The sequence below is a fragment of the Selenomonas sputigena genome (genome assembly GCF_026015965.1).
In the GTDB taxonomy this organism is placed as follows: Bacteria; Bacillota; Negativicutes; order Selenomonadales; family Selenomonadaceae; genus Selenomonas.
Map to the genome: position 1 here is coordinate 2,207,067 of NZ_CP110383.1, position 55,552 is coordinate 2,262,618.

The 55,552-nt window shown below is 55.4% G+C and carries 57 protein-coding genes, 3 pseudogenes and 1 riboswitch (1 of these 61 running past the window's edge); of the genes and pseudogenes, 25 read left to right on the forward strand and 35 right to left on the reverse strand.

What is annotated here, in order from left to right:
* Window positions 1–81: 81 nt before the first annotated feature.
* The 3 genes from OL236_RS10590 to rbr all read left to right on the forward strand — a co-directional run bounded on the left by OL236_RS10590 (window position 82) and on the right by rbr (window position 3,473).
* Window positions 82–300, forward strand: coding sequence for a cation transporter (locus tag OL236_RS10590; protein ID WP_006193255.1), 219 nt, complete (start codon window positions 82–84; stop codon window positions 298–300).
* 629 nt (window positions 301–929) lie between these two features.
* On the forward strand, window positions 930–2,810 hold the full coding sequence (locus tag OL236_RS10595) for a heavy metal translocating P-type ATPase (RefSeq protein ID WP_265070587.1): 1,881 nt from the start codon (window positions 930–932) through the stop codon (window positions 2,808–2,810).
* Between the two features lie 129 nt (window positions 2,811–2,939).
* Entirely contained in the window at window positions 2,940–3,473 is a 534-nt protein-coding gene (rbr, locus tag OL236_RS10600; RefSeq protein ID WP_265070588.1) for a rubrerythrin, read from the forward strand.
* An 88-nt stretch (window positions 3,474–3,561) separates the two neighbouring features.
* On the opposite strand, the gene OL236_RS10605 is transcribed toward rbr, so the two are convergent.
* Complete coding sequence (locus OL236_RS10605; RefSeq protein WP_265070589.1) at window positions 3,562–4,320, reverse strand: class I SAM-dependent methyltransferase; 759 nt, start codon at window positions 4,318–4,320, stop codon at window positions 3,562–3,564.
* Between the two features lie 255 nt (window positions 4,321–4,575).
* On the opposite strand from OL236_RS10605, the gene OL236_RS10610 reads away from it, so the two are divergent.
* Window positions 4,576–5,433, forward strand: a complete 858-nt coding sequence (locus OL236_RS10610; protein WP_265070590.1) for an HAD-IIB family hydrolase — start codon at window positions 4,576–4,578, stop codon at window positions 5,431–5,433.
* 93 nt (window positions 5,434–5,526) lie between these two features.
* Here OL236_RS10610 and OL236_RS10615 read toward each other — a convergent pair whose 3' ends face one another.
* Genes OL236_RS10615 through OL236_RS10630 form a run of 4 tightly spaced genes read right to left on the reverse strand, consistent with a single transcriptional unit; the run spans window position 5,527 to window position 8,727 of the window.
* Window positions 5,527–5,928 (reverse strand): cytidine deaminase, encoded by a 402-nt coding sequence (locus tag OL236_RS10615; protein WP_265070591.1) that lies wholly within the window; start codon window positions 5,926–5,928, stop codon window positions 5,527–5,529.
* Window positions 5,918–7,351: a thymidine phosphorylase gene (locus OL236_RS10620; RefSeq protein WP_265070592.1), complete on the reverse strand. Its 1,434-nt coding sequence runs from the start codon at window positions 7,349–7,351 to the stop codon at window positions 5,918–5,920. The genes OL236_RS10615 and OL236_RS10620 overlap by 11 nt, the downstream gene beginning before the upstream one ends.
* Window positions 7,352–7,369: 18 nt before the next feature.
* Window positions 7,370–8,164: a cytochrome c biogenesis CcdA family protein gene (locus OL236_RS10625; protein WP_265070593.1), complete on the reverse strand. Its 795-nt coding sequence runs from the start codon at window positions 8,162–8,164 to the stop codon at window positions 7,370–7,372.
* A gap of 11 nt (window positions 8,165–8,175) precedes the next feature.
* Entirely contained in the window at window positions 8,176–8,727 is a 552-nt protein-coding gene (locus OL236_RS10630; protein ID WP_009645869.1) for a TlpA family protein disulfide reductase, read from the reverse strand.
* A 261-nt stretch (window positions 8,728–8,988) separates the two neighbouring features.
* On the opposite strand from OL236_RS10630, the gene OL236_RS10635 reads away from it, so the two are divergent.
* From OL236_RS10635 to OL236_RS10650, 4 genes are all read left to right on the forward strand, one after another.
* Entirely contained in the window at window positions 8,989–10,116 is a 1,128-nt protein-coding gene (locus OL236_RS10635; RefSeq protein ID WP_265070594.1) for a DUF362 domain-containing protein, read from the forward strand.
* A 130-nt stretch (window positions 10,117–10,246) separates the two neighbouring features.
* Window positions 10,247–11,593, forward strand: coding sequence for a Trk system potassium transporter TrkA (gene trkA / locus OL236_RS10640; RefSeq protein ID WP_265070595.1), 1,347 nt, complete (start codon window positions 10,247–10,249; stop codon window positions 11,591–11,593).
* A gap of 1 nt (window position 11,594) precedes the next feature.
* Complete coding sequence (locus OL236_RS10645) at window positions 11,595–13,043, forward strand: potassium transporter TrkG (RefSeq protein ID WP_265070596.1); 1,449 nt, start codon at window positions 11,595–11,597, stop codon at window positions 13,041–13,043.
* A 21-nt stretch (window positions 13,044–13,064) separates the two neighbouring features.
* Entirely contained in the window at window positions 13,065–13,610 is a 546-nt protein-coding gene (locus OL236_RS10650; RefSeq protein WP_265070597.1) for a DUF4143 domain-containing protein, read from the forward strand.
* Between the two features lie 6 nt (window positions 13,611–13,616).
* Here the strand turns inward: OL236_RS10650 and OL236_RS10655 are convergent, their stop codons facing one another.
* From OL236_RS10655 to OL236_RS10665, 3 genes are all read right to left on the reverse strand, one after another.
* Complete coding sequence (locus OL236_RS10655) at window positions 13,617–14,789, reverse strand: MalY/PatB family protein (RefSeq protein ID WP_265070598.1); 1,173 nt, start codon at window positions 14,787–14,789, stop codon at window positions 13,617–13,619.
* A complete protein-coding gene (locus OL236_RS10660) occupies window positions 14,770–16,176 on the reverse strand; it encodes an ATP-binding protein (protein WP_265070599.1) in 1,407 nt (468 codons plus the stop codon). The genes OL236_RS10655 and OL236_RS10660 overlap by 20 nt, the downstream gene beginning before the upstream one ends.
* 221 nt (window positions 16,177–16,397) lie before the next feature.
* Complete coding sequence (locus OL236_RS10665) at window positions 16,398–17,537, reverse strand: trans-sulfuration enzyme family protein (protein ID WP_265070600.1); 1,140 nt, start codon at window positions 17,535–17,537, stop codon at window positions 16,398–16,400.
* A 635-nt stretch (window positions 17,538–18,172) separates the two neighbouring features.
* Between OL236_RS10665 and OL236_RS10670 the strand changes: the two genes are divergently transcribed.
* From OL236_RS10670 to OL236_RS10680, 3 genes are all read left to right on the forward strand, one after another.
* Window positions 18,173–18,619, forward strand: a complete 447-nt coding sequence (locus tag OL236_RS10670; protein WP_265070601.1) for a hypothetical protein — start codon at window positions 18,173–18,175, stop codon at window positions 18,617–18,619.
* A 54-nt stretch (window positions 18,620–18,673) separates the two neighbouring features.
* Window positions 18,674–19,666: a hypothetical protein gene (locus OL236_RS10675; protein ID WP_265070602.1), complete on the forward strand. Its 993-nt coding sequence runs from the start codon at window positions 18,674–18,676 to the stop codon at window positions 19,664–19,666.
* 165 nt (window positions 19,667–19,831) lie between these two features.
* Entirely contained in the window at window positions 19,832–20,338 is a 507-nt protein-coding gene (locus tag OL236_RS10680) for a hypothetical protein (protein WP_265070603.1), read from the forward strand.
* A 75-nt stretch (window positions 20,339–20,413) separates the two neighbouring features.
* On the opposite strand, the gene OL236_RS10685 is transcribed toward OL236_RS10680, so the two are convergent.
* The 3 genes from OL236_RS10685 to OL236_RS10695 all read right to left on the reverse strand — a co-directional run bounded on the left by OL236_RS10685 (window position 20,414) and on the right by OL236_RS10695 (window position 22,243).
* A complete protein-coding gene (locus tag OL236_RS10685) occupies window positions 20,414–20,629 on the reverse strand; it encodes a hypothetical protein (protein WP_265070604.1) in 216 nt (71 codons plus the stop codon).
* 106 nt (window positions 20,630–20,735) lie between these two features.
* A complete protein-coding gene (locus OL236_RS10690; protein ID WP_265070605.1) occupies window positions 20,736–21,299 on the reverse strand; it encodes a hypothetical protein in 564 nt (187 codons plus the stop codon).
* Window positions 21,254–22,243, reverse strand: a complete 990-nt coding sequence (locus OL236_RS10695) for a hypothetical protein (protein WP_265070606.1) — start codon at window positions 22,241–22,243, stop codon at window positions 21,254–21,256. The genes OL236_RS10690 and OL236_RS10695 overlap by 46 nt, the downstream gene beginning before the upstream one ends.
* Before the next feature lie 164 nt (window positions 22,244–22,407).
* On the opposite strand from OL236_RS10695, the gene OL236_RS10700 reads away from it, so the two are divergent.
* Window positions 22,408–22,599: a hypothetical protein gene (locus OL236_RS10700; protein ID WP_265070607.1), complete on the forward strand. Its 192-nt coding sequence runs from the start codon at window positions 22,408–22,410 to the stop codon at window positions 22,597–22,599.
* A 495-nt stretch (window positions 22,600–23,094) separates the two neighbouring features.
* On the opposite strand, the pseudogene OL236_RS10705 reads toward OL236_RS10700, so the two are convergent.
* Window positions 23,095–23,682, reverse strand: a pseudogene (locus OL236_RS10705) (SAP domain-containing protein); the annotation flags it as partial.
* A 141-nt stretch (window positions 23,683–23,823) separates the two neighbouring features.
* Here OL236_RS10705 and OL236_RS10710 point away from each other — a divergent pair.
* The gene (locus OL236_RS10710; protein ID WP_265070608.1) at window positions 23,824–24,150 is read left to right on the forward strand and encodes a WYL domain-containing protein; all 327 of its coding nucleotides are present in this window, start codon (window positions 23,824–23,826) and stop codon (window positions 24,148–24,150) included.
* On the opposite strand, the pseudogene OL236_RS10715 reads toward OL236_RS10710, so the two are convergent.
* Window positions 24,151–24,597, reverse strand: a pseudogene (locus OL236_RS10715) (SDR family NAD(P)-dependent oxidoreductase); the annotation flags it as partial. It abuts the gene before it with no gap.
* 44 nt (window positions 24,598–24,641) lie between these two features.
* Here OL236_RS10715 and OL236_RS10720 point away from each other — a divergent pair.
* The 6 genes and pseudogenes from OL236_RS10720 (at window position 24,642) to OL236_RS10745 (ending at window position 28,544) form a co-directional block, all read left to right on the forward strand.
* A complete protein-coding gene (locus tag OL236_RS10720; RefSeq protein ID WP_265070609.1) occupies window positions 24,642–24,839 on the forward strand; it encodes a hypothetical protein in 198 nt (65 codons plus the stop codon).
* A 202-nt stretch (window positions 24,840–25,041) separates the two neighbouring features.
* A pseudogene (locus tag OL236_RS10725) lies at window positions 25,042–26,141 on the forward strand (YifB family Mg chelatase-like AAA ATPase).
* A 113-nt stretch (window positions 26,142–26,254) separates the two neighbouring features.
* Window positions 26,255–26,560, forward strand: a complete 306-nt coding sequence (locus tag OL236_RS10730) for a nucleotidyltransferase family protein (RefSeq protein WP_021684304.1) — start codon at window positions 26,255–26,257, stop codon at window positions 26,558–26,560.
* Window positions 26,557–26,919 (forward strand): DUF86 domain-containing protein, encoded by a 363-nt coding sequence (locus OL236_RS10735; RefSeq protein WP_106626985.1) that lies wholly within the window; start codon window positions 26,557–26,559, stop codon window positions 26,917–26,919. The genes OL236_RS10730 and OL236_RS10735 overlap by 4 nt, the downstream gene beginning before the upstream one ends.
* A 511-nt stretch (window positions 26,920–27,430) precedes the next feature.
* The gene (locus OL236_RS10740; protein ID WP_265070610.1) at window positions 27,431–27,877 is read left to right on the forward strand and encodes a hypothetical protein; all 447 of its coding nucleotides are present in this window, start codon (window positions 27,431–27,433) and stop codon (window positions 27,875–27,877) included.
* Window positions 27,837–28,544 (forward strand): nucleotidyl transferase AbiEii/AbiGii toxin family protein, encoded by a 708-nt coding sequence (locus tag OL236_RS10745; protein ID WP_265070611.1) that lies wholly within the window; start codon window positions 27,837–27,839, stop codon window positions 28,542–28,544. Before OL236_RS10740 ends, OL236_RS10745 begins: the two co-directional genes overlap by 41 nt.
* Window positions 28,545–28,614: 70 nt before the next feature.
* On the opposite strand, the gene OL236_RS10750 is transcribed toward OL236_RS10745, so the two are convergent.
* The 5 genes from OL236_RS10750 to OL236_RS10770 form a co-directional block, all read right to left on the reverse strand.
* Window positions 28,615–28,743 (reverse strand): hypothetical protein, encoded by a 129-nt coding sequence (locus tag OL236_RS10750; protein ID WP_265070612.1) that lies wholly within the window; start codon window positions 28,741–28,743, stop codon window positions 28,615–28,617.
* Between the two features lie 152 nt (window positions 28,744–28,895).
* Complete coding sequence (alr, locus tag OL236_RS10755) at window positions 28,896–30,014, reverse strand: alanine racemase (protein ID WP_265070613.1); 1,119 nt, start codon at window positions 30,012–30,014, stop codon at window positions 28,896–28,898.
* 38 nt (window positions 30,015–30,052) lie between these two features.
* A complete protein-coding gene (serS, locus tag OL236_RS10760) occupies window positions 30,053–31,330 on the reverse strand; it encodes a serine--tRNA ligase (RefSeq protein ID WP_265070614.1) in 1,278 nt (425 codons plus the stop codon).
* 158 nt (window positions 31,331–31,488) lie between these two features.
* The gene (locus OL236_RS10765) at window positions 31,489–31,905 is read right to left on the reverse strand and encodes a universal stress protein (protein WP_006192601.1); all 417 of its coding nucleotides are present in this window, start codon (window positions 31,903–31,905) and stop codon (window positions 31,489–31,491) included.
* Window positions 31,906–31,966: 61 nt separating this feature from the next.
* The gene (locus tag OL236_RS10770) at window positions 31,967–32,404 is read right to left on the reverse strand and encodes a universal stress protein (protein WP_009645881.1); all 438 of its coding nucleotides are present in this window, start codon (window positions 32,402–32,404) and stop codon (window positions 31,967–31,969) included.
* A gap of 280 nt (window positions 32,405–32,684) precedes the next feature.
* Here OL236_RS10770 and ilvA point away from each other — a divergent pair, with 280 nt between their 5' ends.
* Together ilvA and OL236_RS10780 are read left to right on the forward strand one after the other, a co-directional pair.
* Window positions 32,685–33,932, forward strand: coding sequence for a threonine ammonia-lyase (gene ilvA / locus OL236_RS10775; protein ID WP_009645863.1), 1,248 nt, complete (start codon window positions 32,685–32,687; stop codon window positions 33,930–33,932).
* A gap of 78 nt (window positions 33,933–34,010) precedes the next feature.
* Window positions 34,011–34,760 (forward strand): sulfite exporter TauE/SafE family protein, encoded by a 750-nt coding sequence (locus tag OL236_RS10780; protein ID WP_265070615.1) that lies wholly within the window; start codon window positions 34,011–34,013, stop codon window positions 34,758–34,760.
* A gap of 58 nt (window positions 34,761–34,818) precedes the next feature.
* Here the strand turns inward: OL236_RS10780 and OL236_RS10785 are convergent, their stop codons facing one another.
* From OL236_RS10785 to OL236_RS10815, 7 genes are all read right to left on the reverse strand, one after another.
* Window positions 34,819–35,205, reverse strand: coding sequence for a desulfoferrodoxin family protein (locus OL236_RS10785; RefSeq protein ID WP_009645875.1), 387 nt, complete (start codon window positions 35,203–35,205; stop codon window positions 34,819–34,821).
* A 79-nt stretch (window positions 35,206–35,284) separates the two neighbouring features.
* Window positions 35,285–35,644: a cupin domain-containing protein gene (locus OL236_RS10790; protein WP_006192606.1), complete on the reverse strand. Its 360-nt coding sequence runs from the start codon at window positions 35,642–35,644 to the stop codon at window positions 35,285–35,287.
* Between the two features lie 123 nt (window positions 35,645–35,767).
* Entirely contained in the window at window positions 35,768–36,127 is a 360-nt protein-coding gene (locus tag OL236_RS10795; protein ID WP_006192606.1) for a cupin domain-containing protein, read from the reverse strand.
* A 300-nt stretch (window positions 36,128–36,427) separates the two neighbouring features.
* Window positions 36,428–37,462 (reverse strand): M23 family metallopeptidase, encoded by a 1,035-nt coding sequence (locus tag OL236_RS10800; protein ID WP_009645282.1) that lies wholly within the window; start codon window positions 37,460–37,462, stop codon window positions 36,428–36,430.
* Between the two features lie 436 nt (window positions 37,463–37,898).
* Window positions 37,899–38,411, reverse strand: coding sequence for a DUF4446 family protein (locus OL236_RS10805; protein ID WP_265070616.1), 513 nt, complete (start codon window positions 38,409–38,411; stop codon window positions 37,899–37,901).
* 107 nt (window positions 38,412–38,518) lie between these two features.
* Window positions 38,519–39,400: a ParB/RepB/Spo0J family partition protein gene (locus OL236_RS10810; RefSeq protein WP_265070617.1), complete on the reverse strand. Its 882-nt coding sequence runs from the start codon at window positions 39,398–39,400 to the stop codon at window positions 38,519–38,521.
* A gap of 241 nt (window positions 39,401–39,641) precedes the next feature.
* Window positions 39,642–40,418 (reverse strand): ParA family protein, encoded by a 777-nt coding sequence (locus tag OL236_RS10815; RefSeq protein ID WP_294175781.1) that lies wholly within the window; start codon window positions 40,416–40,418, stop codon window positions 39,642–39,644.
* A gap of 107 nt (window positions 40,419–40,525) precedes the next feature.
* On the opposite strand from OL236_RS10815, the gene OL236_RS10820 reads away from it, so the two are divergent.
* Window positions 40,526–41,218: a methionine synthase gene (locus tag OL236_RS10820; protein WP_294175782.1), complete on the forward strand. Its 693-nt coding sequence runs from the start codon at window positions 40,526–40,528 to the stop codon at window positions 41,216–41,218.
* Between the two features lie 83 nt (window positions 41,219–41,301).
* Entirely contained in the window at window positions 41,302–43,674 is a 2,373-nt protein-coding gene (locus OL236_RS10825) for a homocysteine S-methyltransferase family protein (RefSeq protein WP_265070620.1), read from the forward strand.
* Between the two features lie 144 nt (window positions 43,675–43,818).
* On the opposite strand, the gene pfkA is transcribed toward OL236_RS10825, so the two are convergent.
* Complete coding sequence (pfkA, locus tag OL236_RS10830; RefSeq protein WP_009645374.1) at window positions 43,819–44,781, reverse strand: 6-phosphofructokinase; 963 nt, start codon at window positions 44,779–44,781, stop codon at window positions 43,819–43,821.
* Between the two features lie 134 nt (window positions 44,782–44,915).
* Window positions 44,916–44,992, forward strand: a riboswitch (ZMP/ZTP riboswitch).
* A 63-nt stretch (window positions 44,993–45,055) separates the two neighbouring features.
* On the opposite strand from pfkA, the gene OL236_RS10835 reads away from it, so the two are divergent.
* The gene (locus OL236_RS10835; protein WP_265070621.1) at window positions 45,056–46,228 is read left to right on the forward strand and encodes a phosphoribosylaminoimidazolecarboxamide formyltransferase; all 1,173 of its coding nucleotides are present in this window, start codon (window positions 45,056–45,058) and stop codon (window positions 46,226–46,228) included.
* Window positions 46,229–46,388: 160 nt separating this feature from the next.
* Here the strand turns inward: OL236_RS10835 and OL236_RS10840 are convergent, their stop codons facing one another.
* From OL236_RS10840 to rpmH, 9 genes are all read right to left on the reverse strand, one after another.
* Window positions 46,389–47,294, reverse strand: coding sequence for a head-tail adaptor protein (locus tag OL236_RS10840; protein ID WP_265070622.1), 906 nt, complete (start codon window positions 47,292–47,294; stop codon window positions 46,389–46,391).
* 105 nt (window positions 47,295–47,399) lie between these two features.
* Entirely contained in the window at window positions 47,400–48,116 is a 717-nt protein-coding gene (gene rsmG / locus OL236_RS10845; protein ID WP_265070623.1) for a 16S rRNA (guanine(527)-N(7))-methyltransferase RsmG, read from the reverse strand.
* Window positions 48,109–49,995: a tRNA uridine-5-carboxymethylaminomethyl(34) synthesis enzyme MnmG gene (gene mnmG, locus OL236_RS10850; protein ID WP_265070624.1), complete on the reverse strand. Its 1,887-nt coding sequence runs from the start codon at window positions 49,993–49,995 to the stop codon at window positions 48,109–48,111. The genes rsmG and mnmG overlap by 8 nt, the downstream gene beginning before the upstream one ends.
* A gap of 11 nt (window positions 49,996–50,006) precedes the next feature.
* On the reverse strand, window positions 50,007–51,386 hold the full coding sequence (gene mnmE / locus OL236_RS10855) for a tRNA uridine-5-carboxymethylaminomethyl(34) synthesis GTPase MnmE (RefSeq protein ID WP_265070625.1): 1,380 nt from the start codon (window positions 51,384–51,386) through the stop codon (window positions 50,007–50,009).
* Window positions 51,387–51,451: 65 nt separating this feature from the next.
* Entirely contained in the window at window positions 51,452–52,486 is a 1,035-nt protein-coding gene (jag, locus tag OL236_RS10860) for an RNA-binding cell elongation regulator Jag/EloR (protein ID WP_265070626.1), read from the reverse strand.
* 1 nt (window position 52,487) lies between these two features.
* The gene (locus OL236_RS10865) at window positions 52,488–53,156 is read right to left on the reverse strand and encodes a YidC/Oxa1 family membrane protein insertase (RefSeq protein WP_264917879.1); all 669 of its coding nucleotides are present in this window, start codon (window positions 53,154–53,156) and stop codon (window positions 52,488–52,490) included.
* Between the two features lie 20 nt (window positions 53,157–53,176).
* A complete protein-coding gene (gene yidD, locus OL236_RS10870; RefSeq protein ID WP_009645307.1) occupies window positions 53,177–53,386 on the reverse strand; it encodes a membrane protein insertion efficiency factor YidD in 210 nt (69 codons plus the stop codon).
* The gene (gene rnpA / locus OL236_RS10875; RefSeq protein ID WP_009645415.1) at window positions 53,383–53,769 is read right to left on the reverse strand and encodes a ribonuclease P protein component; all 387 of its coding nucleotides are present in this window, start codon (window positions 53,767–53,769) and stop codon (window positions 53,383–53,385) included. The genes yidD and rnpA overlap by 4 nt, the downstream gene beginning before the upstream one ends.
* A 249-nt stretch (window positions 53,770–54,018) precedes the next feature.
* A complete protein-coding gene (rpmH, locus tag OL236_RS10880) occupies window positions 54,019–54,153 on the reverse strand; it encodes a 50S ribosomal protein L34 (RefSeq protein ID WP_006192627.1) in 135 nt (44 codons plus the stop codon).
* A gap of 533 nt (window positions 54,154–54,686) precedes the next feature.
* Between rpmH and dnaA the strand changes: the two genes are divergently transcribed.
* A protein-coding gene (dnaA, locus tag OL236_RS10885; protein WP_009645288.1) for a chromosomal replication initiator protein DnaA crosses the window boundary here: on the forward strand, window positions 54,687–55,552 show its 5' portion. It continues 601 nt past the right edge of the window; 866 of the gene's 1,467 nt are visible here — the first part of the coding sequence; the start codon lies at window positions 54,687–54,689; the stop codon falls past the right edge of the window.

Below are 55,552 nucleotides of genomic sequence, written 5' to 3' on the forward strand. Positions count from 1 at the left end.
AATCGCTTGACAAACTTTCTCGACCTCGCTATAATGGCCATAACGATTAAATAATCACTTAATCATTAAGGAGGAACTCCCATGAAAAAGAGCTACAAGATCGAAGTCGAGTGCGCGAACTGCGCTCAGATGATGGAAGACGCAACGAAGAAGATCGAGGGCGTAAAGGACGCAACGGTGAACTTCATGGCGCTGAAGATGAAGGTCGAATTCGCCGACGGCAGCGAGCCGGCTGAAGTCATGCCGCGCGTCTTAGAGGCCTGCCGCAAGATCGAAAGCGACTGCAATATTGAATTCTGAGCCGTCCAAGAGGCAAGTCCGAAGGACGCAGACGATTGGGAAACGGCTCGAATGCGAAAACGTCCCGCAAATCAAGCTCGAAGAGCGCAGATGCGCGGTTGACGTTGACCGCTTCTGAGCCGTCCAAGAGGCAAGTCCGAAGGACGCAGACGATTGGGAAACGGCTCGAATGCGAAAACGTCCCGCAAATCAAGCTCGAAGAGCGCAGATGCGCGGTTGACGTTGACCGCTTCTGAGCCGTCCAAGAGGCAAGTCCGAAGGACGCAGACGATTGGGAAACGGCTCGAATGCGAAAACGTCCCGCAAATCAAGCTCGAAGAGCGCAGATGCGCGGTTGACGTTGACCGCTTCTGAGCCGTCCAAGAGGCAAGTCCGAAGGACGCAGACGATTGGGAAACGGCTCGAATGCGAAAACGTCCCGCAAATCAAGCTCGAAGAGCGCAGATGCGCGGTTGACGTTGACCGCTTCTGAGCCGTCCAAGAGGCAAGTCCGAAGGACGCAGACGATTGGGAAATGGCTCGAATGCGAAAACGTCCCAAGAACGCGAGCTGCAAGCGAAGCGTGATTGGTTGACGTTGACCGCCCAGAGTAGGATTCAACATCACGTCGCCAGAAAGCAGGTATTTTCGTGAACAAGAAACAAAAAAGAAATCTCATCCGCATCCTTCTGGCGGCCGCCTTGATGATCGTCTTGAGCCAGCTGCCCGTGGCGGGTCTGCCGCGCTTCTTCCTCTACGTCGTGCCGTACCTCATCGTCGGCTATGACATCATCATCAAGGCAGCGAAGGGCGTATGGAATCGTCGTCCGCTCGACGAAAATCTCCTGATGTCGATCGCGACCATCGGCGCGATGGGGCTTGCTCTCTACGAGGATGGCGACTATGTGGAAGGCATCGCCGTCATGCTCTTCTACCAGGTCGGCGAATGGTTTCAAAGCTATGCCGTCGGAAGAAGTCGCAGAAACATCGGCGAGCTCATGGACATCCGCCCCGACTACGCGAATGTGGAAGAGGATGGAAAGCTTATACGCCGTGACCCCGACGAAATCGAAATCGGCACGGAGATCGTCGTGCAGCCGGGCGAGAAGATCCCCATTGACGGCATCATCACGGATGGCGCATCGACGCTCAATACGAGCGCACTGACGGGCGAGAGCCTGCCGCGCGACGTAGAGAAGGGGCACGCCGTCTTCAGCGGCTGCATCAATCTCACGGGCGTCTTGAAGATTCGTACGACGAAGGAGTTCGACGAATCGACCGCCTCGAAGATTTTGGAACTTGTCGAGGATGCCAGCGCGCGCAAGTCGCGTTCGGAGACGTTCATCGCACGTTTTGCGCGCGTCTATACGCCGATCGTCGTCGCGGCCGCCATCCTCCTCGCCATCGTGCCGCCCGTCGTGTGCCTCGCCGCGCTCGATGCCGCGCCCGACTGGGGTACATGGATTTACCGCGCCCTGATCTTCCTCGTCATGAGTTGCCCATGCGCACTCGTCGTCAGCGTTCCCCTGAGCTTCTTCGCGGGCATCGGCGGTGCGAGCCGCGAGGGCGTGCTCGTCAAGGGCGCGAACTACCTCGAAATGCTCGCCGAGGTCGACACCGTCGTCTTCGACAAAACGGGTACTTTGACCCGTGGCGTCTTCGAGGTCAACGCCGTGCATCACAGCACGATGGATGACAAAAAGCTTCTGGAGCTTGCCGCGCTCGCCGAGAGCGCTTCGTCGCATCCCATCAGCCGCAGCCTGCAGCAGGCTTACGGCAAGGAGATTGATCGCTCGCGCGTCACGGACATCGCGGAGATCGGCGGTCTCGGCGTGACGGCGAAGGTCGACGGTATCGAAGTGGCCGCTGGCAATGGCAAGCTCATGGAGCGTCTCGGAATTGAGTACCGCCCGTGTCACCACCCGGGCACAATCGTACAGATGGCGGTCGCAGGCAAGTACGCCGGACACATCGTCATTTCCGATGCGCTCAAACCGACGTCGGAGGCGGCGATCAAAAGTCTGCATGAAGCGGGCGTGAAGCGCGCCGTCATGCTCACAGGCGACGCGCATGCCGCCGCTGAGAAGGTCGCGGCGGAACTCGGCATAGACGAGGTCAAGAGCGAGCTTCTGCCTGCCGACAAGGTGCAGGAGGTCGAGCGCCTGCTCGCGGGGAAAACGGCGAAGAAGCTCGCCTTCGTCGGCGACGGCATCAACGACGCACCCGTCCTCAGCCGCGCAGACATCGGCATCGCCATGGGCGCGATGGGCTCTGACGCCGCCATCGAGGCCGCCGACGTCGTGCTGATGGACGACGATCCGCTGAAGCTGCCGAAGGCGATCCGCATCGCGAGAAAGTGTATGGCAATCGTGCATCAGAACATCGTCTTCGCCATCGGCATAAAGCTCCTGTGCCTCGTGCTCGGCGCCATCGGCATCGCCAACATGTGGTTCGCCATCTTCGCTGACGTCGGCGTCATGGTTCTCGCCGTCTTGAACGCGCTGCGCGCTCTCTTCGTGCGCAAGATGTAAGCCGTGAGTATTAGGCAATTGGAACGAGAATCATTCATATTAAACAAATAGGGATTGACGGTATTTGCCGCCGGTGTTATGATACAGGAAAATCCGTATCTACAAACTATTCTATGAGGAGGAATTATCATGGAATTGAAAGGTTCACAGACCGAAAAGAATCTTTGGGCGGCATTTGCCGGCGAATCGCAAGCTTATACGAAGTACGGCTACTATGCATCGCGTGCGAAGAAGGACGGCTTCGAGCAGATTTCGGCGCTTTTCACGGAGACTTCGGGCAACGAGAAGGAGCATGCGAAGATCTGGTTCAAGCTCGTCGCGGGCATCGGCACGACGGCGGAGAACCTTGAGGCAGCCGCTGATGGCGAGCACGAGGAATGGACGTCGATGTATCCCGAGTTTGCCAAGGTCGCAAGGGAAGAGGGCTTCACGAAGATCGCAAATCTCTTCGAGGCCGTCGCAAAGATCGAGAAGGAGCACGAGGAGCGTTATCGCCTCTTGCTCGCAAACGTCAAGGATGAGAAGGTCTTCAAGAAGGACGATAAGATCATCTGGCAGTGCCGCAACTGCGGCTACGTCTGCGAATCGCCGCAGGCACCGCAGGTCTGTCCTGTCTGCGCCCATCCGCAGGCATATTTTGAACAGCTCAAGAAGAATTATTGATTCAGCGCGTCCTGCAAAAGGAAACGGGGCTGCTGCACGTCCATTTCGTGCAGCAGCCCCGTTTTTTAGCTGTATGATCGCGCGCCGACTATACCCGCGTGCTGAAGTTTGCCACATAGCCGAGCTGGGCGGCGTGGTCGTGGAAGAAGTCGAACATCGTAGTGAACATGTCGCGGTTCTCCTTCTTCATGGCGTTCGTCATGATCTTTAACGCACCCTTCGCGCCTTCGTCGTGCAGGATGCCCGGCGGGTCGAGGAGCGTCATATCGCCATGCTTCTGCTCCGTACGGAAGGCATGCTTCTCGATCGTTTCCTTCCAGCCTGCAAGCGTCAGCGGCTCGACGTGGACGTTGATCGCCTTGGAAAGCCCGGCCATAAGCTCGTGCTGCACCTTCGGGTCTTTCTCTCGGAAGACGACGTCGTGCGTCAGAAGGACGCCGCCGGGCTTCAGGACGCGCGAATACTCCTTGAGCGCGCGCTCCTTGTCCTCACCGATGAGCATCGTAAGCATCGCCTCGTTGATGACGACATCGAAGCTCGCATCCTCGAAGGGCAGCGCGAAAGCGCTGCCGTTGACGACGGAGAGTTTGTCTTCGAGCTTCTTTTTCTTGATATTTTCACGCGCTTTTTCGAGCGCCGCCTCATCGAGGTCTATGCCGACGACTTCGCAGCCGTACCGCTCGGCGACGAGGATCATCGTCGTCCCCATGTTGCACGCAACTTCAAGAACTTTGGACGACGGCTCGATCTTCGCCTTCTCCAAGAGCCAGTTCGTCGCGTCGATGCCGCCTGGGCGCAGCTTCGTCTTCCCCATTCTCGCCAAAAAGGTATGTCCTGCTTCACGCATGATCGTCATCTCCTTTATATAATAGGCAGTTATCTCTATTGATTCTCATTATAGTAAAGAAAAGACAAAAAGTCAACAGTTTTCCTATTGAATTTATATGATTTTTACATCTGTGCCGAAAGCGCGGCGCAGAAGCTGTCCGTTTTTTACGACAGGACTCAAGCGCGTGCAGCAGCCGTTCTTTCTTGCTATAATAAACACAGCGTTTTCTCAAGACGAGAGAATGGTGTGCGATACAGGGAGGAGTACCCCACAATGAAACCATACGAAAAGTACATGTTGATCAGCGACCTTGACGGTACAATCGTGCCGCATGGGAAGGCGATTTCTGCGGCGAATGCGGAGGCGATTCGCACTTTTGTCGCGGGCGGCGGCCTTTTTGGCATCGCGACGGGGCGCACGCCCGAGGCGGCGGGCGGCTATGTCCGCGGACTGCCGATCACGGCGCCGAGCATCTTCTTCAACGGTTCCATGCTCTACGACTGGCAGGCGCGGAAGGTTCTCGCGCAAAGAAATTTGCAGGGCGCAGAAGACTCGCCCAATATCTGGCCGCGCTTCGCCGCCGAGTGCTTGAAGATGTTTCCGCAGGCGTGCGTCGAGGTCTATACGAAAGAAGCCTGCTGCATCGTCAGCCCTGAAGAGAACGACGATCCGCGGCTCGTTCGGGAGTTCTATCGCTGCCGGCATGCAGCTCTTGCCGACGTTTCCGACATGCAGCGGACACCGTGGCTCAAACTCCTCGTCTGCGATGCGCCGCCCGCGCTGCACCGTGTGGAGCGTCTTGCGAAGAACTTCGGCACAGCGAGTCTCAGCCATCATTTCTACTCCGAGGCCAATTATTATGAGTTTGTCGCCCAAGGCGTATCGAAGGGCGCCATGATCGAAGAGATTCGAGGGCTTCCCATCTGCCAAGGAAGGCGCATCATCGCTCTTGGCGACTACTTGAACGACTGGGAGATGATCGAGCTTGCCGACATCGGCATCGCCTCGGGCAACGCGCATGAGAGTATCAAGCAGGCCGCTGACTTCACGGGCTGCCGGGCGGAAGATGATCTCGTCGTCTGGCTGCTCGCACATTTCGCTGAAATCACGGCGCAGAAAAGCGCGGATTGATGCGCCGCGTCCTTTCGCCCCCTGCGCTCCGCGCCGATCAGCTTTGCACGGGTCGTGCGGCAAAACTGCCGCATCATGCAAAAATCCCTGCCGTCAATCGGACGGCAGGGATTTCTCTTCAAGCGAAAAGGCGAAGGGCAGCAGTTCTTCTTTGGTCACGACGCGGCGCTTTCCCGCGAGGTTGGCGAGGATGATGCGCTCGACGGCGAATTCGGCGATGACCTGGCGGCACGCGCCGCACGGCGAGCACGGCAGCTCGCCGTCTGCGACGACGGCGAGTGCCGCAAAGCGTCGGACGCCCGCAGCGACGGCGCTGAAGATGGCGGTGCGCTCGGCGCAGTTCGTCAGACCGTAAGAGGCGTTTTCGATGTTGCAGCCCAAGAAGACGCGCCCGTCGGGCGCGAGCGCCGCCGCGCCGACGGCAAAGCCCGAATACGGCACATAGGCATGGGCGCGCGCTTTCTTGGCAAGCTCGATGAGGGATTCATCGTCCATCTGCGCCGCCCTCCTTCTCTTCACGTCTTGCCATGGCGGCGCGGATCTCAGCGAGGAGTGCGTCGCTCATGATGTCTTTTGCCTCTTCCTCATGCGCCCTTTCGGCGTGGCCGAAGCTTTCCTTCGTGACGCGCGCGAAGATGCGCGGGCGCTTCTCGGGCGGCTCGGCCGTGATCTCAAGGGCGCGGGTATAGCAAACGGCTGCAGATGCGAGCCGACTTTCATCATTCGTGCAGAGCACGGCGAGCGCCTCTTTGGCTTCGATGGCTTCGCCCGTCTTTTTCAAGATGCGGATGCCTGCCGCATGGTCGATGACGCTTTCCTTCGTCTCGCGCCCCGCGCCGAGCATACAGGCGGCCTGACCGATCATTTCGGCGTCCATGTGCGTGATATAGCCGGCCCTCTCAGCGAGGATTTCCAATTGAAACGCCGCCTGCGGCAGTTTTCTTGGATCGGCGAGGCAGGAGGCGTCGCCGCCCTGCGCCTCGACCATGGCGGCGAAGGTGCGAAAGGCGCTGCCGTCCTCGATGGCCTTCTCTGCAAGCCTTTGGCACTCGGCGAAGTCGCCGCGCCCGATGAGGCGCAGCATGTCGGCGGCGAGCGCGAGGCTGACCTCCCTGAGATCGGCAGGGCCTCTGCCCTGCAGCACTTCCATGGCTTCAGCGACTTCGAGCGAGTTGCCGACGGCAGAGCCCAAGGGTACGTCCATGTCGGTGATGACGGCGGAGGTCTTTCTTCCCGCACCCTCGCCGATGGCGACCATGGCACGCGCGAGCGCGAGCGCGTCGTCGAGCGTCTTCATGAAGGCACCGCTGCCCGTCTTGACATCGAGCACGATCGCCGCGCTGCCCGCCGCGAGTTTCTTGCTCATGATAGAGGCGGCGATGAGCGGAATGGAGTCGACCGTCGCCGTGACGTCGCGCAGCGCATAGAGCTTCTTGTCGGCGGGTGCAAGCTCGCCCGACTGCCCGATGAGGGAAAGCCCCGTCTTTTCTATGACGGCGAAAAAGTCTTCGCGCGAGAGCGTCGTCTGAAAGCCCGGAATGGATTCGAGCTTGTCGACGGTGCCGCCCGTGTGGCCGAGACCGCGCCCGCTCATCTTGGCGATGCGCCCGCCCGCCGCCGCGACGATGGGGCAGGCGATGAGCGTCGTCTTGTCGCCGACGCCGCCCGTCGAGTGCTTGTCGACCGTGGAGCCGCCAAAGGCTGAGAGGTCGACCTCGTCGCCCGAGGCCGCCATGGCGAGCGTTAAGTCGCGCATCTCCTCTTCCGTCATGGAGCGAAAGCAGATCGCCATGAGCATCGCCGCCATCTGATAGTCGGGAATCTCACCTTTCGTGAATCCCTCGACCATGGCGCGGATCTCGCTTGCAGCAAGCGGTTCGCCGCGCTTCTTCTTCGTGATGAGATCATACATGCGCATGGAGATTCCTCCCAGAAACTAGAAAGAGAACGGCACGAGGCCGGAGAGCCAGCCCATGAAGCGCATCGTCCAGCCGAACCACATCATGACGCCGAGCACGACGAGCGAGACGCCCGCGACCTTCTGCACGGCAGGCAGGAAGCGGTAGAGCGTGCGCACGCGCTTTTCGAGTCGCTGCCAGAGGAGCGCGAGCACAAAGAACGGCAGGGCGAAGCCGAGCACGTAGAAGCCGAGCAGCCAAAGCCCCTCGACGACGGTCGCGCGGCTTCCCGCATAGATGAAAATCGCCGCGAGGATCGGCCCCGTGCACGGCGTCCAGCCGACGGTGAACGACATGCCCAGAAGGAACGAGCCGACGATGCCCTCCGACGGGCGATGCAGGAACGGCCGCCACTCGCGGTAGAGGAAGCGCGGGCTGATGAGTCCCGAGAGGAACAGTCCGAGCAGCGCGAGCATGACGGCCCCCGCCTTTTCCAAAAGCGCGAGATGACCTGTGAGAAACTGCCCGAGCACCGTCGCCGTCGCGCCGAGCGCGAGAAAGACGACGGCGAAGCCTGCGAGGAAGGCCGCGACGTTGCGAAAGAGCGCACGCCCTGCCGCAGCGGGCGGCGCCGAAACACCTGCCGCGCCGCTTGGAGCTGCTGCACCGCTTGAAGCCGCCGCGCCGCTTGAGGCCGTTGCGCCATTTGAAGCCGCCGCGCTGCTCGATCCCGCGAGGATCAGCACGAAGGTCGGCAGCATCGGCAGCACGCACGGCGAGACGAAGGAGACGACGCCGGCGAGAAACGCCGCGCCGAAGGAGATTGCTTCCAAGAGAAAACCTCCTACTTCGCCGCGCGCGTGAGTGCCGTTTCCAGCTCCGCCGCCGTCGTTCCGCCGATCTTCTTCAGCAGGATCTTGCCATCCCGGTCGATGACGTAGGTCGTCGGAATGGCGCGAACCTTGTAGGTATCCGCCGCCTCTCCCTTGAGGTCGAGGAGCACGGGCATCGTGTAGCCGTTGTCCTTGAGGAACTTGTCGACCGTGTCCTTCGGCTCCTGCAGGTTGACGGCGTAGAACGTGACCTCGCCTTCATGCTTCTTGGCGAACTCGTTGAGCTCGGGCATCTCGGCGCGGCACGGCGGGCACCATGTCGCCCAGAAGTTGATGACGTAGAGCTTCTTGTCCATGGCGGCGTTGATCGCGACCTCCGAGCCGTCGAATGATGTCGCCTTGAAAGGCGGCGCCGTCCCTTCCACGCCCTCTGCATCCATCGCCTGCTCCGCCTTGGCTTCCGCCGACTTGCCCGATTCCTCCGCCTGCAGGCCGCAGCCCGTCATAAGAAAGAGCGCGAGAAGAGCGCCGATCAGACCTTGCATCGTTCGTCTTGTTTTCAAAGTGAATTCCTCCTTTGTGATTCCATAGGCTCACAGTCCCGAGACAGGACTCTTCTCAGCGACCTACGTCGCGCCGATGTTTCCATTTCTCTCCATAACGTTTATAGTACTATTCTACGGAGGAACGTTCTCAAGGTCAAGGCGAAAAAGATGAGAATAGGAGATTTCATATACTTTTCATGTACTCGTATGCTACAATAGATTTAGGGGAATTCGTCCCGTAAGAAAGAACGTGTCTGCAAAAGAAAAAGGAGCAATACCATGGCAGAGAAAGCAAAAGTTTATTTCACCGATTTCCGCACGGACGTCGGCACGAGCCTGACGAAGAAGCTGCAGCGTCTGTGTCTTACGGCGGGCCTCAAGACGATCGAGCTTGAGGGCCGCTTCGTCGCCATCAAGATGCACTTCGGCGAACTCGGCAACCTTGCGTTCCTGCGCCCGCAGTACGCGAAAGCCGTCGCCGACCTCGTGAAGGAGGAAAAGGGCATTCCTTTCCTGACGGACTGCAACACGCTCTATCCGGGCAGCCGCCGCCATGCGCCCGAGCATCTCGACTGCGCGAACATCAACGGCTTCAACCCGACGACGACGGGCTGTCAGATCATCATCGGCGACGGTCTGCGCGGCACGGACGAGCTGGAAGTGCCGATCAAGAACGCCCTCGTATTGAAGACGGCGAAGATCGGACGCGCCGTCATGGACGCCGACGTCTTCATCAGCCTCACGCACTTCAAGGGGCACGAGCAGACGGGCTTCGGCGGCGCGATCAAGAACATCGGCATGGGCTGCGGCAGCCGCGCGGGCAAGATGGAGCAGCATTCGTCGGGCAAGGTCGGCGTGCACGAGGAGCTTTGCCGCGGCTGTCGTCGCTGCGCGAAGGAATGCGGCTCGGACGCGATTTCCTACGTTGAGAACAAGGCGGTCGTCGACAAGGAGCTTTGCAAGGGCTGCGGCCGCTGCATCGGCTCGTGCACGTTCAACGCGCTCTACAACGAGGTCTGGGACGCCGCCGACATCCTCGACCGCCGCATGGCAGAGTACGCGCAGGCGGTCTGTCAGGATCGTCCGTGCTTCCACATCAGCATCGCGCGTGACATCTCGCCAAACTGCGACTGTCATGGCGAAAATGACGCACCGATCCTGCCCGACATCGGCATGTTCGCCTCGTTCGATCCCATCGCGCTCGACCAAGCGTGCGTCGACATGGCGCTGAAGGCGCAGCCGATCCGCAACAGCAAGCTCGGCGACCACCTCGCCAAGCCCGATTGGCATCACCATCACGACCACTTCCTCGACTCGAACCCCAACGTCTGTTGGGAAGAAACGCTCGTGCACGGCGAGAAGATCGGACTCGGTACGCGCGACTACGAGCTCATCACACTGAAATGATTTGCACCGCCGCGCCGAATGCGTTAAAATAAGGCAAAGGGTGCAAAAAGCCAAGGGAAGCCCGTGCAGATTCGCACGGCGGCGGCTCCCTTGGCTTTTTTGTGCATACATCTCAAGAGGAGGAGTTTCCTTGCGCATTGTCATAGTCGGTGCGGGAAAGCTCGGCTACAGCATCGCCGAGCTGCTCGCGAACGAGGAGTTCGACGTCGTGCTCGTCGATCAGGACGAGACGCGGCTCGAAGCGGCGAAGAACACGCTCGACGTGCTGACGGTCACGGCGAACGGCGCCAGCCCCATCACGATGAACGATCCCGACATCCGCTCGGCAGACATCCTCATCGCCGTGACGGCGGGCGACGAAGTCAACATGGTCGCGTGCATCCTCGCGAAGAAGCACGGCATCACGCACACGGTCGCACGCATCCGCGACATGCAGTTCCTTTCGGAAGCGAAGGAATACCTGAAGGAGAACTTCGACATCGACCTCATGCTGAATCCCGAACTGATCACGGCGCGCGAGGTCTATCGCATCCTCATGACGCCCGCCGCGCTCGACGTCGAGGACTTCGCAAGCGGCAAGGTGCGCCTCTTTGAGACAAAGGTGACGCGCCACTCGCCCTTGGCAAACATCCCGCTGAAGGATCTCGAAATGCCCAAGGCGATCCTCGCGGGCATGATCTTCCGCGACCACCGCATGATCATCCCGCACGGCGACGACTGCCTGCTGCCGCACGACAACGCCTACTTCATCGGCGATCCCGCCGAAATCGAGAAGTTCAGCGAGACCTTCGTACACCGCGACGCGAGAAAGCTCGAGCACGTCATGATCATCGGCGCGGGGCGCACGGGGCGCTTCCTCGCCAAGATGCTCGACGAGGCGGACGTCGCCGTGAAGATCATTGATACCAATCGCGAACGAAGCCGGCTGGCGGCAGAGGCACTCGAAAACGGCCTTGCCATCTGCGGCGACGGCACGGACATCGATCTTTTGACGGAAGAGGGCGTCGCCGATGCCGACGCCGTCGTCTGCCTGACGGAGGACGACAAGCTGAACCTCATGCTCGCGCTTTTAGCCAAGCATCTGGGAGCAAAGAAGACGGTCGTGCGCGTCGCGCGCGGCGAATACGTCGATCTCATGGAAAAGGTCGGCGTCGACATCGTCCTGCCGACGCGCCTCTTGTCCGCCTCCGAAGTCCTCGCTTTCGCGCGGCGCGGCGGCGTCGTTTCGGTATCCCTTCTTGAGGGCGCGAAGGCGGAGGCGGTCGAGGTCATCGTGCAGGAAGGCGCACCTGTCGCGGGCATTCCTCTGATGAAGGCGCATCTGCCGCGCGAATGCCTCGTCTGCGCCTATGTGCGCGGCGATGAGGCCATGATACCAAACGGCACTTCGGTTCTTCTGCCCGGCGACCGAACCATTCTCTTCATCCAGACGCGCTTCGCGCAGAAGGTCATGAAGTATTTCAAGGGCAAGGATTGATATGGACGCGCGCATCGTTTCTTTCCTGCTCGGGCGCATGGCGTTTCTGGAAGGCGCGGCTCTTTTTCTCGCCTTCGGCCTCGCGCTCTTCTGGGAGGATGAGCACCCGCTTGCCTTCGGTATGCCCGCGGCGCTCTCCTTCGTCCTCTGGCGCGTCTTCTCGCATCTCTCCAAGGGGCATCGTCACACGATCGGCGTCACGGATGGAGCCGTCTTCCTCTTCGCCGCATGGCTTTTGAACTCGCTTCTGGGTGCACTGCCCTTTTTCCTCACGGGCGAGCTTTCTGCCGCCGATTCCTTCTTCGCGAGCGTCGCGGCATTTACGACGACGGCGCTCCTCTTCACACCGACGGGACTCGAAAGCTCCCTCGGCTTCTGGCAGATCTTCCAAGGATGGATCGGCGGCATGTACTTCCTGTGCCTCCTCGTCACGATCATGCCGCAGGTCGGCGGCTGCTTCGGTCTGACGCTCTCGGTGCAGCAGGGTACGAACTTCAGCCCTCTCCTGCGGCGCATGAATGCGGCGGCGCGAAAGATGGCGCTCCTCTACGCCTGTCTGACGCTCGTCGCGCTCGGCCTCTTCCTGCTCGCTGGCGAAAGCTTCCTGTCGAGCGCCGTGCTCGCCTTGACCTCGATCTCGACGACGGGACTCGACCCGCGCGGCGTCGTGCTGAAAGGGAGCGGCATCACGACGGAACTCGCGGCAGAAGCCGCGATGCTGCTCGCGGGCGTGAACTTCCTCCTGTGGCAGCGGGCGGCGGCGCGGCGCGACGTGCGCGCTCTCTTTGCCGATGCAGAACTGCGCTTCTTCCTCCTCGTCGTCTTTTTTGGGGGCGCGGCGCTCGCCTGCTACCTCGCCGTCGTCGGCGTCTACGATGTCGAGCACAGCCTTCGCATGGGCTTCTTTCATGCCATCTCGTTCGCGACGACGACGGGCTTTGCCGCCGCGCCTCTCGCCTCATGGCCGACCTTTCCTCATGCCGTACTGCTTCTTCTCGCCACGCTCGGCTCTTCGGTCGGCGCGGTCGGCGGCGGTTTCAAGGTGATGCGCCTGCTCGTGCTTGTCAAGATGGCAAAGAGGGAGATCCTGCGCACGATCCACCCGCGCATGATCGTCAACATCAAGATCGACGGCAAGTCCGTGCCGCACAAACTCTACGGCAGGATCTTGAGCTTCTTCTTCCTCTATGTCGTCGTGCTGATTCTCGCGACGCTCGGCCTCGCTCTCGCGCACATCGACACCCTGCCCGCCATGGGCTTCGCCGTCGGCTGCCTGTCGGGCACGGGCACCGTCGTGACTCTCCTCTACGGCGGCAAGGACTTCCTGCTCCTGCCCGGCTGGGTCAAGGTCTTCGCAGGCTTCTTGATGATCCTCGGGCGGCTCGAAATTTTCTCCTTCTTGATCCTGCTGCGTGCAGGAATCGACCGGCTGCACAGGCGACAGTGGTGACGCTGAGCAATATTTCAAGAGATGCACTCATATACATCGGGCGAAAAGATTTGGCTGTGCAGCGGGTTTTTATATGAAAAAATTTGGCTAGATGCTTGGATTTTATCCAAAAAGATTTGGCTAGATGACGGGATTTCTGTCGAAAACATTTGGCTAAATGCTGAAATTGTGCTAGTCTTTACGACCCTCGCTTTTCGTGATCAAGAATTTACCGACAATATCATATATCAGAAGCTTTTGAGCGATCGTCTGCCGGCAAATCTCGGCTATCTCTATGAAAACATCGTTGCCCAGACGCTCGCTGCCAACGGCAGACAACTCTATTACCATACATTTCCCAATGAAAAGAAGACCAATCTGTACGAGATTGATTTCCTTGTGCCGCGAAAGAACAAGATCTGCCCATTGGAGGTCAAATCTTCCGGCTACAAAAGGCATGCTTCTCTCGATGCCTTTTCCGAGCGATATTCGCAGCATATCGACGAGAAGTATCTAATCTATACGAAAGATTTGCAGCGAGAGCATGATGTCCTTTGCCTGCCAGTCTATATGACGCAGTTTCTCTAGGATGCCTCACTCGAACGCGCGTGCCAGAGCCTCAAGCCCCTTTGTGAGCGTCGCCTGCGGGCAGGCGATGTTGATGCGCTGGAAGCCTGCGCCGCTCTTGCCGAAGATCGCGCCGTCGTCGAGCCAGAGGCGTGCCTCGTCGATGATCTTTCGGTCGAGCACTTTCGCTTCAAGGCCGTAGGCGCGAAAATCGAGCCATAAGAGGTAGGTGCCCTCGGGCTCGACGAGCTGCACCTTGGGCAGACGTTCGGCGAGGAAGCGCTTCGTGTGCGCGATATTCTGCTCAAGGTAGGCGAGAAGCGCATCGAGCCACGCGCCGCCCTCGCTGTATGCCGCCTGCGCGGCGAGAAGGCCGAAGATGTTCGGTTCGTCATAGCCTGTGCTGTAGACTTCCTTGCGGAAGGTATGGCGCAGGCTTTTTTCCGTGATGAAGATGTTCGAAAGCTGCAGCCCTGCGAGGTTGAACGTCTTGCTCGGCGCGGTGCAGGTGATCGTCCGCGCCGCAGTCTCGGGCGAGAGCGAGGCAAAAGGCGTGTGCTTGTGGCCGGGACGCACGAAGTCGGCGTGAATCTCGTCGGCGACGACGAGAACGTCGTGCGCGAGGCAGATCGCGGCAAGACGCTCCAACTCTTCGCGCCGCCAGACGCGCCCGACGGGGTTGTGCGGGCTGCAGAGAATCAGAAGCTTCACCTTGTGCTCGCGAATCTTCTGCTCGATGTCAGCGAAGTCCATGCGGTATGCGCCGTCCTCGAAGAGCAGCGTGCTCGTGACGAGCTTGCGCCCATTGCCCTCGACGACGCTGAAAAACGGATAGTAGACGGGTTCGGTTATGAGAATGGTATCATTCGGCGCGGTAAATGCACGCACCGCCATGGAGAGCGCGAAGACGACGCCCGGCGTCATGACGAGGGATTCCCTGCCGAGATTCCAGCCGTGGCGCGTGCTGAACCATTGTTCGAGCGCCCTATAGTAGTCCTCCTTCGGACGCGAATAGCCGAAGATGCCGTGCTCGGCGCGTCGGCGAATGGTATCACGCACCGCCTGCGGCGCACGAAAGTCCATGTCGGCGACCCAGAATGGCAAAACGTCCTCGGGATAGCCGCGCTCTCTGGCGAAGTCGTATTTGAGGCTGTTCGTATGACGGCGCTCGATGATCTCATCAAAGTCGAAATGGTTCATGAAAGAAGTCTCCTTTCGTATGCTTTGGGTATGTGGCTGCAGCCATGCGTTCCTCGTGACCGAGGAGGTAGAGGAAGGCGAAGGCAGGGATGCGCAGCAAGGAAGCACCGGAGTTCGCCTTCTGTATGCTGCAGTCCGTAAGGTTTTTCGTGAGGACGAAGGAGGCCGCGGCCTCTGCCGCCAATTCGCTGATGGCGTCATCGTCCGAAATGGCGGCATTTTCACGGTACTTGACCTCGATAAGGATATTGGCGAGACGCGGACGCTCAATGACGATGTCGATTTCCTTATTTTTTCGGCCGCCGCGGAAATAGCCGACCGATGTCGCCTTTTGGTAATAGAAGGCCGCCGTATGCTTGTAGACGGTGGTTTCTACGATCTTTCCCATCTGTACGGGATCGGTCAGAATGGCGTCGTCCATGAGAACGGCATTCCGTATGGCGGCGTCGGCAATATAGATCTTGGGCTGCGCCTTTAAGATTTTTTTCCCTGCCATCTCGACAGGCCAACTCTGATAGATGAGGTTGCCGCTTTCAAGATAGCGAATGTAGTTTTCGACCGTGGGGCGCGAAACTCCGTTCAATTCCTTGGCAATCGCCTCTACGGAAACAATCTCGGAGGATACGTTGCATAGATAGAGAAAGATCCGTTCCAATTCAGTGGCGTTGCGTATATTGTAGAGTGCGGGCAGATCGCGCTTCAAGACCTTGTCGACGACATCTTCGCGCAGAATCTGCTGCGCCAGCATATCGTTATCTGCAAGCGCAAGCTCAGGAAATCCTCCGACTCGCAGATAACGGATGAAGTGCTTGTGCACATCCGCGAGCAACAAGAGAAACATCTGTCGCTCCTGCTGCTCCAAGGAAAATAAGGTCGACAGCTTCAAATCGGGATCAAGATCCGGCAGAGAAACCTGCAGAAGAGCGCAATATTCATAGAAGGAGAGCGTCGGAACGGAGATGATGGACCAGCGCCCCGTGCCGCTTTCCTCGCTGCCGCGCACGATGGCGGGACTTGCCGATCCCGTGGCGACGATGTGCGAATCCGGCTGCATGTCATAGAGCGTTTTGAGCCACCTGTCCCAATCCGAAGCGTACTGGATCTCGTCAAAGAAATAGTAGACATCGTGTCCCGCATAGATCATCTCATGGTAGCAGTCCAAAATCGCCTGAAACGCGCTGAGTTTCAGCATGGGATGATCGAGCGAGATGAAGACGATTTTCTGCGGTGCGACGCCCTGTGCGAGAAGCGCCTCAATCATTTGATATTGTATCGTCGTCTTGCCGACTCGCCGCGCTCCCGTCAAGACGACAGTGCGCCGCAGGGTCGTCTCCGACAAACGCCGCATCGCATCATAAAAGGCAAAGCGTCTGTAACTTTTCGACATGCCTCGCGCAATCATTCCCGTTTTCCACCATGGATTGTACGCTGTGAGGACTTTGCATATTGCCTCCTGGCTGATCAAAGGCATCAAGATCACCTTCTTTCAAGGTGATTATAGCACAAACTTTCATCTTTGGCGACAAAGATTGAAAGTATACTTGTAATCCTTGCAGAAAAAGATGAAAGTTGGGTCTCTAATTCTTTTGTCTTTGCCCTGCTTCCCTCTTATCCCTGCAAGGCCTGCTGCAGATCGGCCTTGAGGTCTTCGACGTCCTCGATGCCGACGGAGAGTCGCAGGAGTTTGTCGTCGAGTCCCGTGCGTTTTAGGAGCGCGGCGGGCATTTCAGCGTGCGTCTGGGCGATCGGATATGTCAGAAGCGTCTCGACGCCGCCGAGACTCTCGGCGAAGGCGATGAGATGCAGTCTGCCGAGAGCCGCCTTCGCGATCTCAGCGGAGCGCACCTTGAAGGAGATCATGCCGCCCGCGCCGCTCGCCTGCTTCTGCTGCAGCGCGTAGCCCGGATGGTCGGCGAGTCCCGGGTAGAGCACTTCGGTGACCTCGGGCAGCGTGCCGAGCCACCGGGCGATGGCGAGCGCGTTCTCCGCCTGCCGCTCGACGCGCACGCCGAGCGTCTTGATGCTGCGCAGCATGAGCCACGAGTCGAGCGCCGAGAGGTTCGGCCCTGCCGCTTTGGCGAGCAGTTCGATGCGCTTTGCCTCTGCGCTCGTCGCATCTTTGAGCACGAGGAAGCCTGCGATGACGTCGTTGTGTCCGCACAGATATTTCGTGCCGCTGTGCAGCACGATGTCCGCGCCGAGCGTCAAGGGCTTCTGGAAATGCGGCGAGAGGAAGGTATTGTCGACGGCGAGCAGGGCGCCGTTTTCGTGCGCGAGCGCAGAGAGCGCCGCGATGTCCGCGATCTGCATCATCGGATTCGACGGGGTCTCAATGAAGACGAGCTTCGTCTCAGAGCGCATACGCTTGCCGACGAGTGCGAGATCGCGCACGTCAACGTATTCGAAGGTGACGCCGTAGCCCGCAAAGACTTCTTCGGCGAGACGCACCGTGCCGCCGTAGAGGTCTTCGCTCATCAGGACGTGATCGCCTGCCGAAAGAAGAGAGAAAACGAGCTGCACCGCCGCCATGCCCGAGGAAAGCGCCCAAGAGCGCCCACCGCGCTCTAAGAGCGCCACCGTCTTTTCGAGAGATTCGCGCGTCGGATTCGCCACGCGTCCGTAGTCGTAGCCCGTACTCTCGCCGAAACGCGGATGACGGAACGTCGCCGACAGGCAGATCGACGGACTGATCGCCCCCGTCGCATCGTAGGTATGGCAGCCGTGCACTTCAAGCGAATGGTCTTTCATGATTCTTCCTCCAATATACTATTCATATTGATATACTATGGTTTAATATTATAGCATAGGAAAAAGATTTGCGCCACAAGATAATGCAGCGCTTGCAGATGCCGACTGCAAAATTTTAGGAAACGCTGATAAAATGAAGTCGCCCAGATTTGCGCAGATGCGCTGTATCTATCGAGGAGACAAACCGGAGGCGTAGCGGTGCTACGTCGAGGATTTGTCGACGACGAGAGGACAGCGCAGATGCGTGAAGATGGGTGGCTGAATTTATCAGTGATTCCCTAGCTCTTTGGCGGCTTTCACCTGGCCAATTTCCTGTGCCAGTTTGATTGCCTGCACCTTAAACTCGTGATCGTATTGCCTGTTTGTTGCCATTTTGACCTCTCCTTCTCCTCTTTGACTTTATCAAAAATCCTTGCGAAGAAGTTGTCAACTTTATTTATACAACATCAATGTGTGGCGGCGTATCCTTCCACGCAATCCGGGCGCGCATCTGTACAGGATACAAAATTGTGTCGATTTAAAAAAATATTTTTCGTATAGGCAGGAGAATCCACGGGGGGGGGGAGAACTATATCCATAGTCCAAGGACTTTCCGTGTATGAAAAGACGTGCAGATGAAAGGAGGCGGGGCGTCGATGGATATCGGTGTGATGTTCCAAATTTCTATACCGGTGTTTGCGTTTGTCTATCTATGGCAATTTACCTTGAACCATGCGCCGAAAGAGGAGCATCCTAAATTCCTTGCCCTTTTGGTGGCGATGTTCGGTCTTTATGGTTGTATGGCCGCGTTTGTGTACGGCTTGCCGGAAACGGCCAGCGCGTCCGCATGGGCGAAATTTGCGATGTGGGGCGCGAAGATTGCGGTGAAGATGCTGTTGGCGCTCATGACCCTGTATGTTGTCCGGCTTGCGCGCGCGGGCAGACTGCCGGAGAAGGGGATGGCGACCGTAGGCATCGGAGGCCTGCTGCTCGCGTCGCTGTTGTTCGCCTGCTCCTACGCATATGCGGCCGACGTCCTTGCGGCGCTCAGTATCGGGGTGCTGGCGGGGGCTGTGAACGTGTGGATTTGGGGGAGAAGATAATGTCGACCTCCGAAGATGATGATCAGGAGATGAAGGAACATGAGGAGTGAAACAATGAAACTTTTGAAAACATGGATGACGGCGCTCTGCCTTGCCTTCGCCGTCCTACTCATGCAGGGCGGAACGGCGCTTGCCGCGCTCTATCAGGGAGACATCGGCGAGACGCGGTTCACGACGCCCGAGGGCACCTACATATTAAAACGCTATGCGCCGCCGCAGGGCGGCGCGTACGGCGCATCGTCTTCCAGCGGGAGCAGCGGCGGCGGGCTGACCGTCGTTCCGCCTACGCCGCAGCAGGGGCGATATGAGATCGTGGACGAGGCGCAGTCGGGATGGGACGTCACATTTGATTTCGACCATTCCAGAACCTTTACGATCTACAATGAGGCGGGTCCGACGCAGCGGATTCAGTACCGTCCGGGCGGCGCCAGCGTCTATGTAACGAACCTGGTCGACAAGGACAGCATCTTCGACGGCGAATATGAAAGACAGGAATCGGGCGACTTCATCGCCTATATCCCGGGCGTCGGAGAGCGCAAGCTGCCGCCGTACATCATGGCGGGGCTGCGGATTGTCCTCGATAACAGTGTGGCGGGACTGGAGCAGGGGATTACATATCCCTATACCTCGCAGGTGCCGAACGTCGGGACGATGTGGAACTTCACCCTGCGCAAAACGCAGCCGCGGCAGCTGACCGAGATAGAGACGACGCCGAGCGCGGCGCCGCAGACGAATACGGCAAGTCCGCCGAAGAGTGCGCTCTACATGATTGTCAATGCGAATGACAGAGAGGATTGGACGGCGTTCACCTATGACACGAATACGCGCGTATTTACCATGTACGACGCTGAGTTCTATGGCATAGGAAAACCGTATTCAGAGCGCCGGTTCCTCTCCGATGGCAGGCTCGAGGTCAAGAGCCTTGGCGCAGGTGCGCATACGGACATCTACACACGGACTGCCGGCGGGACATACGAGACGTCCAGCGAGAGGATTTACCGCTACGTCACCGACGGCATGAGGCTCTTCCTGCAAAAGGTACGCTGAACGAACACGCGGTAATTCCAAATGAAAAAGGGGCTGTAACGAAATTGTGTAAAAGCACGATGCCGTTACGGCTCCTTTTTTATGCCGACATGCCCTCTCCGCGGCATCCGCCGCGCAGCTCGCGGAGGCGGATGCGCCGAGCGTCTTTGCCGCGGGTCTGCCCGCATGGGATCTCTTGCCGCCGCACATCCCCATGCGCAGGAAAGGGACATGACGGCGCCCGCGACCTATGCCGACTGGGCGGCGCTCCTGCGCCGGTTCAAAGAGGGCGGCAGCGACGACGAGGTGCTCGCCGCCATGCGGGCGGGCACGATCGTATGGCAGTCCGGCGTCGCGGTGCGGTTCGTGACGCGGCTCACGGACGCCGTCAACGCACGCATGAACGCGGCGACGGACGCGTTTGACCGCGCCATGGGACGCGCCCGGGACGAATCCGAAGTCATCGCCGCGCTGCTGGGGCTGCGCCGCGCCATGACGCGCTGTTTGCGCGCCGCGGATCTCCCCGCCCTGCCGCCGGAACAGCGCCGTCAATGTATGGATCTTGTATGGACACAAGCAGAGCGTATGCAGGAGAGCCTCGAACAGTCTGCCAAGAACGACCGTACGATTGGGGCTTTCTGCGCGACACAATACATTGTTGCACGGAAAGCCCTGTTTTTATACCCGTCTTGATATGATGTTGTATAAATAAAGTTGACAAGATCTTCTTCGGTCTTTATACTAGAACCAAAGAGGTCAAAGAACCTTTTACCCTCCAGGGGCAATTGAAGCCCGGCGGACTGGTAAAAGGTCTTGGCCTTTCTTTTCTTCTTCTTTTTGCAGTTTGAACTTGACAAGATCTTCTTCGGTCTTTATACTGCAGTTGATGAGGTTGCCTTTTTTAGCTGCTAGGGGAAATTGGATCCCGGCAGGAGCTAGAAATTCGGCAACCTTTTTCATGTCTGCATAAATCAAATTTTCCATTGACAAAGAGCCTGAATGTACAAAGAGCGTCAATGGCTTCGGATGACGCGCGAAACTCGTTCGCGTGGGTTCTGAGCCATTTGAGGCTCTTCTTTTTGTTGATTCTTCATCGCGCCATGGCGGCTTCTTCGTAGTCTTCAGTGTACCTTTGCGCGGCTTCCTTGCGTTCGGCTTTCTTCTCTTCCTTGCCGTCCTTTTCTTCACGTCTTTCAAACGTCGTGTGTGCGGCGAATTCCATTGCCCACGGCGTATCTTCGTATTCTTTCGCCGCGCCATGCCACGCTTGCTGATAATAAGTTTTCCCGTCGGCATCCTTGACACCGGCGAGCATTTCGCGTATAGTAATGGTATCAGGAGATGCGTTTACCCCAACAACGGGCTTTAAGCCTGATCGGGGGCGCGTCTTCTTTTTGTCTTCAATGATGATGTCATAAAGATTGACTTCATACGGCGGAATAGTGACATGCCCATCTATTTGTTCCTCCATAACAAGACGCACGGTTACGAGTGTATTCTTTGTTTTCACAGGCACATAGAGACGATGATAGGCGTGCACTGATGGCTTTTTTGCTGTTTTTGTATTGTGAACGGTTTCAATAAGAACAGCATTTCTTAGCAAAGATTCTATGGAATACGCTGCTGCGGTACGAATGGTTTTTCCTGCTGGCATCTGAATCGTTCTGCTGGAATAGGCGATGTGTCGCTCATCTTTTTGTAAGTTTTCCCGTTGGCATCCTTGACACTGGCGAGCATTTCGCGTATACTAACAGTAGTGAGAGCGTGTTGCCGCGTGTTTATGCTAACCCTATGTTGGGTGGGCATCAACGCGGGATCACGCTCCTTATTTGCGTACTGGATTTGATACAGCTCCACTTGCGCTGTTTCTCCAATAAGGCAGCCGTTTCGTTCCTCCGCAATCAAGACAAGCGTGTTCAGTTGGTTATTGTGCTTGACGGGAAGCATGATGTAATAATACGCATTTACCGTATTTTTATGGTGTTGTGCGCGTTTTTGTCCATCGGACATGCCCGAGAGGTTTCTTCCTGCTTTGCGATTTGGCGCGATCTCGATGACGACAGAACTTTTTATGAAATCTTCCATGTTACTCAATACTTTTCCCGTAGCCACAAGATTTTTGCGCCGATCCGTCGCCTTATTGCGAACAACATGCCTCTTTCCATAAGGTCTGCTCGAAATGCCAACATTAGCCGAAGCATCAAGCATGAGTATGGGGCTTTGCTGTGCAAGCTGAGCAATGAACGCCGCTGCTTGCTGATTTGTCATACCACGCAGCCGATTGTCCATGGCATCAATATCGAGCACTGGAACGCGCTCATCGAGATCAACGCCTGAGCGCAAAGCGTTGAGTGCGCCTTCCTGCACCGTGCCGTCGGCTTCGATCGTCACGCTCTTCATGTAGTCCTCTGCCGTGAACGGCTTCCCCGTCGCACGCGATACGCGCTCTGCCCATGTCGCGGCGTGAGCGGCGAGGATCGCCGCGCCGACGCTTGCGGCGCTCTTCGCCCTCGCATTGCCGCCTTCGAGCGTCTTCTCGATCTCTTTGCAGACGCGGCTGCCGTCTTCGCCGAGCAGTTCCTTCAATTCTTCCGTCATCGCCGTCCCTCCTTTTCTCTCTGCCTCTATTGTAAATGCTTGCAGTATCAAAATACTGCACACTTTCCGACGGGTGTGAATTTTTTTCCGAGGCTTTGCCAAAGGGCGATTTTTCCTGTATACTTGGAGTGAAACAGGTGCTGTGACGAAAAGGAGCGCGGACGATGAAAGAGCAGGCGAGCACGCAGGTGCATGATTTGAACGATCCCGATATGGCGGGCGATGTTCTGACGATGGACGAGGTTGTCGCGGAATTCGGCTATGACTGGGGTCCGCCGAACTTCTGGCCGATCGACGAAACACCGACGCAGGAAGAGATTCAAGAATGGGGACGCAAGCTGGGCGTCATGGACTGACCAGAAAGGGATGAATCCGTGCAGGACATATAGACAGCGAAAAAGAATCCCTCCGACGGGATTGCCGTCGGAGGGATTCTTTTTCGTTCTTCACTTGAACGGCACGAAGCCTTTTGGCTTTTCACGTTCATAAGGATAGCTTTTCTTCAGTTCCTCGCTGTAGGGATCGACGAAGAGCAGTTCGCCTTTTCCGTATTCCTTCTGGCGCTCGATCTCTGTGTCGAGTTCTTCGGCTTGCTGATCGCGCCGGAGGTGCGTCCTTGCAGCGAGGAGCGCGGAGACTTGCGTCGCGCCGCTCGCGTGCAGGGCTTCGAGCCGGGAGAGGATCTGGCGAAGCTCGGTTTCTCCCTGCGCCCTAGCGGCAGCGTCGAGGAGCGCCTGTACGGCAGCACGGGTTTCATCGCTGTCGCTTGCCGCACCTTGCGCGACTTCGGCGTAGGTTTCGGCTGCTGCTGCGATCTGCTGCCGCTGTGATATTGTCAAGATCAGTTTTAAATAATCTTGCGCTAATGTGTGTGAATACATTTTAGGTTGATCGGAATCACGAACAATTCGCCATAGGATAGCAGCTGCCTTTAATTTTGATTTGAACTTGTCATTTATGGGATCAGCGCAGAAATCTTTTAAGAAGCGGTTCCATTCGCATACAGAAGAATCATACTTTGCATACGTCGATATCCCCTTATATACATTCAACATGTCCTGTATAGTAAACGATGTGTCGTGATCCGCTTTCACCTTTCGCCATGCGGTCGCCATATCTGCTGTAAATTTAAAGGGCGCAACCCTCGTCAGATTTGAGAAATATGTTCTAAACTTTGTGTTGAACGAAAAGTTGCAAGCAAGTAATGGTGTGTCCAAGGAAATCGCTCCAGATGATATCATCTGCTCTTTTTCGGGAGTGGCTTTGACTATGTTCCCTTTAAAGTATTCTGCAATGTTGTGATTGAGATCTTTTTTTACCCCCCTGTGTGCAATTCCAATCTTTTTGCAAATCTCTACGAGTTCTGTTCGATACCAATAATATTTTATAAACTCCTCATATGAGCGAATCTCATCAAATGCAGGACGCTGTGTCATAATGACATCTCCTTTCGTAAATAGCAGGTCAGACAAATAGATGTTTATCATTATATCACATTTATGGTATGACACAGCGCATGATTTCGAGATGGGGCAGGCGCGTGTTTTTCGGTGTGCCGCATCACTGCGGTGAAGGAGTGTATGGATGTGGCGGGGATGCCTCTCTCGTCCTTTGCACACGCCCCTCAGAGAAACTTTATCGCCGTGCAGATGCTCTCTCCTTTGTTGTCGAAATTACAGCAAAAGGACGAGATTTTTTATAAAGAACACTATCCATCCATGCGACTTGTGGAGGAGAATGGGCGGTACTATATCCATGGATTTTACAATGTGGGCGAGGAGGAGTTTATCGCGGATTACTTTATCCACTATGGAGATGAAGTTCAAACGGTCGAGTCTATGGCACTCAGAGAGGTGATCCGTACACGACTACGTACGTTGACGATGCATTATAAGGAGATGGCTTAATTACTCATCGACTACATTTTGATTATGTGCAGAACCTCCCGCATAGGGAAACTGTGGCAGGCACAAACGAAATGCGAAGGTCTCGCGATCAACGATACCGGTTGTCTGGTCGCTATCGTATAGGGCGAGAAGGAACTCTGCCATTTGGTTGCTTGTGTGATAGGTGCCGAACGCCTTGTCATAGTCATAGGCGGCGTTGTTGTTCGCGACTGCGCCGAACTCGGTCTGCGTTGCAGCAGGGGCAAGGAGCTTTGCACGGAGCTTCGCGCCGCGTGCTATGAGTTCATGTGCGAGTCCCTCGGTGAATGCACTGACATAGAATTTTGTCGCGCAGTAGGTGACAGCAGTTGGGACAATGGTGTAGCCGCCGACGGAGGAAATGTTGATCAGCTGCGTATCTTCTATCTCAGCGAAGTCTCGTACGAAGAGTGTGGAAAAGAGAACGAGATGTTGCGTGGGCAGCATTCATCCTGCGACTCAAGGAGACGGGAATGCCAATTCGGGAGATTCGGCGCTATGCTGCGTTGCGGGCAGAGGGCGACGATACTCTTTCAGCGCGGATGGAAATGCTCATAGGGCACCGTGCCAATCTTGCGGCAGAGGTGGAGAAGCTGCACGCACATATGGAGGCACTCGATGCCAAGATCGCATTTTATTGTGAGGCAATCGAGGAGAATAGTGAAAAATGATTTGATGCAAAGATGTCTGTGTCATATAAGATGTGCAGAAAAGGTGTTGTCATGGTACATGGGTAAAACCATCTGTTTTTGGAAAAGTTTTCCGCCGTAGTTGGGGCGCTACAGGCGGAATTTTTTCGCAAAGAATCATTAGCCACCTTCCCCTATCCTGTGTTATAATTTTCTTATATTTGAAACGTGGGAGGGAAGGCCGTTGTTTGCAAAGACCTATGGTGCGACGACCCTCAGGATCGATGGACGGATTATCGACGTTGAGGTGGATGTGTCGCCCGGGCTGCCGGGCTTTGAGCTGGTCGGGCTTCCCGATACGTCGGTAAAGGAGTCAAAGGAGCGGGTACGGACTGCGATTCGTAACTCCGGTATGCAGCTGCGGCAGGAGCGGGTGACGGTGAATCTTGCACCTGCGGACATACGCAAGGACAGCTCGGGGCTTGATCTGCCGATTGCGGTTGGTCTCCTTGCATCCTACGGTATGGTTCCGGAGACGGCGGTGCAGAATGCGCTCTTCTCGGCGGAACTCTCTCTCTCGATGGGAACTGCCGACCGATTAGCGGCATTCTTCCGATGGCGATTACGGCGCGAGAACATGGGGTGAAGGAGTTTTACGTTGCACCGTCCAATGCAGACGAGGCACTCCTTATTGACGGGCTGAAGGTCTATGCGGTCGAGAATCTGGCGCAGCTTGTACGTCATTTGACAGGCACGGAGACGCTGACTCCCGCCGTGCCACAAGGAACAGAGCAGAAAAAGGACGCTGCATTTACCGATGACTTTGCGGATGTGCAGGGACAGTATCAGGCGAAGCGTGCACTTGAGATTGCGGCGGCAGGGGGACACAATGTCCTCATGGTCGGAGTGCCGGGCTCGGGCAAGACGATGCTGGCACGTCGGATGAGTTCGATTTTGCCGGAGCTGACAAAGGAAGAAGCCATTGAGATCACGAAGATTTACAGCATCTCGGGGCTGCTCGGCAAGGATACGGGGCTTGTGACGACGCGTCCCTTCCGCAGTCCGCACCATACCTCCTCGACGGTGGCGATGATCGGCGGCGGCAGCATCCCGCGTCCGGGCGAGGTGACGCTCTCGCATCACGGCGTGCTGTTTCTCGACGAGCTGCCGGAGTTCGGCAAGTCGACGCTGGAAGTCCTGCGTCAGCCGTTGGAGGACGGTGCTGTGACCGTGGCACGCGTCAATGCGACTTTGACGTTTCCCTCTCGTATCATTTTGGTCGTGGCAATGAACGACGTAACGTCAATAACGATACAATGTAATGATGAACAAGATGCCGCCTAAATTTTAACATGAAGGAAGAGTACACTGACCGTGGTTCTTGCCAGCATCGTAGGCAATCAGAGGAAAAGCTGCGCGGTTATGTGATATAATGATATGAGTGAACAGGAGGGATTATGATGCAGAAGCCTGTATTTACAATGGAACATATCGTTGCGAAGGTAAAACCACTTGCTGATAAATACCGTGTGAAAGAAATTTATTTGTTTGGCTCGTATGCGAGAGGTGAAGCAGATGAAAACAGTGATTTGGATTTTTTGGTTTACGGTGGAGAAAAGTTCAAGAGAACAATGATTTTTGCTCTGGCAGAGGATTTGCGAGAAACGTTAGAGAAAAAAGTAGATGTTTTTGAGATCGGTGAAGTCAACCCGGACAGTAATTTCTACAAAACAATTATGAAAGAAAAGGTTTTGGTGGCATGAAGTATTCCGATCGACAAAGAGTTCAAAAGATCTATGACTATGCCGCTCGTCTGCAGGAATATATCCTAAAAAATAGCATTGAAAAAGAAGCACTGATGACACAGTTGCCGTTGCAGTGGCTTGTCACAACGCCGCTATATAATATGGGGGAGCATAGCCATAACTTGACCCCGGAGTATAAAGCGAAACATAGTGAAATTCCATGGGCGATGATCGCAGGCTTGCGGCATCGTCTTGTACATGATTATGATGGAACAAACTGGAATATTATAGCGGAAGTCGTTTTTGAAGAATTACCAATCTTGATAAGACAGTTAGAGACGTGTTTGACGGAAAAAGAGAATACGGATGCTGTATGACAGCAAATGACCATTCTCTAGGAATCCTTGATTGCGTTATCCTTTGATTCCCTGGAAAAAAATTTTCAAACGAAGCTGGAAAATAAAAAGAACGGTCGTGCAAGCCAAATGCTCGCATGACCGTTCTCTTTGCAATATTCGCTTCAAACTTCCCACATAAAAAATCCGTATAGTTCATTGAAAACCGTATATCCCAGGAAATAAAAAAGGCGTAAACTACACGCACAAACGTCCACCTTGTGGACATTGTGCACCGCCCTTAATGAAAGTTACCCAATCAGTCTGCGTCCTTCGGGCTTGACTTCTTGGACTTTCATAGTAAAACCTCGCTTCTTGGTACAATAGAAATACAATCTTCCTTTAGCAGAAAAATGCGATAATTAAACTTGCAATCTTTCCATCCCCTTCTGTACAATCGAATGCCCAAAAGGCAACGAAGATGCTATAATATGAACAAGAAGAGAAGATATGGCACGCGCAGGGTTGCCCGCCATAGGAAAGGAGCGTTGTCATGAAATACATATCGGGGCTTCATGCGCTCAACATTCCGTGCCGTTTGGAAACGAGCGGCGATTGGCATACGCTGTCTTTGTCATGGGAAAACATTCCCTTATGGAATACGGAGAAATCGCCGTTTGGCACGGAAGGGATCGAACGGCATCAAAGCCTTATGGGCAAAAAAGGGACTTTCTACATTGCAAACCACATCCGAGCCTGCCTTGATCTGCTCTTGGCGGGAGATTTCTCCAATTTACAAGGCATGCGCCGCGATTATATCTGCACGGATATTTATGACGCAGATATTTTTTCCGCTGTTTGGAAACTGCACAAGACAGCGCACTGGACAGACATCGACCGATTCATGGAAAAAGAGTATCGAATGAAGTGGATTCTTTTCAGGAAGGAGCAAAAGGCGAATGAATACCGCACAAATGCGTCATATAGAAATCATGCGTAATTTCTTGACAGAACTCAACAAGGAAACCGATACGTTCATCTTGAAAGGCGGGACGAGCCTTCTTCTTGCTTATGGACTGGATCGGTTTTCCGAGGATATTGACTTGGATGGAGAGAAACGGCGTCTCAAGGGATTCATCGAAAGTTATTCCCAAAAGCATGGATTTTCTTTCCGTATCGCCAAAGATACGCCAACCGTCGAGCGATTCATGCTGGCATATGACCCATCCATACAGAAACCATTAAAAATCGAAATCTCCTATCGCAGCCGCAGCATTCCAGCGAATACGCATCATCGCGTGAATGGAATAGAGGTCTACACAATCGACCGAATTTGCCAGTTGAAAACAGGCGCGTACCAGGGACGGGATAAGATCCGTGATCTCTATGACATTTGCTTCATTTGCGATCGATACTTTGAGGACTTGTCGGAGTCTGCAAAGGAGCAGCTGAAGGACGCTTTGACCTATAAAGGCTTTGATTATTTTGATTATGTCACTTCCACGCAGGACGACGCACTGATCGATAAGGACACATTGGCAGGACTTTATCTGAATATGTTTGAAAAGCTGGATCTTCTCTATTCAGAGGAGGAAGCGAAAACTCTTTCTGCAAAGGAAACGGATGCAGAAAAAGAGGACGATGAACAAGAGGACCGGCGCCGCTGAAACTCCTGATAGACAGTATTGGCATAGCGTTCCTGCTCTTTCTCCCGCTCTTTTATCTCCTTTTCTTCAGTCACTCGTCGGATGTCCTCTGCGAGTTTTTGACGATCGCCCCAGATTTCTTCGACGCTCGTCGATAGTATCTGCGGATCTTCTCTGCAATCTCCATGGTAGGAGGCGGCATCGGATTTGTTTTTTCCATACAGAATGTATCTCCGTAACATCTTTTTTATGTTATGTTACGTCGGTACAAAATGTATCTCCGCAACATATAGTTTAGAGCCCCTTTGTCAAACAAAAACGGCGTCCCATTTCAAGCGAAAGGGGACGCCGCTGAATGTATGTCCTGAAAGCTCAGATATAGACGCGCGGCACGCGCGATGCGATGAGACATGGGATCTCGTAGTTGATTGTGCCGAGCCAAGCGGCAACATTGTCGGCAGAGAGCGTCGCCGAGCCGAAGAGCGTGACTTCCGCTCCTTCGGCGACTCCTTCGATGTCGGTGACGTCGATCATGCACTGATCCATGCAGATGCGCCCGACGACGGGAGCGATCTTGCCGAGGATTTCGACGTGCGCCTTGCCCGAGAGGGCGCGAATATAGCCGTCGGCATAGCCGAGGGGGAGCGTCGCGATGCGGCTCTTTCGCTTGGCGTGCCAAGTACAGCCGTAGCCGATGGCAAAGCCCTCCGGCACGTCCTTGACGAAGAGCACGCGTGCCTTGAGCGCCATCGCGGGGCGAAGCGGCGACTTCTCGCGTACGTCGCGAGCGACTTCTTCGCTCGGATACATGCCGTACTGGATGATACCCGCACGCACCATGTCGAGATGCGCTTCGGGCATTTGGAGGATTGCCGCGCTCTCAGCGATATGGCGCAGCTTCAGATGAACGCCCGCTTCCTCTATGGCTTCCGTGGCACGTAGGAAGAGCGCAAGCTGTCCTCTTGCGTGCGCCTTGTCTCGGACATCCGCCATAGCGAAGTGAGAGAACGCGCCCTCCAGCTCAATGTTCGGCAGGACGGCGATGTCACGCGCGAGCGCAGGCGCTTCTTCGCTCGTGCAGCCGATGCGCCCCATGCCCGTGTCGATGGCGAGGTGCAGCTTCGCCGTCTTTTCCTGCGCGAGGGCTTCGGCGGAAATGGCTTTGGCGAGCGCGAGATTCGCAACGGTCTGCGTCGCATCGAGGGAGACGGCTTCGGCGGCTTCAAGAGGGTCGATGAGTCCGAGGACGAGGAGCGGCGTCCCAATCCCCGCGCGGCGAAGCTCGGCGGCTTCTGAGAGCGTGGCGACGGCGAGGTACGACGCGCCCGCCGCGACAGCCTTCTTCGCGACGGCGAGAGCGCCGTGCCCGTAAGCGTTCGCCTTGACGACGGCGCAGAGTTTTGCGCCGCCACAGAGCGCCTCGCGGATCACGCGGTAATTGTGCCGGATCGCTTCGAGACTGATTTCAGCCCAGACGGCACGCTTGCTCATGGGAAAGCCCCCTTCGCTTTGATGGTCGTGCCGTTCCCTCACGGCTTTTCGATGACTTCCACGCCGCCCATGTAGGGGACGAGCGCCTTGGGTACGCGCACGGAGCCGTCTTCCTGCTGATAGTTTTCGAGGATCGCCGCGACCGTGCGCCCGACGGCAAGCCCCGAGCCATTGAGCGTGTGGCAGAACTCAGGCTTCGCCTTCGGCTCGCGGCGGAACTTGATATTCGCGCGGCGCGCCTGATAGTCGAGGCAGTTCGAGCACGAGGAGATCTCGCGGTAGGTGTTCTGCGCGGGCATCCAGACTTCGATGTCGTATGTCTTTGCCGACGTGAAGCTCATGTCGCCCGTGCAAAGGAGCACGACGTGATAGGGAATCTCCAAAATACGCAGCACGTCTTCCGCCGCATCGACCATGCTTTCGAGCTCGTCCCACGATTCTTCGGGCTTCGTGAACTTGATGAGCTCGACCTTGTTGAACTGGTGCTGGCGGATGAGGCCGCGCGTGTCGCGCCCCGCGCTGCCGGCTTCTGCGCGGAAGCATGCCGTGTAGCTCGTGTAGCGCTCGGGCAGTTTCCTGCCGTCGAGGATTTCGTCGCGGTGATAGTTCGTCGTCGGCACTTCCGCCGTCGGCACGAGGTAGTAGTCGAGACCTTCGAGCTTGAACATGTCCTCGGCGAACTTCGGCAGCTGCCCCGTGCCGATCATGCTCGCCTCGTTCGCGATGTAGGGCGCGAGCATTTCCGTGTAGCCATGCTTCGTCGCGTGCAGATCCATCATGAAGTTGATGCAGGCGCGTTCGAGCCTAGCGCCGAGTCCCTTGTAGAAGGTGAATCGTGCGCCCGTGACCTTTGCCGCACGCTCGGCGTCGAGGATTTCGAGATCGGCGCCGAGATCCCAGTGCGCCTTCGGCTCGAAGGTGAACGTTCGCGGCTCGCCCCAGCGGCGCACTTCGGGATTCTCCGTGTCGTCCTTGCCGATGGGCACGTCGTCCTTCGGCATGTTCGGGATGTTCAGGAGGATGGTGTGCAGCTCGTCTTCCACCTCGCGCGTCCGAGCGTCGAGATCGGCGATCTTCCTGCCGACCTCGCGCATTTCGGCGGAGATCGCCGCGACGTCCTCGCCCTGCTTCTTCTTCGCGCCGATCTCCTTCGACACGCTGTTGCGCCGCGCCTTGAGTTCTTCCGCCTCCTGCAGGAGCGTGCGGCGCTTCTCCTCAAGCTCCTTGAAGCCGCTCAGTTTCAGCGGGTTGCAGCGCTTTTCGAGCATCGCCTGCACCTCGTCGATATGATCCCTGACAAATTTGATGTCCAGCATGTCGAATCCTCCCATCGGCAGAAAATGCCTGCCGCAAATCGTTTTATCTTCGTATTATAGCACAGGCGAGGCGCTTACGGCAAAGTTCCTATGACGACAAAAGGAGCTATGGGGAAAATACTTTCGCATTTCCCCACAGCCCCTTGGAAAATCAGCCGCTATTTGACGACGAGCACAGGGCACTTCGCCTGCTCGACGATGTACTGGCTCACGCTGCCGAGAAGCACGCCCTTGACAACACCGAGGCCGCGGCTTCCCATGACGATGAGATCCGTGCCGCTGTGCTCTGCGAAATCGAGGATGGCGACGGCGGGCGAACCCGTCTCCGAGAACGCTTCCTTCTTGATGCCCGACGGCACCATCTGCATGGCACGATCGAGAATCACGTTGCCCGCCTTCGTGACCGCTTCAAGCACCACGTCGGACAAGCAGGCATTGATCGCGAGCTGGTTGATATTCGCGATGTAGAGGAAGTTCAGCTTCGCCTCGCAAACCTCCGCGAGCTTGATCGCCTCCGCTACGGCGCGATCCGAGCCTTCCGAACCGTCAATGGGGACGAGAATGTTCTTCAACATGGTATAAACCCTCCTTCTACCAATAGCCTTTGTCAAAGCTGCGCCATGCACCGCCCTTGACTCATTTGGCAATGAGGACGGCGCATTTCGCCTCCTCCATGACCTCCTGGCTCACGCTGCCCAGCAGGAAACCTGTGACAGGAGAAAGCCCCCGGCCACCCATGATGATGAGATCGTGCCCGTTTGCCGCCGCGAATTCCACAATCTTGCGGGACGGCATGCCGACCACCACATGACTCTCGGCATCCAAGCCCGCGGGCAATTCCTTCCGCGCTTCTTCCAAGACCTCCTCGGCGGAAGATACGCCTTTCGCCATCACGCTCAAAGGAAGCCACGACGGATGATCGGGGTCGCCGTCGGTCTCCCTCTCGAAATAGGACACGAAGAGGATGTCGATATGCGCTCCGACCGGCTCTGCGAGCTTCACCGCCATCTCCAACGCCTTCTTGGAATGCAGCGAGCCGTCCACCGGCACGAGGAACTTCATCTTATCCTTCACCTTGGCACCTCCTTCCACCATGGTCTGTCTTTCTACCTGTATAGTTCGTGAAAGAGAAGGAAAATCCTCTCCCTTTTTAGAAATTTTTTGGAAATTTTTCGTTGATTTTCACTGATTTTCCTCTACACTCCAAAGCAAAAACCTGCCAATCGCACCCTTCGCGTGATATAATAGAAACGCAGACAAACGCGCTGATCCGGGGGGAATGCGTTGCATGAAACGCCCCTGCCCTTGACCATGCGCAGAACATGCGATTGAGCATGAATCTAGGAGGAATTCCATGAAGAAGAACTCACCGGCGAACGATATTTCCGCCATCCTGCAGGAAACGACCATTGCCGGCGTATATGAGGCGGCACGCACCCTGGACGGCGTGACGAAGAAAACGCAGCTCCTCGACAGCCCCTTTTTTTCCGCATTGAGCCAAAACGACGTCTATCTGAAGCCCGAGAATCTTCAGAACACCGGCTCGTTCAAGGTGCGCGGCGCCTACAACAAGATCGCTCATCTGACGGATGAGGAACGCTCCAAGGGCGTCATCACCTCGTCCGCCGGCAATCACGCGCAGGGCGTCGCGCTCGCTGCCCAGCGACTCGGCGTCAAAGCCGTCATCTGTATGCCCGCTACAACGCCTCTCCTCAAGGTCGAGGCGACGCGCTCCTACGGCGCTGAAGTCGTGCTTGCAGGCGACACCTTCGATGACGCCTACAAGCGCTCGCTCGAACTGCAGGCGGAGAAGGGCTATGTCTACGTCCATCCATTCAACGACCGCGACGTGCTCTTGGGGCAGGGAACGACGGCGCTCGAAATTATCGACGAACTCAAAGATGTCGACGCCATCCTCGTGCCCATCGGCGGCGGCGGCTTCGCCTCGGGCGTGGCATTCGCAACGAAATCCGTGCGCCCCGAGGTCAAAGTCATCGGCGTCGAGCCTATGGGCGCCGCCTGCATGGCCGCCTCCTTCAGCAGAGGGCAAGTCTCGACGCTGCCCTCTGTCGAGACGGTCGCCGATGGATGCGCCGTAAAGACGCCGGGCGACCTCACCTTCGCCTTCTGCCGCAAGTATCTCGACGACATCATCACCGTCTCCGAGATGGAGATCATGAGCGCCCTGCTCTTCCTCATCGAAAAGCACAAGCTCATCGCCGAGGGCGCGGGCGTCCTCTCGCTCGCGGCGCTCACACGGCTGCCCTTCCAAGGCAAGAAGGTCGTGTCCATCCTCTCGGGCGGCAACATCGACATCTCGACCATATCGGCGCTCATCAGCAAGTCCCTCATCGCGCGCGGCCGCATCTTCTGCTTCGCCGTGCAGCTGCCCGACAAGCCCGGCCAGCTCCTCAAAGTGGCAGAAATCGTCGCGCGTGAGCACGCCAACGTCATCAAACTCGTCCACAACCAGGCGAGCGTCACCGACAGCTTCCAGCAGGTGCAGCTCGAAGTCACCGTGGAGACGCACAACCGCGAGCATATCGAAAGACTGACCGCCGCCTTGGAAAAAGAGGGGCTGCCCGTCACAAAGATCTATTGACGCAGCTCCTTGAAAAACTTTCCTTTCTATGAAAACACGGACATTTGTGCGTGTAGCTTATGAAGGAGACTTTGCCTTATGGAAAATTACCTTGCGGCGCTCGCGACCCATACAGGCCCCCTGCTCGCCATCTTTTTCGCCGCCTTCCTGCAGGCGATCACGGGCTTCGGACTCGTCATCGTGGCGGCGCCCCTCTTGATGTTCTTCTACGATCCGAAGATCGTCGTGCCCGTCATGCTTCTTCTCGCATGCTCAGGCAACACCGTGCAGGCCTATTTGATGCGCAAGAAGGCGAACCTTCCTCTGATCGGTCACCTCGCAATCGGCGTCTTGCTCGGCATCCCCATCGGTTTTTTCGTCTTCGACTATGTATCGAGCGACACCTTAAAGGTCTGGATCAGCACCGTCGTCTTCCTCTCGCTCCTCATCATGCAGATCTCGCATCGTCACATCCCAGAATCAAGGCGCAACACGATCATCACGGGCATGTGCTCGGGCTTCTCCTCCATGACGACGGGCATGGCGGGACCGCCGTTCCTCATCTACCTCGCCTACACGAAAATGAGCGCCGAAACCTTCCGCGCCACATGCTTCGTCTTCTTCCTTTGCTGCAACTCGACGTCGCTCATCGGCTACCTGATCGGCGGACACCCGCTGACGGCTGCCGTCCACGAGTTCATCTACCTCCTTCCCGCCCTCGCCGCAGGACTTTCCCTCGGGCACGCGCTCGCGCGCTTCATCCCCACGAGCCTCTTGCGCCGCCTGATCTTCTTCGTCCTCTATGCCACTTGCATTTACACGATCTGGAGCGTCGTATCGAAGGGATAACCAAACGAAAAAAGAGCCGAGCTTTGACTCGACTCTTTTTTTGTTTACAGCTCAGAAATCAGAGATCCGCCTTCCAAAGGCCGTGCAGATTGCAGTACTCGTAGACCGCGACCGGCTCATCTCCCTCGGCGAGGAAGAAGACCGCCTCGGGCTTGTCCTCAGGCGTCAGATGACAGATCTGCGCTCCCTTCTTCGTCTCAAGGTGAATCCACGAGATCAGATGCTCCGGCGTCATCGGATGCGCGACCGATCCGACGACGACCGTAACCTTGCGCGCCGCCTTGTCGTACGTCGCTACGGGCACATGCTTCTCCTGCGCCGCATCCGTCGTGTTCGCCTTCAGTTCCTTCAGATCCTCGCCGCAGCAAGACAGCTTGCCGCCGCCGTCATGAATCAGACCGACGATATCTCCCGACTCCTTGCAAATGAAAAACCTCTTTGCCATAATATCTCCTCCTTCAAGATAAAAAATCCTGTTTATATTGTAGCATATCACATCTTCTACGGCTATATTTTTCTTGCATTCACAATTCCTTGTATCCAGGCGGCACTGGTGCAACGATGCTCACAAAGATGAAATCTTCCTCGCCTGTATTTCTCAGGCCGTGACACGTCCCCTTGCCCGTGATGATGAGGTCGCCTTTCTCGACGGGAACCTCCTTGCCAAGCTCCGGAAAGAATATACCCTTCCCCTGGATACAGACCCAGAAGTCATCACCAGCCGGATGCTCATGCGCCTTGACCTCCTGTCCAGGCTTCACGAGCCAGACCGAACCGCTCGTCGAATCCGTTGTGTAGAAGACCGTCTTTGTCGCCTTGTCGCCTGCCTTCGCCACCTCGTGAATCTTCCAATGACGCGTAGAAAAATCCTTGGTTACTTCCATCTTTTCCGAACCTCCTCTTTCTGCTTAAATAATCCTTCTATGTTTGGTATCGCCACAGATATAAACTGTCTTGATACAATATTGTAACATGTCTCATCTTCTACGGCTATATTTTTCTTGCATTCACAATTCCTTGTATCCAGGCGGCACTGGTGCAACGATGCTCACAAAGATGAAATCTTCCTCGCCTGTATTTCTCAGGCCGTGACACGTCCCCTTGCCCGTGATGATGAGGTCGCCTTTCTCGACGGGAACCTCCTTGCCAAGCTCCGGAAAGAATATACCCTTCCCCTGGATACAGACCCAGAAGTCATCACCAGCCGGATGCTCATGCGCCTTGACCTCCTGTCCAGGCTTCACGAGCCAGACCGAACCGCTCGTCGAATCCGTTGTGTAGAAGACCGTCTTTGTCGCCTTGTCGCCTGCCTTCGCCACCTCGTGAATCTTCCAATGACGCGTAGAAAAATCCTTGGTTACTTCCATCTTTTCCGAACCTCCTCTTTCTGCTTAAATAATCCCTCTATGTTTGGTATCGCCACAGATNCAGGCTTCACGAGCCAGACCGAACCGCTCGTCGAATCCGTTGTGTAGAAGACCGTCTTTGTCGCCTTGTCGCCTGCCTTCGCCACCTCGTGAATCTTCCAATGACGCGTAGAAAAATCCTTGGTTACTTCCATCTTTTCCGAACCTCCTCTTTCTGCTTAAATAATCCCTCTATGTTTGGTATCGCCACAGATATAAACTGTCTTGATACAAAAATGAATACGCTCACTGCAATGCCCTCTATAGATACGGCGCCGGATTCACAGGTTCACCGTGGATGCGGACTTCATAATGCACATGCGGCCCTGTAGAAAATCCCGTGCTGCCCATATAGGCGATGATCTGGCCGCGCCGCACATGCTGACCTGTGCGCACGACGATGGACTGCGCGTGTCCGTAACGCGTCATGATACCATTTCCATGATCGATGTCGACCTTGTTGCCATAGCCGCCGGCATTCCAGCCGGCGTCTGTCACCACGCCGTCGGCTGTCGCTACGATCGGCGTGCCGAAGTCGTTGGCGATGTCAATGCCCGGGTGGAAGTCCGAACCATTCCAACGCAAACCAAAGGGCGAACTGACCTCGCCGCGCGCAGGCCATATAGAAGGAATCGTGACGGAGATGCCGGTCAAGGCATAGGGCGTATTTCCATAAGGGAGAAGCGCGGCCATTTCCTGCTGCTGCGCCTCCAAAACCTGCTTGAGCTGCTGCAGGCTGGCACGGCGAACAGCCACGCGTTTCTCGATATTTTCAAGCGCCGCATCGACATTTTCCGCCTGCAGCTTTGTAATTGGTCCGCCCTGCCCGTCCTGTGCCCCTGCTGCAGCATCCGCTCCATCTGCAGGCGCTCCCGCCGTATCGGGCGCTGCAACTGTCCCCGACATGCGACGCAAGTCGTTTTCCATCTGTGTCAATTCATCCAATTCCTGCTGCAGGCCATCCGCTTTCTTGGAAAGCTGCAAAAGCTGCTCCTGCTGCATATTGCTGATCTGACGCATCTTTTCCAGTTCGGCGTCATCGCCCTTGACGAAAAATGTCGTATAGAGCGAATAGGACAGCGTCACACAGGAAATCAGCAAAACGACGACGAAAGAGATGATACCAATCTTCGCCATCTTTGCTGAAAGATGTATCGTATGAATGGTATCAGAAACATCGGGCACAATCTTGATGGTGAACCCATTTTCCTTATGCAAAAGCCCATCTCCAAACTGCACGGAAGACCCCTCTTCCATTGAACAAACTACACGCACAAACGTCCACTTTGTGGACATTGTGCGCCGCCCTTACATGAAAGAACCAATCAGTCTGCGCCCTCTGGGCTTGACTTCTTGGACTTTCATGGTAAACTTTCAGGACACATGTTCAGCCGTGAAGCAAAGCGGCAGGACTTGCTTCCACCGCCGCTTCTGACAACGGTGTCATCAAGGAGTCTCGCTGTACATATGTCCTCACGCCTTACAGAAGCCTAGCCGATCGGTCTGCGCCTTCGGCTTGACCTCTCGGGGCTTCATGGTAAACTTTCAGGACATATGTTCAGCCGTCATGCGAAGCGGCATGCGTTGCTTCACACCCGTTTCCTGCGACAGTTTCATCAAGGCGGCACGCTGTACATATGTCCTCACGCCTTACAGAAGCCTAGCCAATCGGTCTGCGCCTTCAGCTTGACCTCTTGGGGCTTCATGGTAAAACTTCCATTCTGCGCTATCGCTACTCCGGCCGCACGCTCATCGCCTTTTCGAGCGCTTCCGCCTCCTCACGCGTGAGCTTGTAACTCGAGCGTCCCGCCTCGATCGGCTTGACGTAGCTGCGCGAGTCCTCACGAGCGAAGATACTGGAAAAAATCACGCCGTTGTTGTGCGAATCCAACATGGCAACGGCATAGCTGAGATCGCTTCCCATATCGGCAAAAGCGCTGAAACGCACGATACCAATGCGCGTCGTAGCCGTCTGCAAAAGTGCATCCAAGCGCCTGTTTTCCTCCTTGAGCTTTCGGCTTTGTTCAGCGACTCCCTTCATTTCCTTGATATGCGCGAGCAGCATACTTTCAAGATTCGCACCCTCGACCCCCCGCATCATTTCCTGGTAGCGGCTCTTCATGCGTGATACGCTGTAAATCTGATAAATAACCAAAACCAAAAGTACAATGACCAAAACCAAAAGAAAAATCACCAGGAACGTCTCGTTGTTGCCCAAGAGTTCCGCCAGTTGTTTTGTATTCATCCCAATCATTTCTCCTCTATCCGCACGGGGAGGCTGCACGTCTCTCCCATCGTTTCTGCAGCTTTTGCCACGCCAAACAAAAGATGTTTCACGTGAAACATGATACCTCAGACCGTGAATCTTTCTCCTGCAGAAAACTGACGCAAGGCCGCTTTCTTGTCCTCCAGCAGCCGGTTCTTCTTCTCCAACAACGAATCAAGGATGCGATTCAAGTCTTCTTCCGAGGAAAAATCGATCTCTATGCGATTCTTCTTGCCTCGCGAACGAATGCGCACCTGCGTGCCAAAAAACATCTTGAGCTTGTCTTCCGCTTCCCGCAGGAAGATCTTTTCTGTCTCCCCAGGTGATTCTGCTTCCTTCGCTTCTGCTTTTTCTTCCGCATTTTTCTGCAGACGCTTCACTAGCTCTTCAGCCTGACGTGCCGAACATTCGCGCGCCATGATGATGTCCGCCGCCTCCCGCTGCAATGCAGCATTCGTCAGGACGACGAGCGGCCTTGCCTGCCCCATGCTCAAACTGCCGTTTGCCAAGTATTCCTGCACATGTACGTCGAGCTTCAAGAGCCGCATCATATTCGTAATATGGGAACGGCTTCTTCCCACGCGCTCCGCCAAAGCTTCCTGTGTAAGCCCGAAGTTCTGCAAAAGATTGCGATAGGCATTGGCCTCTTCAATCGCATTGAGATCCTCACGCTGCAAATTTTCAATCAGCGCAATCTCCGTGCTTGCCGCATCGCTCAAAGGACGGACAAGAGCCGGCACCGTTTCAAGACCGGCCAGTCTTGAAGCGCGAAAGCGACGCTCACCCGCAACAAGCTCATATCCCTTTCCTGCCGGAAGCTGTCGCACGAGAATCGGCTGCAGCACGCCATGCTGCACGATGGATTCCTTCAACTCATCCAGAGCGCTCTCATCAAACTCATGACGGGGTTGATACCGATTGGCTTGTATCTCGTGCAAGGGAATTTGCTGCACAGCGATACCATTCATTCCTTTTGGTATCACATCACTTGCTTCATCATCTTCTATAGCAGCTTGCTGTATTCTCCCGCTTCCTTGCGGATTCTCGTTTCCTGCACTTCTTTTTTCCGCTTCCTGTGGAGCTTCCGTACGCTTCTTTTCCTCAGCATCGGTATCAGATACTTGCGGGAGTTCTTGCTGCGATGCTTCGGGCGTTTTCAATTCTGTGGGAAAGAGTGCACCAAGCCCCTTGCCCAATGCCTGATGCTTCCTAGCTGTCACGCTCTATGACCTCCTTTGCCAAATCCATATAGACGATGGCTCCCTTGCAGTTTCTGTCATAGGCAATGATGGGCTGCCCATAGGACGGCGCCTCGCTCAAGCGCACGGTGCGCGGTATGACCGTCCGATACACCTTGCTGCCGAAATGCGTGCGCACCTCTTCAGCGACCTGAACCGAAAGATTGGTTCTTGAATCGAACATTGTCAGAAGAACGCCCTCGACTTCCAATGCAGGATTCAGATTGGTCTGAACCAATGTCATCGTATTCATCAACTGCGCCAAGCCCTCCAGAGCATAAAACTCGCATTGGATCGGCATCAAAACGGTATCTGCTGCTGTCAAAGCATTGAGAGTCAAGAGCCCCAAGGAAGGCGGGCAGTCGATCAAAATAAAGTCATACTGATCGCGCACAGCATCGACCGATCGCTTCAGACGATTCTCGCGTGAGATAGCAGCAACAAGCTCGATCTCCGCCCCCGCCAGTTCGATATTGGCCGGCAGAAGATCGACCTCGTAACCCGTATGAAGAACTGCCTTCTCTATGGCAAGGTTGTCAATCAACACTTGATATATCGTAATCGTTAAATCCGACTTATTGATACCAAATCCGCTCGTCGCATTCCCCTGCGGATCGGAGTCAATGAGCAATACACGTTTGCCGAGTATGGCAAGACCGGCGCTCAAATTTACCGATGTTGTCGTCTTTCCTACGCCGCCCTTTTGATTGGCGACTGCTATGATTTTCGCCACATTCTTTTCCTCCATAAGCTTTTCTTTTCCTATTATAGCATGATATACTGATGGGGGGAAGTTCTGCCCCATGAATAACTTCGATGTTTCACGTGAAACATTGGCTAGGAAGAAGGAATCTTATGCCCGTTTACAATAGCGTTTTGCTTGATATTGATGCAAAGGAAACGCGTCGCTATGCAGGATTGAACAAAGCCAAGGATTTCGATGAAAAACTCATCGAAGAAGCCTGCCTGGAAGCGCGTCTTCTCGCTGAGCCGCGCGGTATATGGCAAATGTACGACTATGATGCAGCCACTCAGACGGTACTCGCCGATCCGCCCTTCACCATGAAGGGGAAACTCATTGGCAAACATCTCGCCAAAGCACAGAAGGTCATCGTACTGTCGGCGAGCGTCGGCGATGCCATCGAGGAGCATGTGACGAAATACTTCGCCGATGGGCGCTACGCCTACTCCGTCATTCTCGATGCCGCCGCCACGGCGGCTGTCGAACAGGTAGCCGACGCGATGGAAAAAGCCATCGAGCCGAAGGTTGCGAAGGAAGGCTATACGATGCGCTGGCGTTTCAGCCCAGGCTACGGCGATTGGCCACTCGATCAGCAGCCCGAAATGGTACGTCTCGCCGAAAGTGAGAAAATCGGTGTACATCTCAGCGACGCCTCCATGCTCGTACCGCGCAAATCCATCACTGCCATCATCGGCCTCGTACCGCAGCAAAAAGAGAAGGAAGCGCATACACCGAACGGCTGCGCTGCCTGCGATAAGTTCGACTGCCCTTCGAGAAAAGTTCCTGCCGGCGAAAGTAAGAACTGAACCATATAGCAAGGACACCATCTTATTGATACCAAACATTAAGCAGGGCGAAAACCTATGATACCAAACCAAGGAGGATATTGATGATCCATATTTTTGACGGCGCGATGGGAACGATGCTGCAGGAAGGAGGCTTGAAGCCCGGCGGCTGCCCCGAGCTCATGAATCTCGAACAGCCCGATGTCGTGCAAAAGATCCACGAAGCCTATATCGAAGCTGGCGCCACGATGATCGAGACGAACACCTTCGGTGCTTCCGCTTTGAAGCTCGATCACTACGGTCTGGAAGACCGTGTAAAGGAAATCAATGAAGCAGCCGTAAAGATCGCACGCGAGGCTTCCAAAGGGCGTGCTAAAATTGTCGGCTCATTGGGGCCTACGGGGCGCTTCATCGTCCCTCTCGGCGATCTTGAATTTGAGGAGGCCTACCGAGCCTTCTACGAACAAGCGAAAGCGCTTGCCGATGCGGGCGCTGACTATCTGCTTTTTGAAACGTGCATTGACATACAGGAAATGCGTGCAGGCCTTCTGGCGGCAAAAGATGCGACAAGCCTTCCTATCATCTGCCAGCTCTCTTACAGCGAGGACGGGCGCACCGTCACGGGCACTGACCCGCAGACGGCCGCCATCACCTTGGAAGCACTCGGCGCCGACATCATCGGCGTAAACTGCTCGCTCGGCCCGCAGGAGCTCGTCCCCATCGTCAAGACTCTCGCAGAGAACTGCTCCGTTCCTATCAGCGTGCTGCCCAACGCTGGTATGCCACGATTGGAAAACGGCAGAACCATCTTCCCCATGGGGCCTGAGGAGTTCGCCTCATGGGGCGCAAAGCTCGTCGCTGCCGGTGCAACGTATCTCGGTGGCTGCTGCGGCACGACGCCCGCGCATATCAAAGCGCTCGCCGCTGCTGTCAAGAACTTGCCTCTCACCGAGCGCAAGAGCCCGGACAATCGCCTGCGCCTCACGAGCCGCAGCAAGACCGTCATCATCGACAAAGATCTCGCGACCACGCTGATCGGCGAGCGCATCAATCCGACGGGACGCAAGAAACTCGCCGAAGAAATCAAGAATGGTTCGCTCTTCTCCGTCAAGCGCGAGGCCATCGATCAGGTGCGTGCGGGAGCGCGCCTTCTCGATGTCAACATGGGTGTCGGCGGCATTGACCAAGTCAAGGCAATGCACGATGCCATTCGCGAGGTATCCCAAATCACCGATGCACCTCTCGCGATTGATACCAGTGATACCAAAACATTGGAAGCCGGACTCCGAGCATATCCGGGACGCGCTCTCATCAATTCCGTCAGCGCCGAAAAAGAGCGCATCGAAGAGTTCCTTCCGCTGGCGAAAAAGTACGGCGCGGCCATCCTCTGCCTGCCTATCACAGAGGACGGCGTGCCGAAGACAGCGGAAGATCGCATCAATGTCATCAACGGTATCATCAAAGAGGCAAAAAAGAATGGTCTCAAGGATGGGGACTTCCTGCTTGACGCCCTCGTCATGACCATATCGGCCGATCAAAATGCCTGCCTAGAAGTATTAAATACCTTGCGCCTCTACCGCAAGCATTTCGGCTATCCGGCCACGATGGGGCTTTCCAACATCTCTTTCGGCCTGCCGAACCGTCCTCTGATCAACAGCACCTTCTTCGCCATGTGCCTTGCCGCAGGGCTCGACGCGCCGATCATGAATCCCTATGACGAGAAGATGCAGGAAGCCCTGATGGCGAGCGCAGCACTCTTGGGAAAAGATCCGCGCGGCATCGACTTCAGCCGCAACGAAGTGAATCTCAAGACGCCGAAGAAAGCAGCCGAGGCCAAGCCTATGGAAGGCGATGTTCTAGCTGCCATCAAGCAAGCGGTCATCGACGGCGCTTCTGAGAGCATCGCCATGCTGACTGAGCGAGCGATCCGCGAAGGCCATTCCTCGAATGAGATCACAGAGAAGGCTCTGACGGCCGCCATGAACGATATCGGCATTGACTTCGGAGCAGGACGCGTCTTTCTGCCGCAAGTTCTTCTATCCGCCGAAGCAATGCGCGCTTCCTTCCAGAAGATCAAGGAACTTCTGCCCGCACAGCAGGAGGCGGACAGAGGAACAGTCGTCATGGCGACGGTCAAGGGCGATGTTCATGATCTCGGCAAAAACATCGTCTCCGCGCTCCTTTCAAACAGCGGCTTTAAGCTCATCGACCTCGGCAAGGATGTCGATGCTGATACCATTGTGCGCACAGCGCTCGAAAAGGAAGCCGACATCGTAGGGCTGAGCGCCTTGATGACAACGACCATGACACAGATTGACAAGGTCATCAAGAAACTGCGTGAAGCCGGTTCAGAGGCGAGAGTCATCGTCGGCGGCGCCGCCGTGACCGAAGACTATGCCACGAGCGCTGGCGCTGACGCCTATGCCAACGACGGTGTAAGCGCGGTCCAAATTGCCAAGGACTTCGTCGGCGAATAGAACGAGCATGTTTCACGTGAAACATGCAGCTATGGAAAAAGCACGATATTCCTGAACAATCAAATGCAACAAAAGCAATGTTTCACGTGAAACATCAAATACAAAAGAAGAAGCCTCCCGCAAAGGAGGCTTCTTCTTTTGTATTTATGCCAAAACCTTGGCAAGGCGCATGTATTCGGGATCGAGCTTCTTCTTGTTCGTCACGGCATCGTGCAAGTCGATGGCGACGACGTTGCCGCGATGGAAGCCGAAGACGACGTTAGAAAGACCCGAGAGAATCGCCAGAGCCGCCTTCTCGCCAAGCTGGCTCGCCTTCACGCGGTCGATGACGGACGGCGTACCGCCGCGCTGAATATGACCGAGAACCGAAACGCGCGTCTCAATATCCGTGTGCTCGGCGATAAAGTTGCCGACCTCTATGCCGCTTCCTGCACCCTCGGCGACGACGACGAGGATGTAACGCTTGCCCTTCTTATAAGCTTCCTTGATCTCGTTGCTGATTTCTTCAAGATCAAAATCCTCTTCGGGCACGAGGATGTACTCAGCACCGCCAGAAATACCGCTCATCAGCGCGAGCCAACCGCAATGCCGGCCCATGACCTCAAGGACAACGACGCGTCGATGCGCCGAAGCCGTATCGCGCAGCTTGTTGATGGCATCAATGATCGTATTCGCCGCCGTATCGCTGCCGATCGTATAGTCTGTACCCCAGACATCATTGTCAATCGTCCCCGGCAGCCCCACGATGGGAATGCCATGTTCTTCGCTCAAGAGCGACGCGCCGCGCAGACTGCCGTCGCCACCGATGATGACGAGTCCTTCGATGCCCCTCGCCTTGAGCTTCTCATACGCCTCTGCACGACCCTCGGGCGTCATGAAACGATGGCAGCGAGCCGTGCCGAGGAACGTGCCGCCGCGCTGGATGATGTCACCAACATCCTTTCGTTCCATCTTGAACATCTCACCGTCCAAGATGCCGCGATACCCGTTATGTATACCCCACACTTCTGCACCTTCAAAGAGCGCCGTGCGCACGACGGCGCGAGTCGTCGCATTCATGCCGGGGCTGTCGCCGCCGCTCGTCAAAACGCCGATACAATTCAACATCGTAAAATCCCTCCCATACCCATGACGAAGAAGCCTCGCTTCCTCAATCAAAGTGAAACCTTTTCTACATCATACCACATTAGAGCTAGGAAATAAACGTACTTGACAAAAAAGAAAAGGAATGATACATTGAAAATAAGCTGCATAACTGACGGAAGTGGATGACCACAAGGGAGTGCAGCAGGAAAAGCCGACCGTCTGGGCAGCCGCAATGGCTCACTATGCCCACGGTCTTTTTTGATTGCACAACAACTCATACAAAGGAGAGAATCTGATGAAAGAACTCGAATTGAAATACGGCTGCAATCCGAACCAGAAACCCTCTCGTGTTTATATGGAAAGTGGCGAACTTCCGTTCAAGGTCTTAAACGGAAAGCCCGGCTACATCAATCTGCTCGATGCCATGAACAGCTGGCAGCTCGTGCAGGAACTCAAGGAAGCGACCGGCCTTCCTGCAGCGGCATCCTTCAAGCATGTGAGCCCTGCAGGCGCCGCCGTCGCCGTTCCCCTGTCCGATGCACTGAAGCAAGCATACTTTGTCGAAGGGATCGAATTGTCTCCCGTTGCGACCGCCTACATCCGTGCGCGCGGCGCTGACCGCATGTCGTCGTACGGCGATTTCGTCGCTCTCTCCGACCCATGCGACGCCCAGACAGCTTCCTTCCTGCAGCGCGAGGTTTCCGACGGCATCATCGCGCCCGCCTATTCCGAAGCCGCCTTGGAGATTCTCAAGACGAAGCGCAAGGGAAGCTACCTCGTCATACAGATGGATCCTTCCTACGTTCCTGCAGAAAAGGAAACGAAGACCGTCTTCGGCGTGACCTTCGAGCAAAAGCGCAACGATGTCGCCATCACCGAAGACTGCCTGAAGGACGTCGTCACGAAAAATAAGGATCTGCCCGAAGAAGCCAAACGTGACCTTCTGCTCTCCCTCATCACCTTGAAGTACACCCAGTCCAACTCCGTTTGCTATGCCAAGGATGGGCAGGCAATTGGTATCGGCGCCGGCCAACAGTCACGCGTCCATTGCACGCGCCTCGCAGGAAATAAGGCCGATATTTGGTATCTGAGACAGAGCCCACAGGCTCTCTCCCTTCCCTTCAAAAGCGATGTGCGCCGCCCCGACCGCGACAATGCCATCGACGTCTACTTGTCCGACGAGTGCATGGATCTCCTCGGAACGGATGAATGGAAACGCATCTTTACGGAGAAACCTCCTGTATTCCTGTCCGATGAAAAAGCCAAGTGGCTCAAGACGGCAACGGGCGTCGCACTCGGTTCGGACGCTTTCTTCCCCTTCGGTGACAACATCGAACGCGCACATAAGAGCGGCGTTACCTACGTCGCCCAGAGCGGCGGATCAATTCGCGATGACAATGTTATTGAGACGGCAGATAAATACGGCATGTTCATGGCAATGACGCATATCCGCCTTTTCCATCATTGATACCAATACGAACCAAAGTATGCGAAAAGGCTGCTGCATGATGCAACAGCCTTTTCTTATGCCATCTATGGAATTTTACGCAACTTATCCACATTTTTATCCACATATGAACCAATTCATAGCGTATTTTGTGGATAAGTCTATATTAATCCCACAAGGCTCACAGTCCAATATTCAGCATATCAAGAACATCCGACGCAGAAGGAATCGCTACACCGCCGATGCTCGAAGAGCTTTTCGCCTTTTTCACAACAGCATGGTATATGTCATCTTCGACACTGCCCGGCACGAGATTTTCCCAATTCTGCGAGCTGTAAGGACGCTCCTTGATGGCGTTCGATGGCCTGCCTGTGACCTCTAACTCGCAGAGGAACTGAATCTGCTTGCTCTTTGGATTGAGGTAATAATGCTCCAAATAGTACTTCCCCGCCTTGGCATCCTCCTCATCGGAGAAACTGTTCGGCTTGAGCTTCACCCAGACGTCGATCATACGATCCTGACGATTCGGGATAGGAACATTGCGCACGCTTCGCGTGTCCATATAGTAAATGAACGATTCGTCGCGGAAGATTTCCTGGAAGCGATCCTTCTCCTTACTCTTCTTGTTCTTCGTCTTGACAGCATCCTTGCTTTCCTGCGCCGACGCTTCCGTCTTTTTTCCCTGCAAAGGAACTTTTGATTCATCGGCTTTCTTCTGTACGGACGGTTTCGTCTCCTCTTTCTTCTTGTTCGAGACAAGCGGCTTCTGCTCTTCCTCCCTCTTCTGTGGAACGGGTGTCACCGATGCTTTAGCCGCTTCTTCTATGGTTTTCTTAGTGTCGCTGTTCTCTGCTTTTTTATCCTCCTTTTTTACGGAGGTTTCCGCCTTCTTCTCCTGGAAGTCCTTTACCTCTTTCTTCTTTTCATCCTTCGCATTGCCATGCTCCTTGGCATTTTCCGCCTTCTTTTCCTGCTTCTCACCGGAATCTGCTGCTTTTTCTTGTGCGGCAAGATCCTCCATGCCGACATTGATGATATATGCCGAAGCTGTCGATCCAAACGTCAGACTGCCTGCTAAAAAAGTCATGCTTAGAGCAGCTGCCACCTTCTTCTTCCACACCGTAGAGCACCATCCTTTCAGAATCCTTCTCCTCTTATATCGTCTTTTTTCCTGTGTATCTTTAACGGCAACTCAAAGCAATGGTTCTTTCGCCGGCTTTCCTGCCTTGCGCGGATACGCTTTCGGCGTAGGCCTCTCCTTCTTTATGACGAGAACTGCACGCTTGTCCGAAAGGCCGGGCAAGGCGACAGGAATCGACTCTATCGCTCTTCCGCCAAGAATCTTGACGGCTCTTTTCGCCTCTTTTGCTTCCTCTTCCGAATGAAGCCCCTTGAGGGCGATCGCTGTGCCGCCGATGCGCACGAAGGGAAGAAGATATTCGGCAAGGACGGGCAGACGCGCCACGGCGCGAGAGGCGGCGATGTCGAAGCGCTCGCGCAAAGCGCTTTGTCGCGCCGCTTCCTCCGCGCGTTCATGCAGGCACTTTACGCCTTCCAATCCCAACGCCTCAACAACAGTTTCGAGAAAATGCACGCGCTTCTTCAAAGAATCAAGAAGCGTCAGCTTCAAATCGGGGCGGACGATCTTCAGAGGAATGCCGGGAAATCCCGCGCCCGTGCCGACATCGATCAGACGCAGGGAATCCCTTTCCTCGATGCCTCGAAGCGCCGTCAGGGAATCAACGATGTGCTTGACGGCGACTTCCCGCGGTTCAGTAATCGCCGTGAGGTTCATCTTCGCGTTCCATTCGATGAGTAAACGATAGTAGATGCCGAACTTCTCAATCTGCTTTGCATCGAGCGGCAGTCCATAGAGAGCAGACGCTCTTTCCAACTCCTGCTCAAACATCGTCTTCTCTCCTCCTGCGGCGTTCCTGCTCCAGCCAGATCAATAAGACCGATATATCCGCAGGCGACACGCCCGATATGCGGCTCGCCTGCCCCACGGAAAGTGGACGGACGGCAGCGAGCTTCTCTCGCGCTTCGTCCCTTAGGCTCGGCACGAGAGCGTAGTCGAGATCGACGGGCAGGCGACGAGACTCCAGATGTTCCAAGCGCTCGACCTGTTCCTGCTGCTTCTTGATATATCCTTCATAGCGAATGGTGACTTCCAGCTGCTCCTCGACTTCAGGCGCAAGGCGCTCCAAGCCAAAGAGCGAAGCCAACTTCGCATAATCCATCTCCGGACGACGCAAAAAATCGGCAAGCGACGTTGACGTGCGTATGGGCGCAAGTCCCGCCGATTCAAGACGAGCAAGATTTTCAACCGACGGATGAAGGACGGTATTCTCAAGCCTCTTCCTCGCCTCGATGATACCATTCTTCTTTTTCAGGAACTTCTGCCACCGATCCTCTTTGACAAGACCGACGGCGCGTCCCTTTTCCGTCAGGCGCAGATCAGCATTGTCCTGGCGAAGCAGCAGGCGATATTCGGCGCGAGACGTCATCATACGGTACGGCTCCTCCGTCCCCTTCGTCACGAGATCGTCGATGAGAACGCCGATATAGGCCTCCGCGCGACTCAAGACGAAAGGAGCTTTGCCGCGGATATAATGCACAGCGTTGACGCCCGCCATCAAGCCCTGCGCCGCCGCTTCCTCGTAGCCCGACGTGCCGTTCGACTGTCCCGCCGAGAAGAGTCCGCGAATCTTCTTGAACATGAGGCTCGGCAGAAGCTGCAGCGGATCGATGCAGTCATACTCGATCGCGTAGCCAGGGCGCATGATGCGCGCCTTCTCCAAGCCCGGAATCGTATGCAGGAAAGCCTCCTGCACATCGATGGGAAGGCTCGTCGACATGCCTTGCACATAGACTTCCTGCGTGTGCCATCCTTCCGGCTCCAAGAAGAGCTGGTGGCGATCCTTGTCGGGGAAGCGGAGGATCTTCGACTCGATGGACGGACAATAGCGCGGGCCGATCCCTTCAATGATACCATTTGCCATCGGCGCCCGATCGATGTTCGCACGAATGATCTCATGCGTCTTCTCGTTCGTGTACGTCAGATAGCATGGAAGCTGCTCGCGCGTCCTTTCCTCCGTCATAAAGGAAAAGCTCTGCGCCTCCTCGTCCCCAGGCTGCAGCTGCATCTTCGCATAGTCAAGGGAACGTGCATCAAGACGCGCAGGCGTCCCCGTCTTGAAGCGCATGATCTTGATACCATTCTCTGCGAGAGAGCGCGACAATTCCCCTGCGGCTCGCTGCCCATTCGGCCCGCCGCTCGTCGTATGCTCACCGATGACGATGCGCCCTTTTAGATACGTGCCCGTCGCGAGAATGACAGCACGCGCGAGATACGCTTCCCCCGTCTCTGCCACTATGCCTCTCGCCTCTTTATTCTCGATGAGGATCTTTTCTGCCAGAAGCTGCCGGACTTCCAGCCCTTCCTGCTGCTCGCAGCGCTCCTTCATGCGAAACTGATAGGCTTTCTTATCCTCCTGCGCGCGCAAAGCATGGACAGCAGGGCCTTTTCCCGTATTCAAAAGACGATACTGCAGAGCCGCCTCATCGGCATTGATCGCCATGGCGCCGCCAAGCGCATCGATCTCACGCACGAGATGGCTCTTTGCGGGGCCGCCGATCGAAGGATTGCAGGGCATGAGTGCGATATTGTCCAAGGAAAGCGTCGCCAGAAGCGTGCGGCAGCCGAGATTCGCTGCAGCGAGCGCCGCTTCGACGCCCGCATGCCCCGCACCGAGGACGATGATATCATATTCACCGGCAATAAACAAAGAAGGCCACCTCACTTGCCGACGCAGAAGCGCGAAAATATTTCATCCAATACATCATCTCCCACCGTTTCCCCCGTGATCTCCCCGAGTTTTTCCAAAGAAGAGCGCAGATCGATGGAGATGAAATCCAGCCCCAGTCCCTGATCCATCGTGGAAATTGCAGCGCTAAGATGATCTGCCGCCGCTTCCAAAAGATTCTTCGTGCGCAGGTCGGCAACTAACGAGCCTTCTCCCGACCTTTCCTCACCGTCATAAACCTTTTCCAAAATGGCGGCCGTCAAAGGAGAAAGCCCTTCCTCCTCCTTCGTCGTGATTTCAATCAGAGGAAGATGTACCAAGTTTTGCAGCCGTTCGATATCAAGAACGCGCGGCAGATCGCTTTTCGTCACGACGATGAGCGCATCCTTTCCCTCAAGCAAGGCGAGAATCTCCTCATCCTCCGCCTCCAGAGGCCGAGAACCGTCAAAGAGGGCGAGTACGAGCGCGGCGCTTTTCACATGAGCACGCGCCTTATCCACGCCGATGCGCTCGACGGCATCCTCCGTCGCCCGTATGCCTGCCGTGTCGATGATTCGCAAAGGCACGCCGCCAATATCGGCATACTCCTCAATGGTATCACGCGTTGTTCCCGGGACGTCGGTGACAATAGCGCGATCTTCGCGCAGCAGGGCATTCAAGAGGCTCGACTTTCCCACATTCGGTCTTCCGACAATCGCCGTTTCCAAGCCGTCGCGCAGGATGCGTCCCGTATGTGCCGTCTGCACGATGCGGCGCAGCGACGCATAGAGAGCCGACACCTTTTCCCGCGCCTCTTCTACGACAATTTCATCGACGCCCTCCTCAGGAAAATCAATGACGGCTTCCAAATGGGCAAGAAGAGCCAAAATATCTTCACGCATCGAGCGTATGCGCTCCGAGAAATGACCGGCCAGATGCCCCGCCGCCATTTCCAGCCCCTTTTCCGTCTTCGCCTGCACTACGTCCATGACGGCCTGCGCCTCGGCGAGATCGAGCCTGCCGTTCAAGAAGGCTCGTTTTGTGAACTCGCCTCGTTCCGCAGCCCGCGCTCCGTGACGATACGTCAATGCCAGAACCTCGCGCAGGGAAACAGATCCACCGTGGCATTGCAATTCCACAACGTCTTCCTTCGTATAAGAATGGGGCGCACGCATGACGAGGCAAAGAGCCTCATCGACGAGGCGGCCATCCTCTCGCACGATTGTACCGTAGAGAAGATCTCTCGCACCTGCGTCGGCGAGCTTCCTGCCGCCCGCAGCACAAAACATGCGCGAGGCCGTCTCTATGGCAGAAGCACCAGAAAGGCGCACGATGCCGACGCCGCCTTCCCCGGCCGCTGTCGCAATGGCGCTGATCGTATCTGCCTGCTGCAATTCGTTCCCCCCTGCAAGGAAAGAAAAAGGCTGTCGCTCGCTGCAACAGCCCGATTTCAATCCAATCAATAATCCTCTTCACGCATAGAACCGTCCATACGCGAAACGCGATGCTTCGGCTCAATGACGACCTTGCGAAAAGGCTCATCGCCCGCGCTGTAAGTCAAAACGCGATGATTCTCCTGCAGTGCAAGGTGAATGATCTTGCGCTCATGGCGGTTCATCGGCTCCAAGACGACGCGCTGGTTCGTGCGGCAGCAGCGCTCCGCCAAGCGCGCCGCCAGACGGTAAAGCGTCTCCTCGCGGCGCTCGCGGTAATCTTCAATATCGAGGATGATGCGCACGCGCTCCTCCGTCAATCCCTGGTTGGCCGCGAGATTGACGAGATATTGCAAAGCATCGAGCGTCTGCCCGTGCTTGCCGATGAGTATGCCGAGATTGTGTCCTGAGAGATTCAGCTCAATCGAATGAGGCCGATCCTTTCTCTCGATGGCAACTTCAAGATCCATCGCTCGAAAAATCTGCTGCAGGAAATCCTCCGCCTTTTTGATCGGCACTGCAGCATCTGCAGGACTCAAGAAATTGCGAACCTTCTCCTCACGAAAGCGCCCGGCAGCCGAATCGGATGCGTAGGAACGTCTGGTCGAAGAGAAACGCTCGCGGCGTGGCTCAGAGTAAGAACGATTCTCCCTCGGGGGAGAGTAGGAAAAGCCGCGATCTACAATGGTTTCCCGCCTGCCCGACGTCGTATCATGGGAGACGATGGGCGCACTTTCGGACGCCTCGGACGACTCCTTCGTCAAAACAGGCGCCTCTTCCTTCTCTTCCGCACGCTCTTCTTCCCGTTCCTCACGGCGCTCCTCAAGAGCTTCTTCCTGCTCTTCTTTTTGCGGCAAAGACTCCTGCGGCTGCGGCAAAGGCTCTTCCTTCGCCGTCACGCGCACTTTCGCCGCACGCTTTCCAATCAAGCCAAAGAAGCCGTTCGACGGTTCTTCGATGACCTCCACCGTGCAGCGATCTTTCGGGAGACGCAGGGCGAAGAGTGCAGCTTCAATCGCTTCTTCCACCGTCTTTCCGGTTCTTTCCACGAAATCCGCCATATCAGGCAACTCCTTTCTTTCCCATGCCGTCCTCGTTTCGGTACATCCACCACTGCTGCACGATCTGCACGAGATTCATCGTTACCCAATAGAGAACAAGTCCCGAAGCGAAATTCAAGCTGATCCAGCCGATGAAGATCGGCATGACGATCATCATGATCTTCATCTGTTGATTTGTTTCCGTCGAAGTCTGTTTCTGCACGAACCACGTCGAAAGTGCGGAAAGCACTGGCAATATATAGTGTGGATCGGGCTCAGAAAGAGACGCGAGCCACAGAAAGGACGGCGTCCCCGAATACGCGTAACCCTGCAGCGCATAAAACATGCCCATGAGAATCGGCATCTGTATGAGGAGCGGCAGGCATCCCGCGAGAGGATTCACGCCGGCTTCTTTATACAGCTCGCCGATCTTCTGCTGCATCATCTGCGGATTGTCTTTATACTTTTCCTGCAGTTTCTTCATCTTCGGCTGCAGTTCCTGCATGCCCTTCATCGAGCGAACCTGCTTGACCGTCAGAGGATAGAGGCATACCTTGATGAGGATCGTCAGCAAAATAATGGCAATCCCGTAATTTTCAAAACCGAAAAGACCTGTAAACGCATACAGATTCTCCAACATAAACTGAATCACCGCAATGACGGGATGAAACAGCGACGATAAAAACTCCAAATCACCACATCCTAATTTTCCTATGGTACAGGGTCGTAGCCACCCTTATGAAAAGGATGGCAGCGCAGAATCCTCTTGATGGCAAGGAAACTGCCCTTTGCCGCCCCATATTTTTCAACAGCAATCATTGCATACTCCGAGCATGTCGGAATATAGCGGCACGAAGGCGGCTTCAAAGGAGAAAGAAAACCGCGATAAAAGCGAATGAGCAGCAGAATCACGACTTTCATCTGCCGCGCCTTCTCTCTCTTTTAGAAACCTCTTTGTCTCCTGCCATGATTCCGGCTTTCCTTCCCAAAGCGAGGAAAGCTTTTTCCAAGTCCTGGCATTTGATGTCGAGAGCCGCCTTCCTGCCCACGAGCAGGAGGGAAAAACCCTCCTCGATTTCAACCTGATGCAGACGATAAGACTCGCGGAGCAATCTCTTGACCCGATTGCGCTTCACGGCATTACCGAGCTTCTTGCCTGCGGCAAAACCGACTTTTCCTTGGAGTCCATGCGAACGAAAGACATAAAGCACGAGAAATCTGTTTGAATACGATTTTCCGCGGGAATAAACAGCCTGAAAATCCTTCCTCTTTTTCAAGATGCGGCTTCTAGGCAGACCCAACATGCAAGAACCCTTTCATTAAAAATCAAAATGCTTTGTCATTTCATGAAAAAAGGTCACCGGAGTGACCTAGCGAGTGTTTACCATGAAACCCCAAGAGGTCAAGCCCAAAGGGCGCAGACCGATTGGTTAGGTTTCTGTAAGGCGTTAGGACATATGTACAGCGTTTCCTGTGATGACGCCATCGCAGGAAACGGGCTCAAAAGCACGCCATATCGCTCCGTATGACGGCTGAACATATGTCCTGAAAGTTTACGCAGACAATTTCTTTCTGCCCTTTGCGCGCCTTCTCTTCAGGACGAGACGGCCGCCTTTCGTCTTCATACGCTCGCGGAAACCATGCGTCTTCTTGCGCCAATGGTTATTCGGCTGATACGTCATCTTCATTCAGATCCACCTCCCAAAAGAATTCTATAAATCGTCGATACATCGAGCGATTCATTCAGTCAAAATGCAAAAGAGCACAAAATGCCCCTACTATCGCTTTTAACTACGCTAAATTATAGCCCAGAGACAATCGAGTGTCAAGGATTTTCCATGGTTTGCGCGGAGAAGCCGTGCATTTTCCTGTCCTTCTTGTGGATAAACGAGCCTTTCCTCTTTTTAGGAACGAATTGCCTGTTGATAACTCTTTTGCAGTCTGCTAAGATATTCATAGCCAACTGACCATTTATACACAGAGATATGCACATTATCCACAGGCAGAGGAGATATTTCCACAAGAGTTTTTATCCATTTCCTTCATTATATAAGGGGAAATATTTTTTCCGCCTGATTGCACGTCGTTCCTGCCATTTCCCCGGCGTGCGCCGTCCCTCTTTTTTTACATTTTATCCACAGTATGTGAATAAAAATGTGGATAAAATGCACGCAAATTATACACATGTGCATGAAATTTGTTGACAAGAAAGGACAGATCCATGGAACAATTCGAACTGCAGGCGATTTGGGAGCAAATCCTGCAGAAAGTTCTCGAACAGCGCTCATTGACGGAACTTGCTCTCAACGACTGGCTGCGCCCCGTAAAGCCACTTTCCCTTTCCGACACCACTCTCGTGCTCGGCGCACCGACATCGCTCGCCAGGGAATGGATTGTAAAACGTTACATTCCTTTTCTGGAAGACGCCGTACTCGATATTGCAAAGAAAAAACTCAAGATCGAAATCAAAAACCTCAACATCGAACCTGCCCCAAATTCTCCTCCTGTTCAGGAAACGCTTCTGACGGAAACGGACACGAATTCTTCCCCACAGGAAGTCAAGGATACAAAAAAAATTCCCGTTTCGTCACAAAATACAGAGCCAAAAAAAGAAGACGGCAGCCGCGCCTATGAAACGCCGGGCATGATTGCTCCCGGCGACGCCTCGTCCTTGAACTCGCACTACACCTTCGACACCTTCGTCACGGGCAATTCCAACCGCTTCGCCCATGCGGCTGCGCTCGCCGTCGCCGAATCGCCGGGCAGAGTATACAACCCCTTCTTCATGTACGGCGGCGTAGGACTCGGCAAGACACATCTCATGCACGCCATCGGACACAAGATCCTCGAAAAATTTCCCCAGATGCGCGTCCTCTACATTTCGAGCGAAAAGTTCACGAATGAACTCATCAACTCCATCCGAGACGGCAATCCCGAATCCTTCCGCCAAAAATACCGCAATATCGACGTTCTGCTCGTCGACGACATCCAATTCCTCTCGAAGAAGGAGCACACGCAGGAAGAATTCTTCCATACGTTCAACACGCTGCACGACGCCAACAAACACATCATCCTGTCGAGTGACCG

What these genes read in the sequence shown, in the direction of transcription:
- yidD (WP_009645307.1), bottom strand. Translation starts at nt 53,386, where the DNA reads ATGAAAGTCGTGATTCTGCTGCTCATTCGCTTTTATCGCGGTTTTCTT.
- OL236_RS10805 (WP_265070616.1), bottom strand. Translation starts at nt 38,411, where the DNA reads ATGAATACAAAACAACTGGCGGAACTCTTGGGCAACAACGAGACGTTC.
- OL236_RS10690 (WP_265070605.1), bottom strand. Translation starts at nt 21,299, where the DNA reads ATGCCAGCAGGAAAAACCATTCGTACCGCAGCAGCGTATTCCATAGAA.
- OL236_RS10615 (WP_265070591.1), bottom strand. Translation starts at nt 5,928, where the DNA reads ATGGACGATGAATCCCTCATCGAGCTTGCCAAGAAAGCGCGCGCCCAT.
- OL236_RS10695 (WP_265070606.1), bottom strand. Translation starts at nt 22,243, where the DNA reads ATGACGGAAGAATTGAAGGAACTGCTCGGCGAAGACGGCAGCCGCGTC.
- OL236_RS10645 (WP_265070596.1), top strand. Translation starts at nt 11,595, where the DNA reads ATGGACGCGCGCATCGTTTCTTTCCTGCTCGGGCGCATGGCGTTTCTG.
- OL236_RS10590 (WP_006193255.1), top strand. Translation starts at nt 82, where the DNA reads ATGAAAAAGAGCTACAAGATCGAAGTCGAGTGCGCGAACTGCGCTCAG.
- OL236_RS10735 (WP_106626985.1), top strand. Translation starts at nt 26,557, where the DNA reads ATGAAGTATTCCGATCGACAAAGAGTTCAAAAGATCTATGACTATGCC.
- OL236_RS10835 (WP_265070621.1), top strand. Translation starts at nt 45,056, where the DNA reads ATGAAAGAACTCGAATTGAAATACGGCTGCAATCCGAACCAGAAACCC.
- OL236_RS10795 (WP_006192606.1), bottom strand. Translation starts at nt 36,127, where the DNA reads ATGGAAGTAACCAAGGATTTTTCTACGCGTCATTGGAAGATTCACGAG.
- OL236_RS10730 (WP_021684304.1), top strand. Translation starts at nt 26,255, where the DNA reads ATGATGCAGAAGCCTGTATTTACAATGGAACATATCGTTGCGAAGGTA.
- rsmG (WP_265070623.1), bottom strand. Translation starts at nt 48,116, where the DNA reads ATGTTTGAGCAGGAGTTGGAAAGAGCGTCTGCTCTCTATGGACTGCCG.
- serS (WP_265070614.1), bottom strand. Translation starts at nt 31,330, where the DNA reads ATGCTGGACATCAAATTTGTCAGGGATCATATCGACGAGGTGCAGGCG.
- OL236_RS10765 (WP_006192601.1), bottom strand. Translation starts at nt 31,905, where the DNA reads ATGTTGAAGAACATTCTCGTCCCCATTGACGGTTCGGAAGGCTCGGAT.
- OL236_RS10650 (WP_265070597.1), top strand. Translation starts at nt 13,065, where the DNA reads ATGCACTCATATACATCGGGCGAAAAGATTTGGCTGTGCAGCGGGTTT.
- OL236_RS10700 (WP_265070607.1), top strand. Translation starts at nt 22,408, where the DNA reads ATGAAAGAGCAGGCGAGCACGCAGGTGCATGATTTGAACGATCCCGAT.
- OL236_RS10675 (WP_265070602.1), top strand. Translation starts at nt 18,674, where the DNA reads ATGAAACTTTTGAAAACATGGATGACGGCGCTCTGCCTTGCCTTCGCC.
- OL236_RS10635 (WP_265070594.1), top strand. Translation starts at nt 8,989, where the DNA reads ATGGCAGAGAAAGCAAAAGTTTATTTCACCGATTTCCGCACGGACGTC.
- OL236_RS10745 (WP_265070611.1), top strand. Translation starts at nt 27,837, where the DNA reads ATGAATACCGCACAAATGCGTCATATAGAAATCATGCGTAATTTCTTG.
- OL236_RS10685 (WP_265070604.1), bottom strand. Translation starts at nt 20,629, where the DNA reads ATGGAAAATTTGATTTATGCAGACATGAAAAAGGTTGCCGAATTTCTA.
- OL236_RS10825 (WP_265070620.1), top strand. Translation starts at nt 41,302, where the DNA reads ATGATCCATATTTTTGACGGCGCGATGGGAACGATGCTGCAGGAAGGA.
- OL236_RS10655 (WP_265070598.1), bottom strand. Translation starts at nt 14,789, where the DNA reads ATGAACCATTTCGACTTTGATGAGATCATCGAGCGCCGTCATACGAAC.
- OL236_RS10605 (WP_265070589.1), bottom strand. Translation starts at nt 4,320, where the DNA reads ATGCGTGAAGCAGGACATACCTTTTTGGCGAGAATGGGGAAGACGAAG.
- OL236_RS10670 (WP_265070601.1), top strand. Translation starts at nt 18,173, where the DNA reads ATGGATATCGGTGTGATGTTCCAAATTTCTATACCGGTGTTTGCGTTT.
- OL236_RS10710 (WP_265070608.1), top strand. Translation starts at nt 23,824, where the DNA reads ATGGATGTGGCGGGGATGCCTCTCTCGTCCTTTGCACACGCCCCTCAG.
- rbr (WP_265070588.1), top strand. Translation starts at nt 2,940, where the DNA reads ATGGAATTGAAAGGTTCACAGACCGAAAAGAATCTTTGGGCGGCATTT.
- OL236_RS10610 (WP_265070590.1), top strand. Translation starts at nt 4,576, where the DNA reads ATGAAACCATACGAAAAGTACATGTTGATCAGCGACCTTGACGGTACA.
- OL236_RS10750 (WP_265070612.1), bottom strand. Translation starts at nt 28,743, where the DNA reads ATGGAAAAAACAAATCCGATGCCGCCTCCTACCATGGAGATTGCAGAG.
- OL236_RS10660 (WP_265070599.1), bottom strand. Translation starts at nt 16,176, where the DNA reads ATGTCGAAAAGTTACAGACGCTTTGCCTTTTATGATGCGATGCGGCGT.
- OL236_RS10780 (WP_265070615.1), top strand. Translation starts at nt 34,011, where the DNA reads ATGGAAAATTACCTTGCGGCGCTCGCGACCCATACAGGCCCCCTGCTC.
- OL236_RS10800 (WP_009645282.1), bottom strand. Translation starts at nt 37,462, where the DNA reads ATGTCCACAAAGTGGACGTTTGTGCGTGTAGTTTGTTCAATGGAAGAG.
- pfkA (WP_009645374.1), bottom strand. Translation starts at nt 44,781, where the DNA reads ATGTTGAATTGTATCGGCGTTTTGACGAGCGGCGGCGACAGCCCCGGC.
- alr (WP_265070613.1), bottom strand. Translation starts at nt 30,014, where the DNA reads ATGAGCAAGCGTGCCGTCTGGGCTGAAATCAGTCTCGAAGCGATCCGG.
- OL236_RS10810 (WP_265070617.1), bottom strand. Translation starts at nt 39,400, where the DNA reads ATGAATGGTATCGCTGTGCAGCAAATTCCCTTGCACGAGATACAAGCC.
- OL236_RS10815 (WP_294175781.1), bottom strand. Translation starts at nt 40,418, where the DNA reads ATGGAGGAAAAGAATGTGGCGAAAATCATAGCAGTCGCCAATCAAAAG.
- OL236_RS10820 (WP_294175782.1), top strand. Translation starts at nt 40,526, where the DNA reads ATGCCCGTTTACAATAGCGTTTTGCTTGATATTGATGCAAAGGAAACG.
- OL236_RS10665 (WP_265070600.1), bottom strand. Translation starts at nt 17,537, where the DNA reads ATGAAAGACCATTCGCTTGAAGTGCACGGCTGCCATACCTACGATGCG.
- ilvA (WP_009645863.1), top strand. Translation starts at nt 32,685, where the DNA reads ATGAAGAAGAACTCACCGGCGAACGATATTTCCGCCATCCTGCAGGAA.
- rnpA (WP_009645415.1), bottom strand. Translation starts at nt 53,769, where the DNA reads ATGTTGGGTCTGCCTAGAAGCCGCATCTTGAAAAAGAGGAAGGATTTT.
- OL236_RS10790 (WP_006192606.1), bottom strand. Translation starts at nt 35,644, where the DNA reads ATGGAAGTAACCAAGGATTTTTCTACGCGTCATTGGAAGATTCACGAG.
- jag (WP_265070626.1), bottom strand. Translation starts at nt 52,486, where the DNA reads ATGGCGGATTTCGTGGAAAGAACCGGAAAGACGGTGGAAGAAGCGATT.
- OL236_RS10785 (WP_009645875.1), bottom strand. Translation starts at nt 35,205, where the DNA reads ATGGCAAAGAGGTTTTTCATTTGCAAGGAGTCGGGAGATATCGTCGGT.
- OL236_RS10740 (WP_265070610.1), top strand. Translation starts at nt 27,431, where the DNA reads ATGAAATACATATCGGGGCTTCATGCGCTCAACATTCCGTGCCGTTTG.
- OL236_RS10620 (WP_265070592.1), bottom strand. Translation starts at nt 7,351, where the DNA reads ATGCGCATGTATGATCTCATCACGAAGAAGAAGCGCGGCGAACCGCTT.
- OL236_RS10720 (WP_265070609.1), top strand. Translation starts at nt 24,642, where the DNA reads ATGCCAATTCGGGAGATTCGGCGCTATGCTGCGTTGCGGGCAGAGGGC.
- OL236_RS10840 (WP_265070622.1), bottom strand. Translation starts at nt 47,294, where the DNA reads ATGACTTTTTTAGCAGGCAGTCTGACGTTTGGATCGACAGCTTCGGCA.
- OL236_RS10680 (WP_265070603.1), top strand. Translation starts at nt 19,832, where the DNA reads ATGGGATCTCTTGCCGCCGCACATCCCCATGCGCAGGAAAGGGACATG.
- rpmH (WP_006192627.1), bottom strand. Translation starts at nt 54,153, where the DNA reads ATGAAGATGACGTATCAGCCGAATAACCATTGGCGCAAGAAGACGCAT.